This is a genomic window from Corallococcus sp. EGB (assembly GCF_019968905.1).
Taxonomy (GTDB): domain Bacteria; phylum Myxococcota; class Myxococcia; order Myxococcales; family Myxococcaceae; genus Corallococcus.
Genome location: NZ_CP079946.1, coordinates 1,599,690 through 1,654,154, shown reverse-complemented (window position 1 = coordinate 1,654,154; position 54,465 = coordinate 1,599,690). Strand labels below are relative to the sequence as shown.

52 protein-coding genes (1 of these 52 cut by a window edge) are annotated in these 54,465 nt (G+C 69.9%); 23 read left to right on the top strand and 29 right to left on the bottom strand.

The genetic code is table 11. The features are described from left to right. From KYK13_RS06815 to KYK13_RS06795, 5 genes are all read right to left on the bottom strand, one after another. On the bottom strand, window positions 1–463 hold the 5' end (the start) of the coding sequence (locus tag KYK13_RS06815; protein ID WP_223642880.1) for a hypothetical protein. Its footprint begins 620 nt before the window's first position; the window shows 463 of its 1,083 coding nt (coding positions 1–463); it begins with the start codon at window positions 461–463; its stop codon lies off the left edge, out of view. 40 nt (window positions 464–503) lie between these two features. Beyond that, window positions 504–896, bottom strand: a complete 393-nt coding sequence (locus tag KYK13_RS06810) for a VOC family protein (protein ID WP_223642878.1) — start codon at window positions 894–896, stop codon at window positions 504–506. A gap of 89 nt (window positions 897–985) precedes the next feature. Then, window positions 986–1,552 (bottom strand): DNA-3-methyladenine glycosylase I, encoded by a 567-nt coding sequence (locus KYK13_RS06805; RefSeq protein WP_223642876.1) that lies wholly within the window; start codon window positions 1,550–1,552, stop codon window positions 986–988. Window positions 1,553–1,625: 73 nt separating this feature from the next. Continuing rightward, entirely contained in the window at window positions 1,626–2,330 is a 705-nt protein-coding gene (locus KYK13_RS06800) for a bifunctional 2-polyprenyl-6-hydroxyphenol methylase/3-demethylubiquinol 3-O-methyltransferase UbiG (protein ID WP_223642874.1), read from the bottom strand. A 76-nt stretch (window positions 2,331–2,406) separates the two neighbouring features. Then, window positions 2,407–2,634, bottom strand: coding sequence for a DUF1059 domain-containing protein (locus tag KYK13_RS06795; protein ID WP_223642872.1), 228 nt, complete (start codon window positions 2,632–2,634; stop codon window positions 2,407–2,409). A 102-nt stretch (window positions 2,635–2,736) separates the two neighbouring features. Here KYK13_RS06795 and KYK13_RS06790 point away from each other — a divergent pair, with 102 nt between their 5' ends. Then, window positions 2,737–4,392 (top strand): FAD-binding dehydrogenase, encoded by a 1,656-nt coding sequence (locus KYK13_RS06790; protein WP_223642870.1) that lies wholly within the window; start codon window positions 2,737–2,739, stop codon window positions 4,390–4,392. Between the two features lie 54 nt (window positions 4,393–4,446). On the opposite strand, the gene KYK13_RS06785 is transcribed toward KYK13_RS06790, so the two are convergent. Beyond that, window positions 4,447–4,896 carry a GFA family protein gene (locus tag KYK13_RS06785; RefSeq protein ID WP_223642868.1) on the bottom strand — a complete coding sequence of 150 codons (450 nt, stop codon included), beginning with the start codon at window positions 4,894–4,896 and terminating at the stop codon, window positions 4,447–4,449. A 145-nt stretch (window positions 4,897–5,041) separates the two neighbouring features. Here KYK13_RS06785 and KYK13_RS06780 point away from each other — a divergent pair, with 145 nt between their 5' ends. Next, window positions 5,042–7,003, top strand: coding sequence for a S9 family peptidase (locus KYK13_RS06780; RefSeq protein WP_223642866.1), 1,962 nt, complete (start codon window positions 5,042–5,044; stop codon window positions 7,001–7,003). A gap of 46 nt (window positions 7,004–7,049) precedes the next feature. After that, a complete protein-coding gene (locus tag KYK13_RS06775; protein WP_223646546.1) occupies window positions 7,050–8,198 on the top strand; it encodes an alpha/beta fold hydrolase in 1,149 nt (382 codons plus the stop codon). A gap of 15 nt (window positions 8,199–8,213) precedes the next feature. Here the strand turns inward: KYK13_RS06775 and KYK13_RS06770 are convergent, their stop codons facing one another. Continuing rightward, entirely contained in the window at window positions 8,214–8,711 is a 498-nt protein-coding gene (locus KYK13_RS06770; RefSeq protein ID WP_223642865.1) for a MarR family winged helix-turn-helix transcriptional regulator, read from the bottom strand. A 55-nt stretch (window positions 8,712–8,766) separates the two neighbouring features. Between KYK13_RS06770 and KYK13_RS06765 the strand changes: the two genes are divergently transcribed. Continuing rightward, complete coding sequence (locus KYK13_RS06765; protein WP_223642863.1) at window positions 8,767–10,044, top strand: MFS transporter; 1,278 nt, start codon at window positions 8,767–8,769, stop codon at window positions 10,042–10,044. Between the two features lie 6 nt (window positions 10,045–10,050). Here KYK13_RS06765 and KYK13_RS06760 read toward each other — a convergent pair whose 3' ends face one another. Beyond that, window positions 10,051–11,022 (bottom strand): quinone oxidoreductase, encoded by a 972-nt coding sequence (locus tag KYK13_RS06760; RefSeq protein ID WP_223642861.1) that lies wholly within the window; start codon window positions 11,020–11,022, stop codon window positions 10,051–10,053. 83 nt (window positions 11,023–11,105) lie between these two features. Here KYK13_RS06760 and KYK13_RS06755 point away from each other — a divergent pair, with 83 nt between their 5' ends. The 3 genes from KYK13_RS06755 to KYK13_RS06745 all read left to right on the top strand — a co-directional run bounded on the left by KYK13_RS06755 (window position 11,106) and on the right by KYK13_RS06745 (window position 15,009). Then, on the top strand, window positions 11,106–11,264 hold the full coding sequence (locus KYK13_RS06755; RefSeq protein ID WP_223642859.1) for a hypothetical protein: 159 nt from the start codon (window positions 11,106–11,108) through the stop codon (window positions 11,262–11,264). 290 nt (window positions 11,265–11,554) lie between these two features. Continuing rightward, window positions 11,555–12,097 carry an HNH endonuclease gene (locus KYK13_RS06750; RefSeq protein WP_120524460.1) on the top strand — a complete coding sequence of 181 codons (543 nt, stop codon included), beginning with the start codon at window positions 11,555–11,557 and terminating at the stop codon, window positions 12,095–12,097. Between the two features lie 89 nt (window positions 12,098–12,186). Then, window positions 12,187–15,009 (top strand): AAA family ATPase, encoded by a 2,823-nt coding sequence (locus tag KYK13_RS06745; protein WP_223642857.1) that lies wholly within the window; start codon window positions 12,187–12,189, stop codon window positions 15,007–15,009. Window positions 15,010–15,052: 43 nt separating this feature from the next. On the opposite strand, the gene KYK13_RS06740 is transcribed toward KYK13_RS06745, so the two are convergent. From KYK13_RS06740 to KYK13_RS06730, 3 genes are all read right to left on the bottom strand, one after another. Further along, on the bottom strand, window positions 15,053–15,853 hold the full coding sequence (locus KYK13_RS06740; RefSeq protein WP_223642855.1) for a hypothetical protein: 801 nt from the start codon (window positions 15,851–15,853) through the stop codon (window positions 15,053–15,055). Window positions 15,854–15,972: 119 nt separating this feature from the next. Then, entirely contained in the window at window positions 15,973–17,559 is a 1,587-nt protein-coding gene (locus KYK13_RS06735; RefSeq protein ID WP_223642854.1) for a M56 and MltD domain-containing protein, read from the bottom strand. Beyond that, the gene (locus tag KYK13_RS06730) at window positions 17,556–17,954 is read right to left on the bottom strand and encodes a BlaI/MecI/CopY family transcriptional regulator (RefSeq protein ID WP_223642853.1); all 399 of its coding nucleotides are present in this window, start codon (window positions 17,952–17,954) and stop codon (window positions 17,556–17,558) included. The genes KYK13_RS06735 and KYK13_RS06730 overlap by 4 nt, the downstream gene beginning before the upstream one ends. 154 nt (window positions 17,955–18,108) lie before the next feature. On the opposite strand from KYK13_RS06730, the gene KYK13_RS06725 reads away from it, so the two are divergent. Genes KYK13_RS06725 through rimO form a run of 4 tightly spaced genes read left to right on the top strand, consistent with a single transcriptional unit; the run spans window position 18,109 to window position 22,839 of the window. After that, entirely contained in the window at window positions 18,109–19,749 is a 1,641-nt protein-coding gene (locus KYK13_RS06725; RefSeq protein ID WP_223642852.1) for a ribonuclease J, read from the top strand. A gap of 30 nt (window positions 19,750–19,779) precedes the next feature. Continuing rightward, window positions 19,780–20,277 carry a YajQ family cyclic di-GMP-binding protein gene (locus KYK13_RS06720; protein WP_223642851.1) on the top strand — a complete coding sequence of 166 codons (498 nt, stop codon included), beginning with the start codon at window positions 19,780–19,782 and terminating at the stop codon, window positions 20,275–20,277. A 15-nt stretch (window positions 20,278–20,292) separates the two neighbouring features. Next, window positions 20,293–21,405 (top strand): hypothetical protein, encoded by a 1,113-nt coding sequence (locus KYK13_RS06715; RefSeq protein ID WP_223642850.1) that lies wholly within the window; start codon window positions 20,293–20,295, stop codon window positions 21,403–21,405. Window positions 21,406–21,438: 33 nt separating this feature from the next. Further along, a complete protein-coding gene (rimO, locus tag KYK13_RS06710) occupies window positions 21,439–22,839 on the top strand; it encodes a 30S ribosomal protein S12 methylthiotransferase RimO (protein WP_370645403.1) in 1,401 nt (466 codons plus the stop codon). A gap of 182 nt (window positions 22,840–23,021) precedes the next feature. Here rimO and KYK13_RS06705 read toward each other — a convergent pair whose 3' ends face one another. From KYK13_RS06705 to rplU, 6 genes are all read right to left on the bottom strand, one after another. After that, the gene (locus KYK13_RS06705; protein WP_223642848.1) at window positions 23,022–24,443 is read right to left on the bottom strand and encodes a hypothetical protein; all 1,422 of its coding nucleotides are present in this window, start codon (window positions 24,441–24,443) and stop codon (window positions 23,022–23,024) included. Between the two features lie 14 nt (window positions 24,444–24,457). After that, a complete protein-coding gene (locus tag KYK13_RS06700) occupies window positions 24,458–25,258 on the bottom strand; it encodes an outer membrane lipoprotein carrier protein LolA (RefSeq protein ID WP_223642847.1) in 801 nt (266 codons plus the stop codon). 81 nt (window positions 25,259–25,339) lie between these two features. Continuing rightward, entirely contained in the window at window positions 25,340–26,023 is a 684-nt protein-coding gene (locus KYK13_RS06695) for an RNA methyltransferase (protein WP_223642846.1), read from the bottom strand. Window positions 26,024–26,027: 4 nt separating this feature from the next. Continuing rightward, complete coding sequence (gene obgE / locus KYK13_RS06690; RefSeq protein ID WP_304504097.1) at window positions 26,028–27,317, bottom strand: GTPase ObgE; 1,290 nt, start codon at window positions 27,315–27,317, stop codon at window positions 26,028–26,030. A gap of 128 nt (window positions 27,318–27,445) precedes the next feature. After that, window positions 27,446–27,721: a 50S ribosomal protein L27 gene (gene rpmA / locus KYK13_RS06685; RefSeq protein WP_014394223.1), complete on the bottom strand. Its 276-nt coding sequence runs from the start codon at window positions 27,719–27,721 to the stop codon at window positions 27,446–27,448. 46 nt (window positions 27,722–27,767) lie between these two features. Beyond that, window positions 27,768–28,076: a 50S ribosomal protein L21 gene (rplU, locus tag KYK13_RS06680; protein ID WP_014394222.1), complete on the bottom strand. Its 309-nt coding sequence runs from the start codon at window positions 28,074–28,076 to the stop codon at window positions 27,768–27,770. 272 nt (window positions 28,077–28,348) lie between these two features. Between rplU and KYK13_RS06675 the strand changes: the two genes are divergently transcribed. Beyond that, window positions 28,349–28,723: a hypothetical protein gene (locus KYK13_RS06675; protein WP_223642845.1), complete on the top strand. Its 375-nt coding sequence runs from the start codon at window positions 28,349–28,351 to the stop codon at window positions 28,721–28,723. 32 nt (window positions 28,724–28,755) lie between these two features. Here the strand turns inward: KYK13_RS06675 and KYK13_RS06670 are convergent, their stop codons facing one another. Further along, window positions 28,756–30,792: a serine/threonine-protein kinase gene (locus tag KYK13_RS06670; RefSeq protein ID WP_223642844.1), complete on the bottom strand. Its 2,037-nt coding sequence runs from the start codon at window positions 30,790–30,792 to the stop codon at window positions 28,756–28,758. A 177-nt stretch (window positions 30,793–30,969) separates the two neighbouring features. Here KYK13_RS06670 and KYK13_RS06665 point away from each other — a divergent pair, with 177 nt between their 5' ends. Further along, entirely contained in the window at window positions 30,970–31,932 is a 963-nt protein-coding gene (locus KYK13_RS06665; protein WP_223642843.1) for an isopenicillin N synthase family oxygenase, read from the top strand. On the opposite strand, the gene KYK13_RS06660 is transcribed toward KYK13_RS06665, so the two are convergent. Further along, on the bottom strand, window positions 31,925–32,863 hold the full coding sequence (locus KYK13_RS06660) for a hypothetical protein (RefSeq protein ID WP_223642842.1): 939 nt from the start codon (window positions 32,861–32,863) through the stop codon (window positions 31,925–31,927). The genes KYK13_RS06665 and KYK13_RS06660 overlap by 8 nt on opposite strands. Window positions 32,864–32,978: 115 nt before the next feature. Between KYK13_RS06660 and KYK13_RS06655 the strand changes: the two genes are divergently transcribed. Next, entirely contained in the window at window positions 32,979–34,016 is a 1,038-nt protein-coding gene (locus KYK13_RS06655; RefSeq protein ID WP_223642841.1) for a carbon-nitrogen hydrolase family protein, read from the top strand. Here the strand turns inward: KYK13_RS06655 and gatB are convergent. From gatB to KYK13_RS06635, 4 genes are read right to left on the bottom strand one after another with little or no spacing between them, the layout of a single operon-like run. Further along, window positions 34,013–35,458 (bottom strand): Asp-tRNA(Asn)/Glu-tRNA(Gln) amidotransferase subunit GatB, encoded by a 1,446-nt coding sequence (gene gatB, locus KYK13_RS06650; RefSeq protein WP_223642840.1) that lies wholly within the window; start codon window positions 35,456–35,458, stop codon window positions 34,013–34,015. The two genes, KYK13_RS06655 and gatB, sit on opposite strands and share 4 nt — an antisense overlap. 27 nt (window positions 35,459–35,485) lie before the next feature. Beyond that, window positions 35,486–36,949 carry an Asp-tRNA(Asn)/Glu-tRNA(Gln) amidotransferase subunit GatA gene (gene gatA / locus KYK13_RS06645; protein ID WP_223642838.1) on the bottom strand — a complete coding sequence of 488 codons (1,464 nt, stop codon included), beginning with the start codon at window positions 36,947–36,949 and terminating at the stop codon, window positions 35,486–35,488. A 6-nt stretch (window positions 36,950–36,955) separates the two neighbouring features. Further along, on the bottom strand, window positions 36,956–37,243 hold the full coding sequence (gene gatC / locus KYK13_RS06640) for an Asp-tRNA(Asn)/Glu-tRNA(Gln) amidotransferase subunit GatC (RefSeq protein WP_014394213.1): 288 nt from the start codon (window positions 37,241–37,243) through the stop codon (window positions 36,956–36,958). Window positions 37,244–37,269: 26 nt separating this feature from the next. Then, entirely contained in the window at window positions 37,270–37,617 is a 348-nt protein-coding gene (locus tag KYK13_RS06635) for a zf-TFIIB domain-containing protein (protein WP_223642837.1), read from the bottom strand. A 190-nt stretch (window positions 37,618–37,807) separates the two neighbouring features. On the opposite strand from KYK13_RS06635, the gene KYK13_RS06630 reads away from it, so the two are divergent. From KYK13_RS06630 to KYK13_RS06620, 3 genes are all read left to right on the top strand, one after another. Beyond that, window positions 37,808–40,897, top strand: coding sequence for a DNA translocase FtsK 4TM domain-containing protein (locus KYK13_RS06630; protein ID WP_223642836.1), 3,090 nt, complete (start codon window positions 37,808–37,810; stop codon window positions 40,895–40,897). Window positions 40,898–41,013: 116 nt separating this feature from the next. Then, window positions 41,014–41,298: an antibiotic biosynthesis monooxygenase gene (locus tag KYK13_RS06625; RefSeq protein ID WP_223642835.1), complete on the top strand. Its 285-nt coding sequence runs from the start codon at window positions 41,014–41,016 to the stop codon at window positions 41,296–41,298. Window positions 41,299–41,340: 42 nt separating this feature from the next. Continuing rightward, window positions 41,341–42,570 (top strand): class I SAM-dependent RNA methyltransferase, encoded by a 1,230-nt coding sequence (locus KYK13_RS06620; RefSeq protein ID WP_223642834.1) that lies wholly within the window; start codon window positions 41,341–41,343, stop codon window positions 42,568–42,570. Here KYK13_RS06620 and plsY read toward each other — a convergent pair. After that, on the bottom strand, window positions 42,496–43,074 hold the full coding sequence (plsY, locus tag KYK13_RS06615; protein ID WP_223642833.1) for a glycerol-3-phosphate 1-O-acyltransferase PlsY: 579 nt from the start codon (window positions 43,072–43,074) through the stop codon (window positions 42,496–42,498). The two genes, KYK13_RS06620 and plsY, sit on opposite strands and share 75 nt — an antisense overlap. 23 nt (window positions 43,075–43,097) lie before the next feature. Beyond that, a complete protein-coding gene (locus tag KYK13_RS06610) occupies window positions 43,098–43,529 on the bottom strand; it encodes a DUF2752 domain-containing protein (RefSeq protein WP_223642832.1) in 432 nt (143 codons plus the stop codon). 89 nt (window positions 43,530–43,618) lie between these two features. Here KYK13_RS06610 and KYK13_RS06605 point away from each other — a divergent pair, with 89 nt between their 5' ends. Both KYK13_RS06605 and KYK13_RS06600 read left to right on the top strand, forming a co-directional pair. Further along, entirely contained in the window at window positions 43,619–44,170 is a 552-nt protein-coding gene (locus KYK13_RS06605) for a DUF4920 domain-containing protein (protein ID WP_223642831.1), read from the top strand. 26 nt (window positions 44,171–44,196) lie between these two features. Beyond that, window positions 44,197–44,802 (top strand): hypothetical protein, encoded by a 606-nt coding sequence (locus KYK13_RS06600; protein ID WP_223642830.1) that lies wholly within the window; start codon window positions 44,197–44,199, stop codon window positions 44,800–44,802. A 15-nt stretch (window positions 44,803–44,817) separates the two neighbouring features. Here the strand turns inward: KYK13_RS06600 and KYK13_RS06595 are convergent, their stop codons facing one another. The 4 genes from KYK13_RS06595 to KYK13_RS06580 form a co-directional block, all read right to left on the bottom strand. Then, the gene (locus KYK13_RS06595; protein WP_223642828.1) at window positions 44,818–45,762 is read right to left on the bottom strand and encodes a hypothetical protein; all 945 of its coding nucleotides are present in this window, start codon (window positions 45,760–45,762) and stop codon (window positions 44,818–44,820) included. 100 nt (window positions 45,763–45,862) lie between these two features. After that, window positions 45,863–47,407: a radical SAM protein gene (locus KYK13_RS06590; RefSeq protein ID WP_223642826.1), complete on the bottom strand. Its 1,545-nt coding sequence runs from the start codon at window positions 47,405–47,407 to the stop codon at window positions 45,863–45,865. Window positions 47,408–47,522: 115 nt separating this feature from the next. Beyond that, complete coding sequence (locus tag KYK13_RS06585) at window positions 47,523–48,314, bottom strand: hypothetical protein (RefSeq protein ID WP_223642824.1); 792 nt, start codon at window positions 48,312–48,314, stop codon at window positions 47,523–47,525. A 30-nt stretch (window positions 48,315–48,344) separates the two neighbouring features. After that, complete coding sequence (locus KYK13_RS06580) at window positions 48,345–51,566, bottom strand: TonB-dependent receptor domain-containing protein (protein ID WP_223642822.1); 3,222 nt, start codon at window positions 51,564–51,566, stop codon at window positions 48,345–48,347. Between the two features lie 231 nt (window positions 51,567–51,797). Between KYK13_RS06580 and KYK13_RS06575 the strand changes: the two genes are divergently transcribed. The 4 genes from KYK13_RS06575 (at window position 51,798) to KYK13_RS06560 (ending at window position 54,321) form a co-directional block, all read left to right on the top strand. After that, window positions 51,798–52,547: an energy transducer TonB gene (locus KYK13_RS06575; protein WP_223642820.1), complete on the top strand. Its 750-nt coding sequence runs from the start codon at window positions 51,798–51,800 to the stop codon at window positions 52,545–52,547. 75 nt (window positions 52,548–52,622) lie between these two features. After that, window positions 52,623–53,300: a MotA/TolQ/ExbB proton channel family protein gene (locus KYK13_RS06570; RefSeq protein ID WP_223642818.1), complete on the top strand. Its 678-nt coding sequence runs from the start codon at window positions 52,623–52,625 to the stop codon at window positions 53,298–53,300. A 101-nt stretch (window positions 53,301–53,401) separates the two neighbouring features. Beyond that, window positions 53,402–53,812 (top strand): biopolymer transporter ExbD, encoded by a 411-nt coding sequence (locus tag KYK13_RS06565; RefSeq protein WP_223642816.1) that lies wholly within the window; start codon window positions 53,402–53,404, stop codon window positions 53,810–53,812. After that, a complete protein-coding gene (locus tag KYK13_RS06560; protein WP_223642814.1) occupies window positions 53,812–54,321 on the top strand; it encodes a biopolymer transporter ExbD in 510 nt (169 codons plus the stop codon). The genes KYK13_RS06565 and KYK13_RS06560 overlap by 1 nt, the downstream gene beginning before the upstream one ends. Window positions 54,322–54,465 lie beyond the last annotated feature (144 nt).

Genomic DNA, 54,465 nt, shown 5'->3' with positions numbered 1-54,465 from the left:
GCGCCGCCGCGTTTCCCAGGCGGCCCACGACGCGCGCCATGGCGGCGCGGACCGAGGCCTCCGGGTGCTGGAACAGCCCGTCCAGCGCGCGGAGCCAGGACGGGTCCACCCGGCACACGAAGGTGAGCACGCTCGCGGCGTGCTCCAGCGCCGGAGCTTCGGCCTCCATGCGCGCGAGCACCTCCACCACGTTCTTGACGGCGAGCCCGGCGAGGCTCGCCTGCGGGGGCCACCAGCTGCGCTGCAACAGGAACAGCACCGGCTCCACCGCCGCCGTCCCGGGCCGTCCCAGTTCCTCCAGCAGCGCCCGGGCGGTCCGCTCCCGCGACTCCGGCGCCCCGGACACCAGCGACTCCTCCAACGCCGACAGCGCCTCCTCGCGTGCGTTCACATCCCGCGAGGAGAGTCGCTCCAGCCATTCCTCCACCGTGCGGACACGGCCCCTGTTGCGCTCCGAAGACATGGTCCCAGCGTAGCGCAACGCCCCCGGAGGCCAGGGCCGGCTACATCATCTGCGCGATCTGGATGAGGTTGCCGCAGGTGTCCTCGAGGACGGCGACGGTGACGGGGCCCATGTTGGCGGGCTTGCTCTTGAACACCGCGCCGAGCTTCACCATGCGCTCATATTCCGCCTGGCAGTCGTCGACGCCGAACGACGCCGCCGGGATGCCCGCGTCGAACAGCGCCTTCTGGTACACGCGCGAGGGCGGAAAACCCATGGGCTCCAGCAACAACTGCGTGCCCTCCTGCGCGTCCGGAGAGACGACGGTCAGCCACCGGTCGCCCCCCGCGCCCACCGGGACGTCCACCTTCAGCACGAAGCCCAGGACCTCCGTGTAGAACTTCAGGGCCCGGGCCTGATCATTCACCATCACGCTCATCACACTGAGCCGCATTCCGTGTCTCCCTTCCCTTCGAATCCGCACCGCGGACATCCACCAGGTCCCCACGGCGCCACAAGCCCTCCCAGGTCAACGCTTCGCGCTCAGCGGTGCCGCACGCCGTGGCGGAAGCAGTCCACGGTGTGGTCGTCCACGATGCCCGTGGCCTGCATCCACGCGTAGACGATGACGGGCCCCACGAACTTGAAGCCGCGCTGCTTGAAGGCCTTGGAGTACGCCTCCGACAGCGGCGTCTTCGCCGGCACGTCGCCCCGCCCCTTCCACGCATTGCGGATGGGCTTTCCGCCCGCCATGCCCCAGACGAACGTGGAGAAGTCCTCGCCCGCCTCCTGCATCTTCAGGTAGGCGCGCGCGTTGCCGATGGTCGCTTCAATCTTCGCGCGCGCCCGCACGATGCCCTCGTCCGCCAGCAGGCGCGTGACGTCCTTCTCCGTGAAGCGCGCCACCACCTTCGGGTCGAAGCCCTTGAAGGCCTTCCGGAAGGCGTCGCGCTTGCGCAGGATGACGATCCACGCGAGCCCCGCCTGGAAGCCCTCCAACATCAGCATCTCCCAGAGCGCGCGGCTGTCGCGCACGGGCACGCCCCACTCCTCGTCGTGGTAGGCCTGATACAGCGGATCATTCCCCGCCCAGAAACACCGCTGTTGCATCCGCGCTCCTCGTGGGTTCACGGCAGGGCTACCACGGAGACTGAACAGGCGGCCAGTCCTGTCGCGCGTCTTTTCAGCGGGGCCGGGTCAGCAGCGCGAACAGCCCATCGCTCCACCACCGGCCGCGCAGCCCGGGCAGGAAGCGCTGCCAGTACACGCTGCTGCGCGGAATGCGCCCGGGCAGCGGGTAGTCGAACTCGATGGACTGGAAGCCTGCCTCCACGGCCATGCGCCGCGCGTCCAGCTCCGTAATCGGGGTGATGTGCCCGGAGTCGCGGTAGTCCTGGTCGCAGAACGCGGGGAAGTAGCCCCGGACCAGGAAGGACAGCCGCGCGGTCAGGCTGTCGTTGTTCGGCGTGGTGAAGAAGAGGTGGCCTCCGGGCTTGAGGACGCGGAAGGCCTCCTTCACGAAGTGGCGCGGGTTGGCCAGGTGCTCCAGCACCTCAATGGCGAACACCCAGTCCACCGACGCGTCACCCCACGGCAGCGCGTCACGCGACACGTCCCGCTGCTGGAACTCCACGCCCGGCAGACGGCTGGCGCCCGCGTCGTGGATGTCCGTGCTGAGGATGCGCTCGATGGCCGGGTTCTGTCGCAGCCGGCGGATCCACCCGCCGCTGCCCGAGCCCACGTCGAGCACCACGCCGAAGGCCCGCTGCCCCGCCACGGTCCAGGCCGCGTCCCGCAGCGGCTCCGGGGACAGTCCCTCCTGACGCTGCGCGTAGGCGGCGGCGTCGTGGCCCAGCGGTCCCGTGCTGCCCTTCGCTCCGGATTCCATGCGCGGGAGTCTACCCTCCGGAGCGCCGCGGTGCCCGGCCCGTCGCGGGGCGCCGCCTGGCGTCTGGGAGGCCGCCTCACTGCATGGCCGGCCGCTGCTCCGCGCCGGAGCCGCGCAGGGGTGCCCCTTCATCCTTGAGCGAGGCGTGGATCATCTCGCGCAGCTCAGGGCCGTCCTTCTCACCGTGGACGGACACCGCGTGGTCGACCGCCGCCCGCATCACCTCGTCCTCCTCGCCGGTGATGGTCAGCGTGCAGTGGGCCTCATTGGGGGCCTCCCGGCAATCCATGGTCTTGCGTGACATGGCTGAGTCACCTCCTGCTTTTGAGGTGCGCATGTGAAGGCCCCCGCGCAATCTTCCTGAACCGCTATCATCCGCGCGCCAATCGCTACCGGGAGGCACGGCATGGGACAGGGAGTGGATGTCATCGTCGTGGGCGGAGGGCTCGCGGGGCTCGTGGCCGCGACGGAGCTCGCGGACGCGGGCAAGCGCGTCGCCGTGGTGGACCAGGAGGGGCCGCAGAACCTGGGCGGCCAGGCGTTCTGGTCGTTCGGCGGCCTGTTCCTCGTGGACTCGCCCGAGCAGCGGCGCATGGGCATCAAGGACTCCCACGCGCTCGCGCTCGAGGACTGGATGGGCACCGCGGGCTTCGACCGAGAGGAGGACCACTGGCCGCGCAAGTGGGCGGAGGCCTTCGTCGACTTCGCCGCGGGCGAGATGCGCCCCTGGCTGGTCCAGCAGGGCATGAGCTGGTTCCCCGTGGTGGGCTGGGCGGAGCGCGGCGGCTACGGCGCCGTGGGCCACGGCAACTCCGTCCCCCGCTTCCATGTCACCTGGGGCACCGGCCCCGGCGTGCTGGAGCCCTTCGTGCGCCGGGCCAGGGCCGCGGAAGCGAAGGGCACCCTCACCTTCCTCTTCCGCCACCGCGTGGACGAACTGCTCACACAGGACGGCGCGGTGGTGGGCGTGCGCGGCAAGGTGCTGGAGCCCACGGACGTCCCTCGCGGCGTCAGCAGCTCGCGCGTGACGACGGGTGACTTCGAATTGCGCGCGGGCGCGGTCATCGTCACATCCGGCGGCATCGGCGGCAACCACGAGCTCGTGCGCAAGGCATGGCCCCAGCGCATGGGCCCCGCGCCGAAGTTCATGATCCAGGGCGTGCCCGACCACGTGGACGGCCGGATGATCGCCATCACGGAGGCCGCGGGCGGACGCCTCATCAACCGCGACCGCATGTGGCACTACACGGAGGGCCTGCGGAACTGGAACCCCATCTGGCCCCGTCACGGCATCCGCATCCTCCCGGGCCCCAGCTCGCTGTGGCTGGACGCCACCGGCAAGCGCCTGCCGCCGCCGCTGTTCCCCGGCTTCGACACGCTGGGCACGCTGGAGCACATCCTCAAGGCGGGCCACGAGCACACCTGGTTCATCCTCAACCAGTGGATCATCAAGAAGGAGTTCGCGCTCTCCGGCTCCGAGCAGAACCCGGACCTCACCGGCAAGGACTGGCTGGGCGTGCTCAACCGCGCCGTGGGCAAGAAGGCCATGGGCCCGGTGGAGGCCTTCAAGGAGAAGGGCGAGGACTTCGTCGTCTCCGACAACCTGCGCGACCTGGTCGCCGGGATGAACGCGAAGACGGAGACGCCGCTGCTGGACTTCGCCACCGTGGAGCGCGAGGTGAAGGCCCGCGACCTCCAGATGGACAACCCGTTCAGCAAGGACTTGCAGCTGGCCGCCATCCGGCAGGCGCGCAACTACCGGGGCGACAAGCTGGTGCGCACCGCGAAGCCGCACCGCATCCTGGACCCCGCCGCGGGGCCGCTCATCGGCGTGAAGCTGAACATCCTCACGCGCAAGACGCTGGGTGGCTTCGAGACCGACCTCCAGGGCCGCGTCTTCAACGCCCAGGGGAAGACCATCCCAGGGCTCTATGCGGCAGGCGAGGTGGCCGGCTTCGGAGGCGGTGGCGTCCACGGCTACCGCGCCCTCGAAGGGACGTTCCTCGGCGGCTGCATCTTCTCCGGGCGCGCCGCGGGCCGGGCCGCCGCGGGGAATGTGTAGTCACGACCGGTGACGGGCAGGGGCGCTGAAGGCCCGCGCCCGTCCCTGGCGTCTTCAGGCGGCGGCCTGGAAGGGCCACGGCGTGGGCCGCGTACCCGCCGCCCAGTTGTCGTGCCGGCCGTCCCAGTACTGGAAGGTGAGCAGCGACGGGTCCACGTCATCCAGCGTGTTGACGTAGATGGAGACGAACTTCCCGCCCAGCTCCGGGACGTCGCCGTCGCCGAAGCACACGACGCCGCAGCGGCCGCAGAAGCTGCGGGTGTTGGGGCTGCCGTCGCGCCCGTACTTCTTGAGGGCGTCCTGCCCCTTCAGCAGCCGGAACGCGTCCGGCTTCATCCCCACGCCGCCGCCGTAGCCGTACTTCATGCAGATGGTGCAGTTGCAGCGGGTCACACCGGCCAGGTCCACGGTGGCCTCGTAACGCACGGCGCCGCACAGGCAGCCGCCCGCGTAGGTGTGCAGGCCGCGCAGGGGGAGGGTCTTCGACAGGTCGTTCTGGGTCATGGCGGAATCTCCGGTGCCGCGTTGAAGGAACGCACCCAATGTCGCCCCGGCCCGTGACAGCCTTATGTCAGGTTTGTCGCCCGCTCTTTTTGAACCCGGCGGGGCCTGGGCCAGAGTTCTCCGGTCCGCCGTCCCCGGAGGCCACATGCCCGCGTGGAAGTCCCTGTCCCGTGTCCTTGCCCCAACGCTGCTCCTGCCCTTGCTGGGAGCCGCGCCGCCCGCCGCCCCGCCGGCCCCCAGGCCCGCTCCGGCCGCGAACGCGCCGGTGACCCGTCCGTCGAAGCAGTACACGGTGGAGCAGTTCATGGGGTCCACGGAGGTGATGAGCCCGGTCTTCACTTCGGACGGCAAGCAGCTGCTCTTCTCGTCGAACGCGTCCGGCATCATCAACGTCCACACCGTGCCGGTGGGCGGGGGCAAGCCCTCCGCGCTGACGCGCTCGAAGACGGACAGCGTCCACGTGGTTGGCGCCTTCCCGCACGACAACCGCTTCCTCTTCGAGCGGGACAAGGGCGGCGATGAGCAGACGCACGTCTACGTGCGCACACCGGACGGCAAGGAGAAGGACCTCACGCCCATGAAGAAGGGCGCCGCCGGTTTCCTGGGCTTCAGCCACGACGACAGCGCGTTCTACATCACCACCAACGAGCGCGACCCGGGCGCCATGGACGTGTACCGCTATGACGCGAAGACGTACGCGCGCAAGCTCCTGGTCCAGAACGACAAGGGGTTCGGCGTCGCCGCCGTGGCCCCGGACGAGAGCTGGGTGGCGCTGGAGGAGGCCACCACCACGTCCGACGGCAACGTGTGGCGCTACGACGTCGCGACGAAGACGATGAAGAACCTCACGCCCCACACGGGCGCGGCCCGCTATCAGGTCGGTGACATCCATCCCGTGACCGGGGAGCTGTACGTCCTCACGGACGACGGCTCGGAGTTCACCCGCGTGGTGCGCCCGGCGAAGGAGGCCGGCAAGTGGGAGGACGTGGAGAAGGCGGACTGGGACATCATCGTCACCGCCTTCTCCCACTCGGGGGCGTTCCGCGTCTCCGTCGTCAACGTGGACGCCGGCTACGAGGTGCGCCTGCATGACCTGAAGGCAGGCACCCAGCTTCCGCTGACAGGATTCCCCGCTGGGATGATCTCCGAAGCCGTCTTCTCCCGTGACGAGAAGCAGCTGGCGGTCGTGATGGAGACGGACCGCTCCTCCGCGAACATCTATGTCCAGGACCTGGCCACGAAGAAGACCACGCGCTTGACGGACACGATGAGCCGCGAGCTCGACCCCGAGGACCTGGTGGACGCGCAGGTGGTGCGCTTCAAGTCCTTCGACGGAATGGAGATCCCCAACCTGCTCTTCAAGCCGCACCAGGCCACGGCGGAGCACAAGGCACCCGCCATCGTCTACGTGCACGGAGGCCCGGGCGGAGAGACGACCCGGGGCTACAACAACTTCGCCCAGTACCTGGTCAACCACGGCTACGTGGTGCTGGGCATCAACAACCGGGGCAGCCGGGGCTACGGCAAGACCTTCTTCAAGGCGGACGACCAGAAGCACGGCAAGGAGCCGCTGCTCGACTGCGTGGAGGCGCGCAAGTACCTGGCGAGCCTGCCGTACGTGGACGGCTCGCGCGTGGCCATCCTCGGGGGCAGCTACGGCGGATACATGGTGCTCGCGGCGCTCGCCTTCCACCCGGACGCCTTCGACGCGGGCGTGGACATCTTCGGCCCCTCCAACTGGCTGCGCACGCTCAAGAGCATGCCTCCCGAGTGGGGCGCCTTCCGCCAGGCCATGTTCCAGGAGATGGGCAACCCGGAGACGCAGGAGGCGATGCTCAGGGAGATCTCCCCTCTCTTCCACGCGGAGCGCATCAAGAAGCCGCTCTTCGTCGTGCAGGGCGCCAATGATCCGCGCGTCCTCCAGGCGGAGTCCGACGACATCGTCGCGGCGGTGAAGAGGAACGGCGTCCCAGTGGAGTACCTGCTGCTGCCCGACGAGGGCCACGGCTTCAAGAAGAAGAAGAACGAGGCGGAGGTCGACCGGCGCACCCTGGAGTTCCTCGACCGCTACCTGCGGCCCGCCACCGCCACGGCCCCCAAGCCCTGAGGGCCGCTTTACAGTACCTGCACATGCAGGTATTTCTCCCGGCGTGATGACTTCACCGCGCCGGGCATCGCTCCTGCTGTCCATGTTGTTGGGTCTGGGGGCCTCGTCCCTGGGGTGCGCCACCGCGCGCTCCGGGAACGACTCGGCTCCGGTAGCAGCGCCGGTGGAGCCCCCCGCGTTGGCGTCCGCCGCGCTCGCGGCCCGGGAGGCGGACGCGGTCTTCACCGGCCACCGCTTCCAGGACGGCACGGTGCTGCCGGAAGTGCGCATCCACTATGCGACGCTGGGCACGCCGCGCCGGGACGCCTCCGGCGCGGTGACGAACGCGGTGCTGCTCCTGCACTGGACGAGCGCGAGCGGCGAGGTGCTCCGCGGCCAGCCCTTCCAGGACGCGCTGTTCGCGCCAGGCCGTCCGCTGGACGCGACGAAGTACTTCCTCATCTTCCCGGACAGCGTGGGCCATGGCCGCTCCAGCAAGCCGAGCGACGGCCTGCGCACGAAGTTCCCGGCCTATGGCTACCGGGACATGGTGGAGCTCCAGCACCTGCTCGTCACCCAGACGCTGGGCATCCGCCGCCTGCACGCCATCGTGGGCTTGTCCATGGGTGGCATGAACGCGTGGCAGTGGAGCGAGCTGTACCCGGACGCGGTGGAGGGCGTGATGCCCATCGTGTCCCTGCCGACTCGCATCGCCGGGCGCAACCTGCTGTGGCGCCGCTTCGTCGCGGGACAGATTCGCGGCGACCCGGAGTGGAAGGGCGGCCTCTACACCGCGCAGCCCCGGGGCTGGGTGGAGGCGTTCCCCGTCTTCCGGATGATGCTGGACGGCGTGCCTCACCTGCAGGCCACGCTGCCGGACGCCAGGGCAGCGGACGCCTTCATCGCGACCGCGCGGGCGCAGGCGGCGGGCATGGACGCCAATGACATGCTGTACGCGCTGGAGTCCTCTCGGGACTACGACCCGGAGGGCTCGCTCGGGGACATCCAGGCCCGCGTGTTCGCGCTCAACTTCTCCGATGACGAGTTCAACCCCATCTCCCTGCGCACGCTGGAGGCGCTGATGCCCCGGGTGGAGCGCGGCCGCTTCGTGGTGCAGGAGGGCCACGCGAAGTCCTTCGGCCACTTCACCCAGGCGCACCCGGAGCTGTGGGCGGAGCAGGTCGCCGCGTTCCTCAAGTTCCTCGAGGAGGGGTGAGTCGTGGGGATGCGCTCAGCCGCCGCGCCGGGGCGCGCGCTTGGGAGTGGGAGGCGCTTCCACCTCCTCCACGGCATCGCCCAGGCCCGTCCGGGCGACGGCGGCCAGCAGGTCGCGCAGCGCGGAGGCCTGCGAGTCCCCCACGGCGCGCTCGAAGTCCGCCTGGGCGCGCAGCCACAGGGGCCGGGCCTTGCGGTAGACGCCCTGCCCTTCCGGGGTGATGGCGACGGCGCGCTGGCGCCGGTCCGTGCGCCCCACCTCCAGCACCACGAAACCGTCCTTCAACAGGGGCCGGAGGTTGTGGGTGAGCGTGGAGGGGTCCATCACGAGCTGCTCCGCCAGCGCGTTCACGGTCAGCGGGCCCTGGGACAGGACGCGGTGGAGGATGGAGTACTGCGTCGTCCGGATGCCGCTGGGCGCGAGCACCTGATCATAGAACTGCGTGACGTGCCGGCTGGCCTGTCGCAGCGCCAGGCAGTTGCAGAGGGTGCGCTGAGGGTCGTCTGGAGACATCGCTGCCAGGAAGTATACGTGGGCCGGACAGGCCCGCTTCAAGGAGGCACCGGTCATGAAGCCCCATCGGATCCACTATGCCTGGGTGATGGCGGCGGCCATCTTCGTGGTGCTCCTCTGCGCGGCGGGCGTGCGGGCGACGCCGAGCGTCTTCATCGTTCCCCTGGAGCGGGAGTTCGGCTGGAGCCGGGCCCTCGTCTCCTCGGCCGTGTCGGTGAACCTGGTGCTCTACGGGCTCGTGGGGCCGTTCGCCGCGGCGCTGATGCAGAAGTTCGGCATCCGGCGCACCACGCTCGTGTCCCTGGGCATCATCGCGACGGGCGTGGCGCTGACGAACTTCATCCATGCGCCGTGGCAACTGCTGCTCTTCTGGGGCGTGCTGGTGGGGCTGGGCACGGGGACGACGGCGATGGTGCTGGGCGCCACGGTGGTGCAGCGCTGGTTCGTCGCCCGGCGCGGGCTGGTGATGGGCGTGCTGACCGCGAGCACGGCCACGGGGCAGCTGGTATTCCTGCCGCTGCTCGCGATGCTGGTGGAGCACCACGGCTGGCGCATCGTGTCCTTCACCGTGGCGGGCATCGTGGCGTGTGTGATTCCGCTGGTGGCGTGGCTCGTGCGGGACCGGCCCTCGGACATGGGGCTCAAGCCCTATGGCGCCGCACCGGAGGAGGAAGAGGTGAAGGCCCCCAGCGTCAACCCGCTCGCCAACGCGCTGGGGGCGCTGGGGCGGGCCTCGCGCAAGCGGGACTTCTGGCTGCTGGCGGGGAGCTTCTTCATCTGCGGCGCCACGACGAACGGGTTGGTGGGCACACACCTGATTCCGGCGTGCATGGACCACGGCATCCCGGAGGTTCGCGCGGCGGGGCTGCTCGCGCTGATGGGCATCTTCGACCTGGTGGGCACGACGGCGAGCGGCTGGATGTCGGACCGCTTCGACAACCGCTGGCTGCTGTTCTGGTACTACGGCCTGCGGGGGCTGGCGCTGCTCTACCTGCCGAGCGCCTTCGAGCTGTCCCTCTTCGGCCTGCCGCTGTTCGCGGTGTTCTACGGCCTGGATTGGATCGCCACGGTACCTCCGACGGTGCGTCTGACGACGCAGACGGTGGGCGCGGAAGACGGGCCCATCGCCTTCGGCTGGGTGGTGGCCGCGCACCAGGTGGGCGCGGGCCTGGGCGCGCTGGGCGCGGGCGTCATCCGCACGTCGCTGGAGACGTACACGCCCGCCTGGGTCGTCGCGGGCGTCATCTGCCTCGCGGCGGCGGGAGTGGTGCTGCGCATCGGGCGTGGCGCCGCTGCGTCACCGCCGGTGGCGGGCGCGCCCGCGGCGCACTGAAAGACTTCAGTCCTCGGCGACCAGCACGACCTTGCCCACCGTGTTCCTCCCTTCCAGCTGGCGGTGGGCTTCTTCCGCGCGGGACAGCGGCAGCGTCAGGCCCACCACGAGGCGCAGGCGCTTCGCCACGACCTCCGCCAGCAGGGCCTCGCGCGCCTTGCGCTGAACCTCCGGGGGCGTGGGGGTGCGCAGCCAGTAGGCGCCCACTGTGAGCGACTTCGCGTAGAGGGACTCCACCTCCACGGGCGGCGGATGGCCGCTGGCGTTGCCGTAGCTCACCAGATGTCCGAAGGGCGCCAGCGCATCCACGCTGGCCTGCCACGTGCTCGCGCCCACCGAGTCCAGCACCCGCTCCACGCCGCGCCCCTGCGTCAGCTCGCGCACGCTCGCCGCGACGTCCTCCTGGTCGTAGCGGATGACGGCGTCCGCGCCCACGTCGCGCGCCAGCTTCGCCTTCGCCTCGCCCGACACCGTGCCGATGACCCGCGCGCCCGCCGCCTTCGCCAGCTGCACCGCGAGCAGCCCCACGCCTCCGGCCGCCGCGTGGACGAGCACCGTCTGCCCCGCCGCCACGCGCCCCACGGTGTGCACCACGTGGTACGCCGTCAGCCCCTGCACCAGCAGCGCGGCGGCCTCCTCGAAGGACACCTCTGGCGGCAGCACCAGCAGCTCCTCCACCGGCGCGAGCGCGGCCTCCGCGTAGGCCTCCTTCGTCAAGGCGACGACGCGGCGGCCCACCCAGGACGTGTCCACGCCGGGTCCCACCGCGCGCACCACGCCCGCGGCCTCGCTGCCCAGGATGCGCGGCAGGGGTACCTGGGCGTCGTACAGCCCGCGGCGGCGCTCGGTGTCCGCGAAGTTCACGCCCGCGGCATGGACTCGCAGAAGGACCTGGCCCGGCCCGGGCACGGGCTCCGGCGCCTCCTCCCAACGCAGGACCTCCGGTCCTCCCAACTGGTGGTAGCGGATGGCTTTCATGCGCGGAGTCCTAACGGCCTGCCTACCTGCCTGTCAGGACTGAATTTCCGCCGCCGTCGCTGGTGGCGAAAGGAGCGGTCCCGATGCGCCAGGCGACGAAGCAGGCCCCGATGAACCTCAAGCACCTGAATCCTTCCGGTCACGGCATCGACGCGGCCTCGCGTCCCAGCCCGGTGACCGCTTCTTCCACGTGCCGCTGGCGGGACTTCGCGTCCTATCGCCTCGCCTCGCCCGGCTCCTGAAGGCGCCCTGCTCCGTCCCTGACGCGGCGTGGCCCTGGAGGCCGGGCTCCCGACACGGGGACCCGGCCTTCTTCACGTCCGGACTCCCGCTCTCCTTCCGCGGACATAGAGCGTTACGGAGACGCGCTGGCCTGTAGAGCCGGAGCCCTCGGAAGCCCGCTGGGTTCGACTCCCGGCGTCCCCACTCCCTCACCCACGAAGGCCGCGCACCGGGTGCCGCCTGGACTCCAAATCCGGGCGAGCAGGGTTCGACTCCCTGGCGGCCTGTCCCGCCCGAAAGGCCCCGTGTCATGGAAACGCTGGTGTTGAGCCAGTCCTATGAACCCGTCGCACGCATCCCGTGGCAACGCGCCGTCATGCTGCTGGTCCAGGGCAAGGTGGAGGTCGTCGAGGAGTACGAGGACCGCGTCATCCGCTCGGTGACGGTGGAGCTGCGCATGCCGTCCGTCATCCGCTTCGTGCGCGCCCTCTGGAAGGGCCCGCGCGGCGTGCGCTTCAGCCGGGAGAACGTCTACCAGCGCGACCAGTGCCGCTGCCAGTACTGCGGCCGCAAGGTGACCCGCCCGGAGGCCACGTACGACCACGTGCTGCCGCGCGCGCAGGGCGGCCGCACGAGCTGGGAGAACATCGTCATCGCCTGCGTGCCCTGCAACCAGAAGAAGGGCAACCGCACCCCGGCGCAGGCGCGGATGACGCTGCGCACCGTGCCCGCGAAGCCGAAGCGGCTGCCGGACGCACTGGTCGTGTCGTTCCTCGTGGAGAAGGGCCTGCCCCTGTCCTGGCGCAAGTTCCTGAGGGACGTGGCCTACTGGCACACGGAGCTGGAAGCATAGGGTCCCGACCCACGAGGCGGGCCGGGACTTCGCTTCCGCGCAGCAACGGTTAGAGTGCCGCACGTCGAGGGGGCGTTCCGGACCACACCATGGCGACGAGGAAGAACGAAGATCAGGAGCGGCTCATCGACCGCGACCTCACCGCGCTGGCGCGGGAGGGCAAGCTGCCGGCCGCCCATGGCGTGGACACCGCCGTGACGGAGGTGCTGGGACTCCTGGCGCGCGGAGGCAAGCACCCGCTCCTGGCGGGTGAGCCCGGCGTGGGCAAGAGCGCGCTCGTGCAGGAGGTGGCCCGCCGCATCGCCGAGGGGCGCGTGGACGGGGAGCTGGCCCAGGCGCGGCTCGTGGAGGTGTCGGTCGCGAACATCCTGGCGCGCAGCACCCAGCGCCAGGCGGCCGAGTCCTTCGAGGAGCTGCTCATCCACCTGGGCCGCCACCCCTGCCCCATCGTCTACATTCGCGACCTGCCGGTGGCCCTGGGCGGCCCCCTGGCGCCGGTGGCCGTGCGCGCGCTGCGCACCGGCGGCCTGCGCTTCATCTTCGAAACGGAACCCAAGCGCGTGCAGGAGCTGCTGCGCGCCGACGAGGCCCTGGCCGAGCGGCTCCACCTGCTGCCCCTGAACGAGCCGCCGCTGGAGAAGGCGCGCTGGATCGTCGGCCGCGTGGCGGAGGAGCTGGAGCGAGCGCTGAGGCTGCCCATCGACCCGGCCGCGTGCGACCTGGCGCTGCGCCTGTCCGCGAAGTTCCTGCTGGCGCAGCACATGCCGCGCAAGGCCATCGAGCTGCTCAAGGAGACGGCCGCGGAGGCCGCGGGCATGGCGCGCGACCACGTGGGGCCGGAGGACGTGCTCACCCGCTTCTGCGCCGCGACGCGCCTGCCCCGCTTCGTCGTGGACGACGCGATGCCGCTGGACCTGGAGGAGACGGAGCGCTTCTTCGGGGAACGGCTGCTCGGCCAGACGGACGCGGTGGGCGCGGTGCTGCGTTCGGTGGCGCTGCTCAAGGCGGGGCTCAACGACCCGCGCCGCCCGCTGGGAGTGTTCCTCTTCGCCGGGCCCACGGGCGTGGGCAAGACGCAGCTGGCGAAGCTGCTGGCGGAGTACCTCTTCGGCTCCGCCGACAGGCTGGTGCGCCTCAACATGGCGGACTACCCCAACGACGGCGACGAGAGCGTCCCCTTCGGTGCGTCGTGGGCGCCCGCGATGGAGACGCGGCGCGGGGAGCTGTCCGCGCTGCTCGACGGCAAGGTGTTCACCGTGCTGCTGCTGGACGAGTTCGAGAAAGCCGCGCGCAGCGTGCACGACCGCTTCCTGCAGCTGTTCGACGAGGGCACCTTCGTCAACGGCGCGGGCGAAGCAGTGTCGTGCAACAACACGCTCATCGTGGCCACGTCCAACGTGGGCTCGGAGGTGTACCGCGAGGCGGGCATGGGCTTCGCCGCGCACAAGCGCGCGGAGGAGCAGGTGTCGGAGGTGGACCGCCGCATCGCGGAGGCCTTCCGTCCGGAGTTCCTCAACCGCTTCGACGCCATCTGCCACTTCCGTCCGCTGTCGCGCGTGGACATCCGCAAGATTGCGCAGCGAGAGGTAGGTCGCGTGCTGGAGCGCGAGGGCATCCGCGCCCGCGCCCTGGACGTGGAGGTGACGCCGGAGGTGGTGGACCGGCTGGTGGAGCGCGGCTATTCGCCGCAGTTCGGCGCGCGCTACCTGCAGCGTGAAATCGAGAAGACGCTCACCGCGGCGCTCGCGGTGGAGATCGCCCGCAGGCCGCTGCCGCCGGGAACGCCCGTGCGCGTGGAGGCCCGTCCCGGAGGCCGCGTGGTCGCGGTCGCGGAGCCCGTGCCGCCCCCCCGCGAGGTGACGGCACAGCTGCTGTTGCCCACGCCGAAGGCCGCGGCGGTGAAGCGCCGGTTGGACCGCAAGTCGCTGCTGATTGAGATGGACCGCCTGGTGGGCCGCGCCCGCGCACTCGCGGCGTCCGCGGGACGGCCGGAGCTGGAGGAGCGCCGCGCCGCGCTGCTCGCGGAGACGCAGGCGCCCAACCTCTGGGACGACCCGCAGCATGCGGCGGAGGTCCTCCGCGCGTTTCGCATGGTGGAGGCGCAGCTGGGAGAGCTGGACCGCCTGGAGGCCGCGTGCAACTTCGGACGCCGGCTGGTGCGCGAGGCGAAGAACGAGGTGCAGCTCGGCTCCGCCGCGAAGCAGGTGGAGGAGGTCGCGCGCGAGGTCCAGATGGCGGAGGCGCTGAATGCCTCCGGGGCCACGCCGCTGGACAACGAGGCGCTGGTGGACATCTGCGCCAGCGACACGTCGGAGCTGCAGGACGTGTGGGTGCAGGAGCTGGCCACCATGTACCTGGGCTGGGCGCAGCGCCGGGGCTACGAGGCCACCGCCGTCGCGGAGGCGGGGGAGCCCGCGCGCGTGGTGGTGCGCATCGCCGGCCCCGGGGCCTACGGCTTCCTCGCGGGCGAGGCGGGCCTGCACCGCCGCCTGGAGGACGAGAAGCGCCAGCGCGCGTACGTGCGCGTGCACCGGGGCGGACCGCTGGAGGAGCTGGAGCGGGAGCTGCTGGTGCTGGAGGGCCGTCCGGTGAAGAGCCGCGAAGGCGAGTACCTCCAGCGCGTGCGCAACGAAGTCACCGCGAAGGACGAAGCCACGGGCCGCGTGCTCACGCTCATCGGCGCCGGGGAGCTGGACGAGCTCAAGGGCATCGCCGCGCGAGTCGTCGCCGGGCAGGGCGCCAGCACCGACGAGGCCCGCCGCTACTTCCTGGGCCGGGGCGCGCGCGTGGAGGATCCGCGCACGGGCGCTGGCACTCCGCGCGTGAAGGACGTGATGCGAGGCGAGTTGGACGTGTTCATCGCCGCGTGGATCTCCCGTCCGCCCCCGGACTCCAACACGCCGCTCACCTGAGCGCGCTGGCCGCCCGCGCGAAGCCTCCGCCGCGCGGGGCGGGTCAGGGCAGGTAGCCCTGCGCGACGCCCAGGCGCATGGCTTCCGCGAGCACGTCCAGTCCCTGCGCGGTGTTGATGCGTGAATGGGACGTGGCGCCGCTCACCACCTGCACCGCTCCGCCCAGCACGAAGGGAAGAGGCCGGCGTCCCAGCCGCAAGAGCCGCTCGTCGTAGAAGGCACCCGGGGCACGCTCGCGCACCAGTCGCGCCAGGGTCACCATGTTCGCGGTGCGCGACGGCTGCATCGCGGGTCCCATGCACGAGAAGTCGAACCCGATCTCCGGCAGCACGGCGCCCCGGCCGTCGCGGTCGAAGACGAAGACGACCTGCGATGTCTCCTCCTGGGAGCCGCGCACGCTCTTCTCCGTCGTCTTCGTCATCTTCAGGCCGCCAGTGACGAGGGCCGTGCCCAGGGCCACCTTCGTCGTCTTCTCGGTGTGCTCGCTCTGCGTGCGCAGGGACGACGCGCCCCGGAGGATGACCGTCACGTCCTCCCACGCCATGGTGAGCGGAGCCCCCGCGCGAGGCGTGAACGTCACCTGCGCGGCGCCGAACGTCACGGTGCGCGCCGTGACGCGCTCCGCGACCTCCGACTCATCGATGGCGAGCGCCGCGAGCCCCGCGTCCCGCAGTGTCTTCACCAGGGCATCCGCCGCGTCGGGAGCCAGTCGTGCGAGCAGGGCGGGAGGCTCGGGAGCCAGCCGCATGCGAGCCTCCGCCGGTGCCATGCCCGCCGCCGCGGCGAGCACCTGGGCTGCTTCCGGAACCTCACCCGCAGGACGAACGAGCGCGACGATCTTCATGGCGTTTCCCACCCCTTGCACCGAGCGTCGCCATCCTCGCGCGAAAGCAGGGTGGCGCGCATCCGAACCCGGGCTCCACGGGGACATTCCCCAGGCAGTGGACAGACACCACCGCTGGCTCAGTCGAGCAGGTGCGGATTGCGAAGCAGCAGGACTCCGGCCTGCACGGTGGCGGTGTAGTCATTGAGCTTGCCGGTGCGAACCAGCTCGCTCACGTCGCGCACGTGGGTCTCCGAAATGACGCGATCCACCACGCCCTCCCCCTGGTTGTACGCCGCGAGCGCCAGCCGCCAATCCCCATAGCGCTCATACAGCGCCTGGAAGAGGGTCGCAGCGGCCTCCGTCTCACGCGCCACGTCCAATCGCTCGTCGCGTCCCGCCTCCACCTTCAAGCCATAGCGGCGCGCCGTCTCAGGGATGAACATCCACACGCCGGCGCCCCGCTGCCCCGGCGCCATCGATGGCTCGCGAGAGGTCTCCGGCAGGTTGCGCACCGCCGACTCCACCATCGCCACCGCGAGCAGGCCCTCCGGCAGGGAGCGCGAGCGCAGCGTGCCCGTCATCGCCTCACGGTGGGCCTGGAGGTTCGCCAGCGCCTTGCGCATGAAGTCGCGGCCCTTGCGCGTGGTGACGAACTTGTTGAGCTGATCCACCACGGCGGCGTCCACCACCACCGGCAGGTCCCCCTCCTTCGGTCCCGCCTCCGCCAACGCGCGCGCCTCCGTCAACGACACCGCGCGCCCCCGCACCGTGCCCTGCGCCCACAACGCCAGCGGCGCGAGCACCAACGCCAGCGACAACGAAAGACCCAGGGTGCGTACGGAACTGCGGGGACGGGGCTGGAACAACATGTGGATCCTCCTGACAGTGGGGTGGGACATGCCGGTGACTCCGGCGGGAAGGGAACCAGGGACGCGCAGCGACGCCTGCAACAGGCACCGCGCATACGCGTCCGCGGATACGTGCTTCACGGTGACGAGCGCCTCGTCGCAGGCGAACTCCTGACGCTCCGCCAACCACCGCGAGAACGCCCGAGCGAACGGACTCCAGAAGAAGGCGCTGTCGAACCCCAGCCGCACGTACGCGAGCATCGTGTCCCGCTGGCGGTGGTGTTGCAGCTCGTGCCGCACCGTGAGCCGGAGCGCCTCCGCGTCCTCCAACACATCGGTGGGCACCACCACCCACGCACCGCCACGAGGGAACCACACGGAGAACGCCCCCTCCGCCGCATCCCCCAGCACCACGCGCACCTGGCCCACGCGACGAAGGACGGGCAGCGCCTCCAGCCTCCGCCGCAAGCGCGCATACCGCCGCAGCTCCCACGACAGGAAGCCCAACGCCCCCATGGCCACCAGCGCCAGCCCCATCATCGCCAGCGGCAGCTCCGGGCCCGACGACGCGGCCTCCGTCACCCCTCCGCGCACGGGCCTCGAGTCAACGGACATGGGCGGTGCGGCGTAGCGCACCAGCGAACGCTCGAACGTGAAGAGCGGCGCCGACGGCATCCACTCCCGGGCCGCGAGCCCCGCGAACGGCAACAGCACCGACAGCCCCAGCGTCACCCGCCCCACGCGCAGCAGCTGCCGCGCGGCCAGCCTCCGCTCCATCCCCCACGCCACCACCGCGCGCAGCAGCCCGAAGCCCACCGCCACCAGCACCGCCGCCGTGAGATACGCGGCCAGCATGTCCCGGACGAAGGCGCTCATCCCCGGCCTCCCTTGCGGCCCAGGAGCTTGCGGATCTGCTCCACCTCCTCCGCGGACAGCGGCACCGCTTCCACCAGCCGCGCCACGAGCGACGAAGGCGTCCCGTCAAACACCGTCGCCACCAGGTGGCGCACGCTCTGGGCCTCGTAGGCCTCGCGAGACAGCCGCGCCGAGTACAGGTGCCCCCGCCCCTCCTTGCGGCTCTGCACCACGCCCTTCTGCTCCAGGATGCGAAGCACCGTGGACACCGACGTGTAGGCCAGCTTGCGCTCCGGCGGCAGCGCCGCGAGCACGTCCGCCACGCTCACCTCCCCCAACCTCCACACGAGCTGCATCAGCTCCAGCTCCACCGGGGTGAGCGGCTTGGACTCCTCGGCGGACGACGGCTTCGTCACGGACAGTGCCTCCCGGCCTCGAACTAAGACCTTAGTTCAAATACAACTAAGCCTTTAGTTTGAATCCGTCAAGCAGGCGGGCACGGGGGCGCGGTGGAGGAGGCGTGCGGATTCCCACGCACCAAAGGGTCCGGGCCCTTACACTTCCGGCCACATGCTCCACGTCATCCCTCTTGGCGGGCTGGGCGAGATCGGCCTCAACGCCATGGTGCTCGCCTGTCGTGGGGAGATGCTGCTCATCGACGCCGGCCTGATGTTCCCCTCGTCGGGGATGCCCGGCGTGGACATCATCGTCCCGGACTTCACGCACCTGCGGCGCAACGCGGCCCAGGTGAAGGGCGTGCTCCTCACGCACGGTCATGAAGACCACATCGGCGCGCTCCCCTACCTGCTGGGCGACGTGCCCGTCCCCATCTACGGCACGCGCTTCACGCTCGCCCTCGCGCGGCAGCGCCTGGAGGAGCTGGGCGTGGAGGCGGACCTGCGCGAAATCGAGCCGCGCACCCCCTTCTGCGTGGGCAGCGTCTTCCAGGTGGAGGCCACGCGCGTGACGCACACCGTGCCGGACGCGGTGGGCTTCATCGTCCGCTCGCCCGAAGGCACGGTCATCCACACCGGCGACTTCAAGCTGGACCCCGACCCCATCGACGGCCTCAAGACGGACCTGGAGCGCTGGGGCGAGGCGGGCGACGAAGGCGTGCTGTGCCTGCTGTCGGACTCCACCAACTCCGAGCACACCGACGAGACCGGCAGCGAACGCGTGGTGCAGACCACCTTCGAGCGCCTCTTCCACGAGACGAAGGGCCGCATCGTCGTCGCCCAGTTCTCCTCCAACCTCCACCGCATCCGGCACCTGCTGGACCTGTGCGAGCGCACCGGCCGGCTCGTCGCGCTCCAGGGCCGCAGCATGGTGCGCAACGTGGAGCTGGCGCGGGAGATGGGCTACCTGGACGTGCCCGACTCGCTCTTCGTGCACCTGGACAACGTGCCCAAGCTCGCGCCCCACCGGGTGGCGGTGCTCACCACCGGAGCGCAGGGCGAGCCCCGCGCGGGCCTCACCCAGCTGGCCAACGGCGATGGGCCCGTGCGCCTGGAGCCCGGTGACACCGTCATCGTCAGCGCCCGCCCCATCCCCGGCAACGAGCGCTCCGTGGGCGCGCTGCTGGATCAGCTCCACTGGCGCGGCGCCCGCATCGTCTACGCGCAGGTGGAGCCCGGCGTGCACGTCTCCGGACACGCCAGCCGCCCCCAGCAGCGCCGGGTGCTGGAGCTGATCCGCCCCAGGCACTTCATCCCCGTGCATGGGGAAGTCCGGCACCTGCACCGACACCTGACCACCGCCCGCGAGGCCGGCCTGGCACCGGAGGGCCTGCTGCTGGCCCATGACGGCGACGTGGTGACGTTCGAGGAGGGGCGGGGCCGCTTCACTGGCAGCGTGCCCTCGGGTCGCATCCTGCGGGAGCGCTTCGGGGACGGAATCGTGACGCAGGAGGCGCTGGCGGAGCGCAACCGGCTGGCGGAGACGGGCGTGGTGGCCGCGGCGGTGGTGCTGAGGCGCGACACCCAGGCCCTGGTGGCGGGGCCCCAGCTGTCCGGCCAGGGCCTCAACCCGGACGAACAGGGCGTGCTGTCCCAGGTGGCCCAGGAGGCCCGGGCCTTCTTCGAGGAGCTCAACCCCCTGCTCCGTGGGGATGACGCCCTGGTGCGGGAGGAGCTCGCGAAGGCGGTGAAGCGGGCCTTCAAGCAACACACCTCCCGGCGCACCCTGGTGGTGCCCTTGGTCGTCCGGGTGTAGGTATGGTAAGGGCGCGAAAAGGTACCCCCCATGCCCTCCTTCGACGTCATCTCCAAAATCGACCTGGCTGAGCTCGACAACGCGGTCAATCAGACCCGGAAGGAGCTCAGCACCCGCTATGACTTCCAGGGCGTGAAGGCCGAAATCGACATCGCCCCGGATCACTCCGCGCTCACGGTGAAGACCAACAGCGAGGAGAAGCTCCAGGCCGCCAAGGAGGTCCTGCTCAGCAAGCTGGCCAAGCGCGGCATCAGCCTGCGGGTGCTGGAGTTCGGCGACATCGAGAAGACGGGCATGAGCAACGTCAAGCAGCCCATCAAGCTCCAGCAGGGCATCCCGGTGGAGAAGTCCAAGGAGCTGATCAAGCTGCTCAAGGAGTCCAAGCTGAAGGTCCAGGGCTCCATCCAGGCGGATCAGCTCCGCGTCACGGGCAAGAACCGCGACGACCTGCAGGAGGCCATCGCGCTGTTCCGCAAGGAGCAGGACAAGCTCAAGCTGGACATGCAGTTCACCAACTTCCGCGACTAGAGGCGCCCCTCCGCCATGCACGCCGCCCGTCTGGCCCCCCTGCCCCTCTGTCTGCTCCTCGCCACCGCCTCGCTCGCTCAGAGCGCGTCGCGTCCCAGCAAGCCGGTGCCCATCCTCAAGAAGGCGCCCCTGCCGGAGAAGGGGCTCAAGGACTTCGGCTCGCCGCTGGTCCTCAAGTCACTGCCCACGGAAGGGGCCACCGCCAACTTCTCCGCCCGGGTGGGCTGGCGCAAGGACACGCTCTTCGTGGGCGTGGAGGCCACGGACAACCAGCTGCTCGCGGGTGACATCATCACCCTCTCGCTGAACTTCCCGGACTCCGGGCCCACCTCCGCGGGCTACACCTACCGCTTCGCCTTCGACGGCCAGCGCACCTCCGGCCCCGACAGCAACACGCCCAGGTTCGCGCAGGGCCTGGTGAACGCCGCGGTGCACCGCCAGGGCGACACGCTGTCCGTGGTGGCCATGATCCCGGTGCGCGCCCTGCCCCGCTTCCCCGCGGTGGATCCGCTCGTCATGGACCTCTGCATCACCTACGAGGACCAGGACCAGGTGGGCGCCAAGGTGGTGCCGGTGTCCAACTGCAAGAGCGGCACGATGGCGGAGGGCGAGGCGCTGCGCCTGCCGGACGAGGCGCGCAAGAACCTCAAGCTCAAGCCCCCCGCCAGCGTCACCACGCTGGAGGCGGCGCCCACCGGCTGGCTGGGCTGGGGCCTGTTCAGCTACCCGGACTGGGCCCAGGGGGATGAGAACCTCACCCCCGCCTCGCTGCGCGCGCTGGTGGCGCCCAACGCGGTGGACGCCTCGAAGATGGGCGTGAACCTGCCGGAGACGTTGAGCCTGCCGGACGGACGGCCGGTCGTTAGTGTCCTCACTGGGAAGAACCCCTATGCCGTCGAGGGTCAATGCGACTCCGACGACGAGCTCCGGATGGGGCTCTATGTGGTGTCGGGGAAGACAGCCCAGCGGGTGCTCGACTGGCCGGCCGCCACGTGTGCGCTGGGTCGCGCTACATCGGTGGAGCTGGAAGAAGACGGGGCGCTGAACATCGGTTACTCGAACGGCGCCATCATCAACTTCGTTTGGAGTGCGGACCACTTCGAGCGGACGCAACTGGGAAAGCGGTAGACGCGCGTGGAAGAGACCAAGAGCCTGTACATGATGACCCTCGGCTGCCCGAAGAACCGGGTGGACTCCGAGGTGATGCTGGGCACGCTGCGCACCCGCGGCTATTCGCTTGTGCAGGAGGCCTCGGAGGCCGAGGTCATCGTGGTCAACACGTGCGCCTTCATCGGGCCGGCGAAGCAGGAGTCGGTGGACTCCATCCTGGAGATGGCGGAGCTGAAGAAGTCGGGCTCGTGCAAGACGCTCGTCGTCACCGGCTGCCTGTCCCAGCGCTACGGCCAGGAGCTGTCGCAGGAGATGCCGGAGGTGGACCACTTCCTGGGCACCAGCGCGTACGCCCAGATTGGCGACCTCCTGGCGGCGGAGGCCTCGCCGCGCCAGGTGATTCCGGATCCGGACTACATCCACAACGCGGAGACGCCGCGCATCAACTCGATGCCGAAGTACACGGCGTACCTGAAGATTTCCGAAGGCTGCGACAACGCCTGCGCGTTCTGCATCATCCCCACGCTGCGCGGCGGCCAGCGCTCGCGCCCGGTGGCGGACATCCTCGCGGAGGCGCAGAAGCTGGCGGACAGCGGCGTGCAGGAGCTGAACCTCGTGGCGCAGGACCTGACGGCGTACGGGCATGACCTGCCCGGCAAGCCGAAGCTCCACGAGCTGCTCAAGGAGCTGGTGAAGGTGGACGTGAAGTGGATCCGCCTGCACTACGCCTACCCGCGCGTGTTCCCGGACGAGCTCATCGACGTCATCGCGACCGAGCCGAAGATCGCCAAGTACCTGGACATGCCGGTGCAGCACGCCAGCGACAAGCTGCTCCTGTCCATGAAGCGCGGCCGCAACTCCAAGTTCCTCAAGGAGCTGCTCACCAAGCTGCGCGAGCGCGTGCCGAACCTGGTGATGCGCACCTCGCTCATCGTCGGCCTGCCGGGTGAGACGGAGGAGGACTTCGAGCTCTTGAAGGAGTTCGTGAAGGAGCAGCGCTTCCAGCGTCTGGGCGTGTTCCAGTACTCGGACGAGGAAGGCACCGCCGCGTTTGATCTGCCGAACAAGGTCCCGGCGAAGACCATCGAGCGCCGCTGGCGCGAGGTGATGGCCATCCAGAAGCGCATCAACCGCGAGCAGAACAAGAAGCTCGTGGGCCAGAAGCTCACCGTGCTGGTGGAGGGCCCCAGCGAGGAGTCCGAGCACCTGCTGGTGGGCCGCCACGAGGGGCAGGCGCCGGAGATCGACGGGCAGGTCTACATCAACGACGGCCTGGCGTACCCGGGCGAGTTCGTCACCGTGGAGGTGACGGAGGCGCACGACTACGACCTCATCGCCCGCGTGGTGGAGCGTCCGGATCCGAAGCAGCGCGCGCACACCCCGCGCGAGGCCCCGCCCGCGCCCGTGCCGCTGAAGGCGCTGGTGCGTCCGCCGGAGCCGCGGCCGGAGTAGTTCGTCACCGGTGAAGGCCGTGCCCCGGGCCCGCCCCGTCCTCCCACTGGAGGCGGTCGCGGGCCCGAGCCGTTCGTGTGGAGGCCGCTACGTCGAAGACCGGCGCGGCGCGCGCCCCACCGGCGCATCAGGCCTCGGCTCATGCCGCCCCGCAGGTGGCGGTCACGAGCCGTTCGTGGGCGCTACCTTGGATCCTCGGGCTCCAGCTCGCGCTCCTCGACGGGCGGCGGCTGCGGGCCCGAGCCCTTCGTCGGCACGGCCACGCCCTCGCCCAGCGGCGTGGGCTGGCACTCGCACACGGTGCGCCGCGAGGCGGACTCCGTGACGAAGGCGCACGTCGTGGGGCACTCGGGCTGGCGCCCCTCCTCCACCAGCGACACCGCGTAGCTCTTCGCGCCCTGGAGCGCGGCATGGCACGCGGGCAGCGTCTTCGACAGCGACGCCCACGGCAGCCGGTGCTGGGTGTTGGCGCCGCGCGTGGCCGCCGGGAAGCTCAGGCCCACCTGACAGCCCGTCTCCAGGCGCTGACCGTCCGCGCCCCGGGGCTCCACGTACAGGCGGACGCCCTCCGGCACATCCCGGAACACCTCGCCGGAGAGAGCCACCACGCCGTCGGGCTCCGTGCGCACGAAGATGCCGTAGCAGGCCTCCTCGCTGAACGCGCCGCCCTCGCCCGCGCACTGCTGACGGCCGCCGCCTTCCGGCGTGCGCACGTGGGGCCTGCGCAGCACGAGCGCCCCACCCTGCGCGTCCACGGTGGCGGTGAAGCGGCCCCACACGTCCGGCCCCAGCCGGCCCAGGCTGCTCTGCGACGGCCAGCGCCCCGCGGCCTCCATCACCAGGGGCTTCACGCCCAGCCCTTCCGCCACCTCCACCGAGTCCACGACGAAGGTGCGCGGCGGCAGGCCCGCGGCCGTCTCCAGCGGTTGCAAGCCCTGGCCCAGCGCGGGGTCCACCGCCAGTCGGGAGAAGGGCTCGCGCGTGCCCAGCACGAAGGGGCCGGTGATGCTCGCGTCCCCTTGCGTCACCTGCACGGCCAGCAGCGGCCAGTCGCCCAGCGGCTCGCGGCTCAGCTCCACCACGTGCGACTCGCGCACCGCGTCCGTCGCGCGCAGCTCCGCGTCGTAGTCCTCCCGGGGACGCGACGCGGTGAAGGTCACCTCGCGGCGCAGCGGCTCCACCGTGAGGGCATAGGGGAACAGCACGTCCTGCCCCAGCGTCACCGAGCAGCCCGTCTCACCGGAGAGCAGCAGCGTGCGCAGGAGCGGCGCCACCGGGCCCACCGTCACCGTCGGCGCCGGCACCTCCGGCCAGGAGCGATGGCCTCCCGAGGCTTCCGGCACGCGCGCGGTCCCGGCGGGCGCGGGCGGCGCGCCGTCGAAGCAGGCCGTGGACACGAGCGACAGTGGCCGCGTGACGTCCAGCACCACCGGCACCGCCCGGTTCCCCAGCCGCCCCGCCACCGTCAGCCGCAGCGCGGGCGACGACAGCAGGGGCAGCGTCTGCCCCACGAGGCTCGTGGGACGTGGAGGGCTCGTGGGCGCGCCGGGGTGACACCCCGCGCCCAGCACCAGCACGCATCCCGCCAGCAGCACGCCGCGCATGGTGGGCGGCCGTCCTACTGCGCCTTCTTGGTGAAGTCGTCCACGCGGGTGCCCTCGGGCGGGTTCAGCTTGAAGCTGTCCGCGGAGATGCCCACGTTCGTCTTCAGGTCCAGGAAGGCGATGGTGTTCTCGCTGCCGTCCGGATCCACCACCGTGCTCTTGAGCACCTGCGCCGTCGAGGGGTCCACCTCCAGGCGCACCTGGCGGAAGCGCGGCTCGTTCTTCAGCGGATCCAGCACCAGCAGCGTGCCCTTGCAGTCCTTGCAGTCGCCCTTGGTGATGGCGAACTCGTCCGCCAGCTTCCCCTGGCCGAAGAGGAACGTCACCGACGCGGACAGCTGGCTGGTGTCCATGGCCGCCACCGACAGCGTCTGCGCCTCAGGGTCGTACATGTAGACCTTGTTGCCCGCGAGCACGAACGTCCGCTTGGACGGGTTCTCGTACTCCCAGCGCATCAGGCCCGGCTTCTTGTAGGTCACCGTGCCCGTGGACGTCTGCGTGCGGCGGAAGGCCTTGTACTTGTAGTCCTGCTTGAAGCCCGCCTTGAAGTCGCCCGTCTTCTCGTAGAAGGCCTGCATCCGGTCCACGAGCGACTTCACCTCGGGAGTCATCGGCTTGGGCGCGGGCTTCGGGGCGCTGGCGGCCACGCTCGCGTCGCCAGACGTCGCGGCGGGGGGCATCGCGGCCGTGCCGGCATCCGAGGGAGCGGCGGGCTTGGCCGCGGCGGCAGGGGCCTTGGCGGTCGCCGCGGGCTTCGCCACGGGCGCGGTGGGGGCCTGCGTGAGCAGCGTGAAGAGCAGGGATTCCAGCAACATGGCGTGCGCCTCCGGAGCGGGCACCTGGGGCGCCCGCAGGGTCCATCTACCGCATCCGGACGGCCCCCGGGGGACCGGCATTCACCGCTGTGTGGCTTTGACCAGACGCTTCCGCTGCTTCACGCCCAGCAGGTAGAAGCGCTCCCGCAGCTCCTGGGCCTCCGTGGGCGTCAGGTCCCCGGAGCCCCCCGCCAGGTGCTCGTCCCGCCAGGCGACCGCCCGGGTGATGCTCGCGGACGCGGCCGCGGAGATGTTCAGGCTCTGGCTGAAGCCCTTCATGGGCACCCAGAACGTGCCATCCACGCCGGTGAGCACATCGTCGCTCACGCCGTAGCGCTCATTGCCGAACACCATGGCGAACCTGGTGTCGAAGCGCAGGCTGTAGAGGTTGGTGGCCCCCTCGCGCAGCGCCGACGCGTAGAGGCTGAAGCCGCGCCCCTTCAGGTGCTCGCGGCACTCCGCGAACGTCTTGTAGAGGTGCACGTCCAACCACTTGTCGCAGCCCTGGGCCACCCGCGAGTTGGGGATGAAGGGCGCCTCCGGGTTGATGACGACGTGCACCTCTTGCACGCCCATGGACTCGCAGGTGCGCAGCACCGCGGCCATGTTGAAGTTGTCCTCCAGCCGGTCGAGGACCACCACGAAGTTGCGCGTGCGCTGGCTGACGACGCGGTCGATCTTCTCCTTGCGCACGTCGAGCAGGAACTGCTCCGGCTCGACGGCTTCGCGCTCGAACTTCTCGTAGCGAGGGCCTCCTCCCGCCATCGGTTCAGCGCCTCCCGCCCGACTTCTTCGCTGGCGCCTTCCGGGCGGCCTTCTTCGCCGGAGCCTTGCGCACCGCCTTCTTCGCGGCGGCCTTCTTCACCGGCGCCTTGCGCGCGGCCTTCTTCGCCACGGGCTTGCGAGAGGCCTTCTTGGCGGCGGCCTTCTTCGCCGCGCCCTTGCGCACCGCCTGCTTCGCGGCCTTCTTCCCCGGTGTCTTCTTCGCGGCGGCCTTCGCCGGAGCCTTGGTGGCGGCCTTCTTCGCCGGCGCCTCGACGTGGAGCTTGTCGGTGCGGCCGGTGAAGAGCACCTCCGCCACCGCGTCCATCAGGGCCTGCATGCCCTCGCCCGTGGCGGTGGACACCGGGTACACGCGGATGCCCCGGCGGCGCAGCGCCTCCGTGAAGGGCCCGAGCCGCTCCCGGCCCTCCGTCAGGTCCTGCTTGTTGGCGGCCACCACCTGCGGCTTGGTGGCCAGCTCCGCGCTGTACTTCTTCAACTCCGCGTTGAGGATGTTGAAGTCGTCCAGCGGCTTGCGGCCCTCGCCCTCGGCGCCCATGTCGATGAGGTGCACCAGCACCTTGCAGCGCTCCACGTGGCGCAGGAACTGGTGGCCCAGGCCCACTCCCTCGCTGGCCCCCTCGATGATGCCGGGGATGTCCGCCATGACGAAGGACAGGTTGTCCTTGTACTGGACCATGCCCAGGTTCGGCACCAGCGTGGTGAACGGGTAGTCCGCCACCTTCGGCCGCGCCCGGCTCACCCGCGAGATGAACGTGCTCTTGCCCGCGTTGGGGAAGCCCAGCAGGCCCACGTCCGCCAGCAGCTTCAGCTCCAGCCGGAGGGTGATCTCCTCGCCCTTCGTGCCGTCCTGCGCGAAGCGCGGCGTCTGGCGCGTAGAGGTGGCGAAGTTCATGTTGCCCAGGCCGCCCCGGCCGCCCTTGGCCGCCACGAAGCGCTGGCCCGGGTCGCTCAGGTCCACCAGCAGCTCCCCCGTCTGCTCGTCGCGGATCAGCGTGCCCACCGGCACCTGGAGCACCAGATCATCGGCGCCGTGACCATTGCAGTCACTGCCCATGCCGTGCTCGCCGTTCTTGGCGCGGTGATGCTGCTGGTAGCGGTAGTCCAGGAGCGTGGTCAGCTGCGGGTTCGCCACGAACACCACGGAGCCGCCATTGCCGCCGTCCCCGCCGTTGGGGCCGCCGCGCTCGATGAACTTCTCACGCCGGAAGGCCACGGCGCCGTTCCCGCCGTCTCCCGCCTTCACGTAGATGCGTACTTCGTCGACGAACTTCATGGGGCGACTGCCCTCCTGGAAAAACACGAAGCGGGCCGTCCTCGCATCCGCCCGTTCCCATGGGAACGGAGGACCGGGAACGACCCGCTCGGTAATGCCCGTGCCCTGGGTCGCCCCAGGGCCACAGACTAGGCGCTCGCCTGCTCGGCGGCGGCCGGGTACACGGACACCTTCTTCTTGTCACGGCCGAGGCGCTCGTACTTCACCACGCCGTCCACCGTCGAGAAGAGGGTGAAGTCGCGACCGAGCTTCACGTTCGTGCCCGGGTGGATGACCGTGCCGACCTGACGGACGAGGATGCTGCCCGCCGTGATGGTCTCACCGCCGTACACCTTCACACCACGGTACTGCGGGTTGGAATCACGCCCGTTGCGCGAAGAACCCTGACCTTTTTTATGGGCCATGACACCTGCTCCTTGAAGTTCGTGTGGGGAATGCCCGGAAAGACGGCTAGCCGGAGATCGAGGTGACCTTCACCTCGGTGTACGGCTGGCGGTGGCCACGGCGACGGGTCCAGCCTTCCTTCTCCTTGCGGAAGTGCAGGACGCGGCGGTGCTTGTCCTGCGCCAGCACCTTGCCCACGACCTTCGCGCCCGCCACCGTCGGCTGGCCCACCTTCGGGCTCTCCGAGCCGCCCAGCAGCAGGACCTCGGTGAACGAGACCTCGGCGCCGATATCACCGGCGATCTTCTCGATCCGGACCACGTCGCCCTCGGCGACGCGGTACTGCTTTCCGCCCGTGCGAATGACTGCGTACATCGTCGAACCCCTGTCAGCTTCGGGTTGGTTCAACCCATGGAATCCAACGCGCATTTCGGACGGCGGACCGCCCGGCGCGCTAAAAGACGGCGGGACTTACGAGAATCCCGAGGGGGAGTCAAGGCAGTTGGCGGATCAACCCGCCCCCCGGCTCCCTATTTGCCTTTGAATAGAATTCCCGGAATAAAGTCCACTGGACCGCGAACGGGCGCTCACTAGGATGCGCTCCGGTTGCTTTCCACCTGTACCTCATCCCTGAGGGGGAGAATATCATGAAGAAGATCCTGTTCGGTCTGGCGGCCATGGCTTCGCTCACGCTCACCGCTTGCGGCGGCGACTACTGCGATCGCAACGAGGACGTCGCCAAGGACCTGTCCAAGAAGTTCGAGGAGTGTGGCTTCGACGTCAGCGGCAACCCGACGAAGCCGACCGATGCCGAGAAGGACGCCTGTAAGGAGGCCCTGAAGGACTGCTCGGACGACGACAAGAAGAAGCTGGACGCCGTCGTCGACTGCATCGAGGGCGTGAAGACCTGCTCCGACAAGTCCTCCACCGAGCAGCAGCGCATCCTGTCCGACATCGTGGCCTGCTCCACCAAGGGCGGCTCCGTGAGCGCGGCCTGCGCGGCGTCCATCAACGCCGACTAGTCGTCGCCTCGTCCGCGGCACCTGCCGTGGTGTCAGGGCCCGGTTCCCTCCCCAGGGAATCGGGCTCTTTCATTTCGGGCGTGGGCCAGGCGCGCCCCCAGCGCCCGTCCCACCACGCGGCGGCGCTGCTGATACTCCCACTCCAGCGGATCCAGCTCCAGGCCGCGCTCGTAGGCCTCCAGGGCCCGCTGGAGCTGGCCGTCGCGCTCCAGCGCACTGCCCGTGAGGAAGTGCACGCGCGCGGTGCCCACCGCCCGGGGCTGCTCGGCGAGGAACTCGCGGCGCAGGGCGTCCGCCTGGATCGCCGTGAGGCCCGCCTCCAGGCACCGCGCCACGCCCCGGGCATTGCCCAGCCGGGCATCATAGCGGGCCCGGCGCTGCGGCACGCCCAGGGTGTCCCCCGCGTCCCTCACGCGGAGCAGCATGGTCTCCAGGCGCGAGCGCTGCCCGCGCGACAGGGGCCGCTGTCTGAGCGCGGACAGGGCGCTCCACAGCTCGCGCGCCCGCTCCCGCGCGGAGTCCAGCTCCACGTCCCGCGGCACCCCCAGCACCGTGTAGTGGGTCCCCTCCCCGGCCAGCTGATCGCGCCACAGCGCCAGGACGCGCTCGGCCTCCGCGTCGTCCGGAGGCTCCCGGGAGGCGGGCGCCGGAGAGACCGGAGCGCCGGCGAGGTGCTGCTCCACGCGGGCCTTCAGCGCGGCGGACGGCGCGACGAACTGCACGCCGAAGCCCGGGCGCATGCCCCAGGCCTGGGCCTGCTCGGGCGAGACGTGGCGCACCACCTCGCACGTGACGGACAGCGCCCCCGAGGCCAGGGGCAGCACCACGCGGACCTGGGCGAACAGCGGAGGCAATTCCCCTGTCGCGTGAAGGAACACGCCCCCGCGCGTCAGGTCCGAGCCCGTGAAGGTCCGGGGCTGAGCGCCCGGCTGCAACACCACCTGCACGGCCCCCGGGAGCGTCCTTCCCCCGGACGGGCCCGGCGGCTCCAACAACGGGGTGCGCCGGGGCCCCGTGACCGGAGTCCCAGGGGAGGCCCCCGCCGAGGGACGAGGTGCGGCCACGGCCGCCCGCGCCAGGGGGGGCCGCACGGCGAGGGCCTGCTCCAGCGCGGCGCGCAGGGCGAGCGCGTGGGGGAAGCGCTCATCCGGGGTCTTCGCCAGGGCCCGCAGCACCACCGCCTCCAGCGCGGCCGGCACCGAGGGACAGATGGCGCGCGGGGCCGGCGGCTGCCGCGTCTGGTGCGCCACGAGCTGGGCGGTGAGCCCCTCGTCGGGAAAGGGCAGCCGCCCGGTGAGCAGCTGGTAGGCGATGACGCCCACCGCGTACAGGTCCGCGCGCCCGTCCAGGCGCCGGCTCAGGGACTGCTCCGGGGCCATGTACTCCGGCGTCCCCACGATGATGCCCGCCACCGTCTCCGGCATGCTCGCGTCCACCAGCTTCGCGATGCCGAAGTCGAGCACCTTCACGAACGGCATCCCCCGCCCGCGCTTCACCAGGAAGATGTTGTCCGGCTTCAGGTCGCGGTGGACGATGCCCCGCGCATGCGCCGCATGCAGCGCGTCACACACCTGGGCCAGCACGGGCACCACCGCCCCGGCCGACATCGCCGTGCCCACCCATGCGGACAGCGGCGCGCCCTCCAGGAACTCCATGATGAGGTAGGGCCGGGGCGCCGCGGCGTTGAGGTCGAAGATGCTGACGATGTTCTCGTGCCCGATGAGGTTGACCGCCCGGGCCTCGGCATGGAAGCGCTGCACCAGCTCCGGGTAGCGCGTCAGGTGCTCGTGCAGCACCTTCACCGCCACGCGGCTGCCAATGGACACGTGCTCGGCCAGGTAGACGGACCCCATTCCGCCCCGGCCTACCCGGCGCACCAGCCGGAAGCTGCCCATCTGGGTGCCCAACAGCGGATCCACCTCCTCCGAAGGGGCCACGGCGGCCGGCGACTCCCCGGTGCGCGCACCCCCGCCCCCCGCCTCCCGGACGAGCGTGTCGCACGACGTCTCCTCGCCATGTCCAAGCCCGCACGCTGAGCACGTGCGCTCGTTCCTCGCGACTTCGGCCATACCGCGCCCCCCTGGCCAACTCCCTGCCCAATCTGCACATCCTGGAAGCCCTGCATCCATTGCCGCCAAGGATGGGTGTCGCAAAATGAGGGGGGCACCCGGCCCGTGGGCCGGGGTGACGGTTGGGCGGCGGACTGCGGCGTGTCAGGAAGATGTCACGCGGGTAGGATGCGCGGCATGTCCCGCTCGGCTCGACGCATCCCCACCGTGAACCTGTCCCACTACCGCTCCGGCACTCCCGAGGAGCGGGCCCGCTTCGTCCAGGTGTTTGGCGACGCGCTCAAGGAGTTCGGCTTCGTGACCGTGGAGGGTCACGGCGTCGACGACGCGCTCATCCGCCGCACCTACTCGGACGTGGAGCGCTTCTTCCAGCTGCCGGAGTCCACCAAGACGCGCTACGCGGTGCCGGAGCGTCCGGGGCAGCGGGGCTTCATGGCGTTTGGCCAGGAGCACGCGAAGAACCGCAAGGTGGGGGACCTGAAGGAGTTCTGGCACGTGGGCCGCGAGCTGCCCGTGGGTCACCCCTACCGCGAGGACTACGGCGCCAACGTCTGGCCGGAGGAGGTGCCCACCTTCCGTGAGCACACGCTGACGCTCTACCGGGAGCTGGACGGCGCGGCGACGGTGATGCTCCAGGCGCTGGCGGAGTACCTGGGCATCGAGCGCAACACGCTCAGCGACATGACGGTGGACGGCAACTCGGTGCTGAGGCTCATCCACTACCCGCCGCTGAAGGACCGCTTCATCCCGGGCGCGGTGCGCGCCGCGGAGCACGAGGACATCAACTTCATCACGCTCCTGTGCGAGGGCACGGCCGGCGGCCTGGAGCTGCTCACGCGCGACGGCGAGTGGATTCCGGTGGACACGCTGCGCGGGCAGATCGTCGTGGACTCGGGCGACATGCTGAGCCGGGTGATGAACGGCGTCATCCCGTCCACCACGCACCGGGTGGTGAACCCGCCCAGCCCCGAGCAGGACACGGTGCGCTACTCCATGCCCTTCTTCGTGCACCCGTTCTCCGACTGCATCCTCAAGCCGCTGCCGCAGACGGAGACGCCGGACAACCCGGCGCGCCACCCGCCCATCACCGCGGACGCGTTCCTCAAGCAGCGCCTGCGCGAGCTGGGCTTCCTCAAGTAGCCGCCGCCAGGGCGATCAGCTCCTCCATGGGCACGCGGAAGTGGCGAGTCCCTTCCGCGCCGTGGAGCCAGCTTCCCCGGCCCTTGAGCCACGAGGGCTGCCACGGGCGGCCCGTCTCATCCGTGAGGATGACGCGGGCCCCGGGCCCCAGGCGCTGGTGGCCCCGGTCGTAGAGCGAGAAGAGCTGGAGCTGGAAGGCATCGTCGTAGCCGCCCCCGAACAGGACGTGCGTGTCGCTGACGACGATGGCGTGTGCGCCCCGTACCGGTGAGCGCCAGAGCGTGGAGGGCTGGCCGGGCCGCATGCGCACGAGCGGGAAGTCCGTGTAGCTGTAGAACCAGGTCTCCCGCTCCGAAGCGACGTTGAGCGCGTAGCAGTCCGAGATGCTCTGCTCCCCGGGCAGCGCCATCCGCACGCCGCTCTCCTGCCGCCGTCCCAGTGCATCGAAGCGCACCAGTCCGTCCTCGCCGATGGGGCGCCGGGTTTCATCCCCGCCCCAGCCCCGGTTGCCGAAGACGCCTTCATCGAAGTAGCTGACCCAGACCTGTCCGTCGGATGTCGCCTGCACGTCAGCGATGCCGTCCCCCAGGGTGAGCTCGCGCGACAACGCACCTTCGGGCTCGTAGACGTGGGCGTTGCGCTCGTGCGCCCTCTCGGAGAGGTAGCGGCACCGCGCGTTCACGAGCAGCACCTCACCGCCCGGGAGCGGCTGGACGTAGTCGAAGTCCGGGGCATCGCGAGGCAGCGTGAATCGTTCCCAGGAGTCCCACGCGTCCGCGAAGTGGAGGACCTCGTCGCCATCACCCTCCCCGTCCGCGAGCCACCACACGGTGGTGTCGGGCGCCACGCCACGGGCCTTCGCCTTCCGTCCCGCGAGCGCCTCCGCCGCGTCGACGAACGGGTGCACTTCGACGTGGAGCGTCCTCTTCATGTGCGTCACGGGTCCCCCTGATGGGCACGGCCTCGACGGTGGCATTGCTGGAACCTGACGGTCCATGTCCGGGCCGCTCGCGCGGCCTGGAGGCCGGTGCCATCCTCGCGGCACTGTGGCCTCCTCCCTCGACCTGTTCGCCATCCAGCCGCGCGTCACGCTCGACGACTACGCCTCGCAGGCGACGTTCGCCTCGCATCACCGGGCGCTCGCCGCCCGCGTGGACGCGCTGCGGCCTCGCGACCCAGAGGGCCGGCCGTTGAATCCCGCGCTCGCTGTCTGGCCGGAGATGGTGGGCGCGGCGCTGGGGCTGCTGGGGCACCTCCCGCGCGTCCGCCGCCGCAAGACGACGAACGGGGCGATGGCGCGCGTGGCGCTGGCGGAGTGGCTCGGCATGTTCCGCACGTGGAGCGCCTTCCACCCGCCGACGCTGGAGGAATGCCTCTACGCCACGGTGGCGCCCCGCGTGCACCGCGCGATGTACGAGACCTTCTCCGGCATCGCCCGGGACTTCGGGCTGTGGGTGGTGGCCGGCAGCGCGCTGCTGCCCATGAACCGTCTGGGCCCGGACACGCCCGAGTACGAGCCCGCGGGCGCGCGCACCTTCAACACCAGCTACACGTTCTCACCGGACGGGCACTGCGTCGCCGTCACGCGCAAGGTGAACCTGGTGCCCACGCAGGAGGACGTGCTGCACCTGAGCCCGGGCCGCCCGGAGGACCTGCCCGTGCTGGACACGCCGTTCGGGAAGCTGGGGACGCTCGTCTGCTACGACGGCTTCCGCGAACCGCACACGTCCGGCGAACCCTATTTCGTGCCCTGCGCGCAGTACCTGGACGCGCTGGGCGTGGAGGTCATCGCGCAGCCTTCCGCCAACGCGTGGAGCTGGGACGCGCCCTGGGCCTTCAACGCGCCCGGCGAGACGCAGCTGCGCCGCGAGCAGTGGTTCAACGAGGGCCTCTTCACGCAGCTGCGCACCCTGAAGCGCGTGCGCTACGCGGTGAACCCGCAGCTCACCGGCGGCTTCTTCGACAACACCTTCGAGGCCCCCTCGCTCATCCTGGAGCGCCGGGGGCCGGACGACGTGCACGTGCTCGCCCGGTCCGCCGCTCCACGCGGCGAGGACGTGCTCCACGTCACCGTGCCTCGCTAATCGCCCAGCTTCTTCTTGAGCAGCTCGTTGACGAGGCCGGGGTTGCCCTTGCCCTTCATGGCCTTCATCACCTGGCCCACGAAGAAGCCGTACACGCTCTTCTTGCCGGCCCTGTACTTCTCCACCTCGCCCGCGTTCTTCGCGAGGATGTCGTCCACCACCGCCTCGACGGCGCCCACGTCGCTGACCTGCGCGAGGCCCTTCTCCGCGATGATGTCCGCGGGCGCGCGGCCCGTGCGGAACATCTCCCCGAGCACGTCCTTCGCCGCGTTCGCGGACACCGTGCCCTTCTCCACCGTGGTCAGCAGCTCGCCCAGCTGCGCCGGGGTGAAGCTCAGCGCGGAGAGGGGCGTGCCCTCCTCCTTGAGCAGGCGGCTGAGCTCCCCCAGGAACCAGTTGGAGAGCTTCTTCGCGTCGGAGACGTGCTTCGCGCAGGCCTCGAAGAAGTCCGCCAGCGGGCGCTCGGCGGTGAGGATGCGCGCGTCGTAGGCCGGCAGGCCGTACTCGCTCATGAAGCGCGTGCGCCTGGCGCGCGGCAGCTCTGGCAGCAACTGCCGCTGTGCGTCCCTCAGCGCGTCCGACACGAGGAGCGGCGGCAGGTCCGGCTCCGGGAAGTAGCGGTAGTCGTGCGCGTCCTCCTTGGAGCGCATGGACCGGGTGACGCCCTTGTTCACGTCCCAGAGGCGCGTCTCCTGGTCCACCTTGCCGCCGGACTCGATGACGTCCACCTGGCGCGCGGCCTCGTACTCGATGGCCTGCTTGAGGAAGCGGAACGAGTTGAGGTTCTTCAGCTCGCAGCGCTGCCCGAACGTGGTGGAGCCCTTGGGCATCACCGACACGTTGGCGTCGCAGCGGAAGCTGCCCTCCTCCAGGTTGCCGTCGTTGACGCCCAGGTACACCAGCACGTCGCGCAGCGCCTTGAGGTACTCCACCGCCTCGTCCGCGTCGCGCAGGTCCGGCTCGCTGACGATCTCCATCAGCGGCACGCCCGCGCGGTTCAGGTCCACCAGGCTCTGCCCCGCGGACGCGGACGCGTCGTGGATGCTCTTGCCCGCGTCCTCCTCCAGGTGGATGCGCCGCACGCGCACCTTCTTCTCACCGGAGGGCGTGTCGATGATCAGCTCGCCCCACTCGCAGATGGGCTGATCATACTGCGTGATTTGATAGCCCTTGGGCAGGTCCGGATAGAAGTAGTTCTTCCGGCTCCACACGCTGGTGGGCTTCACCGTGCACCCGAGCGCCAGGCCCGTGCGCACCGCGTACTCCACCACGCGCTGGTTGAGCACCGGCAGCACGCCGGGCATGCCCAGGCACACCGGGCAGGTGTGGTGGTTGGGCTCCGCGCCGAACGCGGTGGAGCAGCCGCAGAAAATCTTGGACTGCGTGAGCAGCTGCGCGTGGACCTCGAGTCCGATGACCGTCTGGAAGTCGCTCAGGGGCATGGCGGTGTCACCCGTGTCTCGCGCCCGCTAGACGGGGGCGGCGCGGCGGAAGAAGTCGTGCTCACGCTCGAAGGCGCGGGCGATGCGAAGCAGGCGGGCCTCGTCGAACGGGCGCCCCAACAGCTGCATGCCCATGGGCAGCCCGCCTTGCGTGAAGCCGCACGGCACGGACAGGCCGGGCAGGCCCGCCAGGTTGCACGGCAGCGTGTAGACGTCCATCAGGTACATGGACAGCGGGTCGTCCACCTTCGACCCCAGCTTGAACGCCGGCACCGGCGACGTGGGCGACACGATGGCGTCCACCTGCTGGAACACCTTCGTGAAGTCCTCGCGGATGAGCGTGCGGACCTTCTGCGCGCGCAGGTAGTACGCGTCGTAGTAGCCGGCGGACAGCGCGTAGGTGCCCAGCATGATGCGGCGCTTCACCTCCGCGCCGAAGCCCTGGCCCCGCGTCTGCGTGTACAGCTCCTTGAGCCCGCGCGCGTCCTTCGCCCGCTGTCCGTAGCGGACGCCGTCGTAGCGGGCCAGGTTGCTGGACGCCTCCGACGACGCCAGCAGGTAGTACGTCGCCAGCGCGTACTTCGTGTGCGGCAGCGACACGTCCACCAGCGTCGCGCCCAGCTTCTCCAGCTCCTCCAGCGACGCGCGCAGCGTGCCCGCGACCTCCGGGTCCATCCCTTCCGCGAAGTACTCGCGCGGCACGCCCAGCTTGAGGCCGCGCACGCCGTCCTCCAGCCCCGTGAGGCAGTCCGGCGTCTCCACGTCCGCGGAGGTGGAGTCCAGCGGATCATGCCGAGCGATGAGCTGGAAGAGCGCCGCGGTGTCCCCCACCGTGCGCGCCATGGGCCCCGGCTGATCCAACGACGAGGCGAAGGCGATGACGCCGTAGCGCGACACCCGCCCGTACGTGGGCTTGAGCCCCACCGTGTTGGTGAGCGCCGCGGGCTGACGGATGGAGCCGCCCGTGTCGGTGCCCAGCGCGCCGAACACCTCGCGCGCCGCCACCGCCGCGGCCGAGCCACCGGACGAGCCGCCCGGCGTGCGCGTCAGGTCCCACGGGTTGTGGGTGGGGAAGTACGCGCTCGATTCGTTGGACGAGCCCATGGCGAACTCGTCCATGTTCAGCTTCCCCACGAGCGGCAGGCCCGCCTCCTTCAGCAGGCGCACCACGGTGGCGTCATAGGGCGGGACGAAGCCCTCCAGCAGGCGCGAGGCGCAGGTGGTCTCCACGCCCTCCGTGAGGAAGATGTCCTTGAGGCCCACGGGCACGCCGTCCAGCGCGCTCAGCGGGCTGCCGGCCTTGCGGCGCGCGTCGCTGGCCTCGGCGGCCTTCAGCGCTCCGGCTTCGTCCACGCGCAGGAAGGCGCGAACCTTCGGGTCCACCTGGGCGATGCGCTGGAGGCTCGCGCGCGTGGCCTCCACGGAGGACACCTCGCGCGAGGCCAGCTTCGCCGCCAGCTCCAGCATCGACAGGTCGGTGAGCGACGACATGGCGGGCTACTCCAGGATCTTCGGGACCGCGAAGGCACTGCCCACCTTCGCCGGCGCGTTGGCGAGCCCTGCTTCCGGGGGCAGCGACGGACGCAGCACGTCCTCGCGCAAGAGCGAGGACGCGAGCGTCGCGTGGGAGGTGGGCTCCACCTGGCTCACGTCGAGCGCTTCCAGCTCCGCCACCGCGTCCAGGACCGCGGACAGCTGGGTGGCGTAGCGCTCCTCCTCCTGCGGCGTCAGCGACAGCCGCGCCAGGGTGGCCACGTGCCGGACCTGCTCGAGCGTGAGGGCCATGGGGAACCTCCTCCGGATTCGAGGTGCTACGGGGACGGCGGCGTGCGCTTGAACAGGTTGAGGACGGCGGCCATCACCTTGCCGCTGCCCTCGTGGCCGTGCTGCTGGATGACCTGCTCCAGCTCGCCCGCGTCCAGCCAGATGCCGTGGCAGTTGAAGCAGCTCTCCAGCTCCACGTTGCCCTGCTTCAGCGTCTGCAGGTCCATGCCGCACTTGGGGCACTTCATGTAGTGCAACTGCTTGAGCGCCTCGCGCTGCTGGACCGCGGTCTGCTGGGCCTGCTGGAGGGCCAGCTTGCGCTTGGCTTCAATCTCCTCGCGCGCGAAGTAGTCGTCTTCGTTGTGGGAGGGCTTGTCGGGGGTCACGTTGGACATGGTCTTGGGGTCTCCTTGGCGGCGGGCACCATACCCTCTCGCCACGGGGACGCGCCCGAAATGTAGGCCCTGTCCAGCCCCCTCGGACACCTGCCGGAAAATTGACCCCGCCCCCTCCCTCCCTATTCTCGCCGGGCGGATTGCTACAGCTCGCTACGCGGCTGGAATCGGGCAGAGGGAACAGGGGTCCATGACAGCGGCCAAGAAGGGTGGTCGGGCGGAGAAGGCGGTGCTCTCCCGGCAGGAGATCGCGACGCGTCGCAAGGCGCTCGCGAACAAGCGGATGAAGGCGCCGGGCGCGGCCAGCCCCGCCAAACGTGCGCTCATCGGCGTCTTCATCCTGGCCGCCTCGCTGCTGGCCTTGCTGGCGGTCGCCACGTTCGACGCGCATGACCGGGTGGGGCCCGGCTTCCACAACGCGGTGGGCCCCATGGGCCACCTCATCGCGGAGACGCTGCGCGGCGCGCTGGGCGTGTGCGCCTACCTCATCCCCGTGGGTGGCATCTACACCGCGGTGGTGCTCTTCGTGGGCAACCGCGACCGGCGCCGGCTGCCGCAGATCATCTCCCTGGCGCTGCTCACCTGCAGCGTGTCCGTGCTCGCGCAGCTCATGTTCGCCAAGGACAAGGGCTGGGCCCACCCGCCCGGCGGCGCGCTGGGCGCGAGCCTGGGCGGCCTGATGGAGGGGATGTTCTCCACCGTCGGCACCATCATCCTCGTCACCGCCATCAGCGCGGCGGCGTTCATCGTCGGCACCCAGTACACGTTCTTCAAGCTGTGCTCGCTGGTGTGGGCCGGCCTCACCGTCCTGGGCCGCCGCGCCTCCGAGGCCGCGCACGTCTTCTGGGAGCAGCAGAAGGTCAACTACGCGGCCCGCCAGGCGCGGCTCGCGCAGGAGAAGGAGGAGGAGGCCGCGTTCCTCGCGGAGTTGGAGGCCGAGGAGGAGGAGCTCTCCGAGGCCGAGCGCCTGGCCGAGGAGGCCGAGGCCGCCGAGGCGGAGGCCCTGGCCGAGGAGGCCGTGCGCCTGGCGAAGCAGACGGAGAAGGAGCAGGCCGCCAACGCGAAGAAGGCGCTCAAGGAGCAGAAGGAGCGCGAGAAGCTGGACAAGAAGCTCGCCCGCGAGGAGCCGTCCGGGGAGGACGAGACCGACGACGCCTCCGACGAGCAGCCCTCGCTGCCGCCCGAGCGCGCCGAGCGCCGTCAGCCGGGCGCCGACCCGGCCTGGGCCGCGTCCTTCCTCGCGCCCCAGCCGCAGCTGCCCGCCAGCGCGGAGGCCGCCGAGCCGCCCCGCCGCGCGCGCAAGACGCCCCAGATCGTCACCCCGCCCGCCGCGCCCTCCACGCCGCCGGTGCCCGCCGCGTCGCTCGCGCCTCCGGCCGCCGAGCCCGCCGCGAAGCCCGTGGCCGCGGAGAAGCAGCCCGCCGCGGCGCCGGGCAACGCGCTCGTCCCCGCGCCGCCCTCCGCGCTGGCGCGCATGCCGCTCATCGTGGAGCCCAAGGCGCCGCCCAAGCCCACCGCCGTGAAGCGGCCGCAGGACCAGTTCGAGTTCGTGGGCGACCGCAAGAGCTTCTCCCTGCCGCCGCTGGACGTGCTGGAGGCGGACAAGAAGGAGCGCTCCGCGCTGGACAAGGACGCGTTCCTCGTCACGGCGGAGAAGCTGCGCGCGAAGCTGGCGGACTTCGGCATCGTGGGCGAGGTGGTCGAAATCCGCCCCGGCCCCGTCGTCACCATGTACGAGTTCCTGCCCGGACCCGGCATCAAGGTCAGCAAGATCGCCGCGCTCCAGGACGACCTGGCCATGGCCATGGAGGCCATGCGCGTGCGCATCGTCGCCCCCATCCCCGGCAAGGGCGTGGTCGGCATCGAAGTGCCGAACCGCGACCGTGAGACGGTGTTCCTCAAGGAGATCGCGGAGCAGGACACGTTCCAGAAGAGCAGCAGCAAGCTGTCCATGTGCGTGGGCAAGGACATCGAGGGCATGCCGTACGTGCTCGACCTGGCCAAGGCCCCCCACCTGCTCATCGCGGGCACCACCGGCTCCGGCAAGTCCGTGGCGGTGAACTCCATGATCATGAGCATCCTCCTCAAGGCCACGCCCGAGGAGGTCCGCTTCATCATGGTGGACCCGAAGATGCTGGAGCTCTCCGTGTACGAGGGCATCCCGCACCTGCTGCTCCCCGTCGTCACCGACCCCAAGAAGGCCGCGCTCGCGCTGCGCTGGGCGGTGGAGGAGATGGAGCGCCGCTACCAGATGCTGTCAGAGGCGGGCGTGCGCAACATCGCCGGCTTCAACAAGCTGGTGGAGACGCAGGCGTCGGAGGAGAAGCCCGCCTCCGCGCCCGCCGCGAAGAAGAAGTCCAAGCCCAAGAAGATGCTCGTCGTGGACGTGGAGGGCAGCACCATGCCGGCGGCCCCCGCATCCGCCAGCGACGGGCTGGGCGTGGCCCTGCCTCGCGAGGACGACGAGGAGCTGCGTGAGGCCATCGTCTCCGAGCCTGCCCCCAACCTGGAGGCCGACGGCGAGGAGGACGCGGAGTTCGAGGAGGACAGCGAGGAGTCCACGCCGGTGGAGGCCGCCTCCCCGGAGAAGAAGGAGCTCAAGAAGCTGCCCTATATCGTCGTCATCATCGACGAGCTCGCGGACCTGATGATGGTCGCCAGCCGCGAGGTGGAGACCTACGTGGCGCGCCTCGCGCAGATGGCGCGCGCGGCCGGCATCCACCTGATGGTCGCGACCCAGCGTCCGTCCACGGACGTCGTCACGGGCATCATCAAGGCCAACTTCCCCACGCGCATCAGCTTCATGCTGCGCTCGAAGCCGGACTCGATGACCATTCTGGGCACGGTGGGCGCGGAGGCCCTGCTGGGCATGGGCGACATGCTGATCATGCCGCCCACGAGCGCCCACCTGCAGCGCGTGCACGGCGCCTACGTCTCCGAGCATGAAATCAAGAAGGCGGTGGACCACCTCAAGGCGCAGGGCAAGCCCGTCTTCGACGAGTCCATCCTCAAGCCGCGCGACGAGGAGGGCGAGGGCGGCGGTGGCGAGGAGGACGAGCTGTCCGACGAGCTCTACGACCAGGCGCTCGCGGCGGTCAGCGAGATGCGCTCCGTCTCCATCTCCATGCTCCAGCGCAAGATGCGCATCGGCTACAACCGCGCGGCGCGCATGATTGAGCGCATGGAGCGCGACGGCGTGGTGGGCCCCGCGGACGGCGCCAAGCCCCGCGAAGTGCTGCTGCGTGGCCTGGGCGACATGCCCGGCGCCGGGGCGATGTAGCCCGCCACCACGACATCAAGGCCTGGGGAACGGACCTCCGTCCCCCGGCGGTTTCCCCTCGGGGGCGTCACGGAAGGAGCTTCCGGGCGCCCCCTCTCCTTTTCCCGGACGGCCGAATGATTGTCGCCATCTCCCGCTTCCGCGCGTCCCCCGAAGAGGCGGACGGCTGGGTCCACCGCCTCCAGGAGCGCTCGCGGCGCGTGGACGGCCACGCGGGCTTCCTGGGCCTGGAGGTGCTGCGCTCGTTCGAGCGCTCGCCTGAAATCCTGCTCATCACGCGCTGGGCGGACCGGGACGCCATGCGGGCCTACTTCCAGTCGGAGGACTTCCAGCGGGCGAAGGCGGCCAGCGCGGCCCAGGAGGGCGCCACCTTCACGATGTACGAGGTCGTGGCCACCTGAGCAGTTCCCAATCGCCCCGGGGTCGTCTAAGGGCGGTGCACCATGGCTGAACGTCTTGCCCTATTCGCCACCGCCGCGCGCGGCACCGAGGACCTGCTCGCCGAGGAGCTGAAGGAGCTCGGCGCCAGGCGCATCCGCCAGGACCGAGGCGGCGTGCGCTTCATGGCCGCGCTCGACGAGGCGCTCAACGTCTGCCTCTGGTCCCGCATCGCCATGCGTGTCCTCTACCCGCTGGGCGAGTTCGACGCGCCCGGCGCGCAGGGGCTCTACGACGCGGTGGCCAGCGTGCCGTGGGAGGAGCACCTCACCACGGACGTGACGTTCGCGGTGGACGCGAACCTCAAGGACACCGGGCACGCGCACTCCGGCTTCGTGGCGCTGAAGGTGAAGGACGCCATCGTGGACCGCATGCGCGACAAGCTGGGCGCGCGGCCGGACGTGGACACGCGCAACCCGGACGTGTCCGTGGTGGCGCACCTGGTGAAGGACAAGCTGTCCCTCTCCCTGGACCTGTGCGGAGAGCCGCTGCACCGGCGCGGCTACCGCGTGCGTCCCACGCCCGCGCCCCTGAAGGAGAACCTGGCCGCGGCCCTGCTGCGCGCGGCGGGCTACACGGGCACGGAGGCGCTGGTGGACCCCATGTGTGGCTCGGGCACCCTCGTCATCGAGGGCGGCCTCATCGCGCGCAAGCGGGCCCCTGGCATCGGCCGGAGCTTCGCGGTGGAGCGCTGGCCGCACCTGGGCGCGCGCGCGAAGGAGCTGCTCGCGGACCTGCGCGCGGATGCGCGGCGCAATGAGCGCAAGGTGGAGGTCCCCATCCTCGGCTTCGACAAGAGCGACGAGGCCCTGGAGGCCGCGGACCGCAACGTGAAGGCGGCGCGGCTGGGCGAGGAGATAAAACTCGCGGAAGGCGACGCGACGAAGCTCCCGCCCCTGCCCGAGGGCGGCGGGCTCGTCCTCACCAACCCGCCCTATGGAGACCGGCTCGGCTCCGGCGGCCAGAAGGGCATGAAGACCTTCTACTTCAAGCTGGGCGACAGCTTGCGCGCGCTGCCGGGCTGGCGCGTCTGGGTGCTGTCCGGCAACCCCGCCTTCGAGAGCGCCTTCCACGCGCGCCCCATCGCCCGGCGCGACGTGTGGAACGGCCCCATCCCCTGCACGCTTTTGGGCTACCGCGCTCCGCCGCTGCCGCCCGGCTCAAAGCCGGTGCTCGGTGCGCCGGGCGAGCCGCTGGAGGTTGCTCCGGTGGGTCCAGAGCATCAGGACGAATAGCCCCGCGGTGAGCAGCACATACTCGCGCGCGGGCGCGGTGAGGAACGCGGTGGCGATGGCCACCACCGCCGCGGACAGCGAGCCCACGGAGCTCACGCGCCACCGGGACACCACCAGCCCGTAGATGATGGCCCCGGCGAGCGCCGCCTGGGGCGCCAGCACCACCAGCACGCCCAGCGCGGTGGCCACGCCCTTGCCGCCCTTGAGCTTGAGCCACACCGGGTACACGTGCCCCAGCACCGCGGCCAGGCCCACCAGCGCATGCGCGAGCGCGTCCCCCGGCATGAAGTACACGGCCAGCCCCACGGGCAGCACGGCCTTGAGCGCGTCCAGCAGCAGCACCACCGCGCCCAGCTTCTTGCCGGCGACGCGCGTGACATTGGTGGCCCCGATGTTGCCGCTGCCGCTGGCGCGCACGTCCACTCCGCGCAGCCACCGCGTCAGCAGCACGCCGAAGGGCACGGAGCCGCAGAGGTAGCCCAGCAGGAGGAAGGCGGAGAGCACGGAGGAAGACAGGGTCCCGCCCTTCAGGACAGCAGGTGCGGGAAACGGGTGTGCACCACGACGTAGGCGTAATTGACCAGCAACACCAGCGGGAACGCGATGCGCGCCCACCGCCACTCACGCTCCTCCAGCTCCACCTCCGGGATGGGCAGCGCGAAGAGGACGTGCAGCACCGTCCCCACCGCGGCCAGCGCGAACAGCAGCGCGCACACGGTGCCCAGGGGGTTGGCCTCCCAGGCCCCCGGGATGTTGAGGTGCGCGACGCGGTCCGCCACGCGGGTGAGCCCACAGCCGAGGCAGGGCCAGCCCGTGCGCTCGCGCAGCACACAGCCCCAGAACGGGATGATGCGGGCCACCGGGACGTAGCGCCCGATGAGCAGCCCCAAGAGCCCGACGAGCCCGAGCCATTCGAATGTGCCCCAGCGGCGGTTGGGGGCGGGGATGGTGACCTTCATGCGCACCTCGCGCCGAGTGTGCGGGATAGGTCGCGAGGATGGAAGGGGTGCCTTGCCGGGCCCGGGAAACCTGGGCTAAGCGAACGGGCATGCACATGCTCCGCACCGCCCTCGTGATGCTGGTCGCCGCTCCCCTCGTGGCCCTCGCGGCGGACAAGGCGCCCGCGCCCGCCAAGGCCGCGGAAGCATCCAGCGACTGCCACCACCCCGCCGACGCGAAGACGCCCGAGGCCGCCAAGGCCGCCAGCACCGGCTGGACGCTCACCCGCGGCGAGCCCCTCAAGGGCGAGCCCACGGTGAAGCTGTCGGAGCTGCTCGCGAAGCCGCAGGCCCACGACGGCAAGGTGGTGCGCGTGGAGGGCCAGGTGCGCAAGGCGTGTGAGAAGAAGGGCTGCTGGATGGAGCTGGCCCAGGACGCCAAGAGCCCCGGCGTGCGCGTGACGTTCAAGGACTACGGCTTCTTCGTCCCGCTGGACTCGGCGGGCTCGCAGGCGCGCGTGGAGGGCGTGGTGAAGGTCGCGGAGCTGAGCGACGCCCACGCGAAGCACTACGAGGCCGAGGGCGCCATCGTCCCGCGCGGCACCGACGGCAAGCCCCGCGAGGTGCAGCTCGTGGCCTCCGGCGTCGAGCTGCGCCGCTAGCCGCGATGGGAGGCCGCAGTTTCAGCATGAGGGGCGTGCAGGGCGCGGCCGACCGGGCCGTGCAGCACGCCCGCGCGTGGCTCCTGGAGACGGAGCCCGGGTCTCGCGTGCACGACGTGCAGTTGGATCCGCGCTTCCAGCACCGGGGCGTGGACCTGCTCTGGGAGCTGCCCTCCGGCGAGGTGCGCGGCATCGAGGTGAAGGGCGACCGCCAGGCGACCCGCCGCCGCTATTTCTTCGAGCTCATCTCCAACCTGGAGAAGGACACCCCCGGCTGCTTCCTCTACAGCGGCGCGGACCTGATGGTGTACGTCTTCCTCACGCAGGGCGAACTGCACGCGCTGCCCCTGCCCCGGGTGCGCGAGTGGTTCCTCCCCCGCGCGAAGGAGTACGCCCTCAAGCACGCCTTCACCCAGACGGGCGCCATCCGCTACACCACCGTGGGCGCCGTCGTGCCCGTGCGGGACGTCGCGGAAGGCGTGCCCGGCGTCATCACCGTGAAGCTCAAGCGCGCGGCGCCGGAGAAGCCCGGCGAAAAGTCCGGCACGCCGGACACGGCGGCATCCACGGCCAGCGAGCCTGAAGTGTCCGAGGCCCCGGAAGACCGGGGCCCCCGACGCACGGGGACCTGAGGCCCCGCGTGACGCCTAGCGACGGCGGCGCGGCTGGGGCTGCGCGTGCTGGTGCCGGTGCGCGCGGTGGCCCGGGTGCATCTTGTCGTGCAGGGCCTCCAGCCGCTCCTGCGTGCCCATCAGCTCCAGGAGCGCCTGGCGGTCGTTCTGCTGCTTGAAGATGTGCTCCAGGCGGGGCACCAGGTCCAGCGCCAGGTGGATGTCGTTGGCCTTCTCCGCCTCCGCCAGGAGGCCGCGGCCCTCGACGCTCGCGTCAATCCACGCCTGCAGATGGATGAGGCCGTCCACCGCCAGCAGGCGTGAGATGGGCGCGCGCGCCGTGTCGTGGATGAGGTTCTTGAGGTCCTGGATGGCGGGCTCGCGCTCGCCCTTCGCGGCGCGCACCACCGCCTGGGAGATGCCGCGCCGGTCGGGCAGCAGGAACTCCTCCACGTCGGCGAACGCCGTGGCGTCCTCCAGGTGCCCCTGCGCGGCCAGCGACTCCGCCAGGCTGTCGAACAGCTCCGCGTCCTTCTCCGAGAAGGGCGCCAGCGCCTCCTGGAGGAACGGCGCGGGCAGCGCGCCCTTGTCATCCACCGCCAGCTTCGAGCGCAGCGCCTTCAGGTGCTCGAAGGAGGAGGCCACCGGGGCCTCCTTCGCGCCGTTGAGCTTGTGCACGAGCACCTGCATCAGCGTCGCCAGGGACGTGGTGAACTCCTGCGGGGACACGCGGTCCGTCATCCAGCGGCGCCACAGCTCCACGGCCGCGGCCACGACGTAGTCCTTGAACGGGCCCGTGCCCTTCCACTTCGCCGCCCACTGCTGGGCGATGCCGAGCGGATAGGCGGACTCCGCCAGCTTGCGGTAGTCCTCTTCGGTCATGGGGACACCGTAGTGCCCCAGCGTGGCCAGCAGGGCCTCCGTCGAGTAGTCCTTGAGGCCCGTCTTCTGCCACGACTTTTCCACGCGCTGCGTGCTCACCAGATGCTCTCCGAGGCCATGCGAGTGCCGGCCATCGGCCCCGCGATGGCCGTCTTCTAGCGAAAGCGGAGCCCGGCGAATACGGCCTTTGCGGGCCCCGTCAGGCGGCGGACGGCTGGGGCGGCGGGCGACCCGGCACGACGGGCCACATCGTGGGCTGGCGCCGTCCGTCCTCCACGCGGCGGGCCATGTACGGCTCGCACCCGCGCTCCTGGAAGGCCCGCTTCCATGCGGCGAAGCTCCCCCCCGCGCGCCAGGCGTCCAGGGCCGCGAGCCCCGCCTCCGGGCCGCACTGGGCCAGCATGTACTCCACCCAGGCCCAGCGGGCGGACGTGGGCCGCACCTCCGCCCGTCCGCGCAAGCCCTTGCGCAGCCGCTCCAGCTTGTTCTCCACCTCCCGCAGCCCCGCGAAGGGAGCGCCGTCCAGCGGCGTGTTCCGCTTGGCCACGAAGGGAGCGACCCCCAGCGCCACCGGCAGGATGCGCGACAGCTCCGTGGTGAAGCGGATCAGCTCGTCGATGTCCGCGTCCTCTTCGTGCGGCAGGCCCACCACGTTATAGACCTTGAGCTGCCTCATGCCCGCCGTGCGAGCGAACTGGGCCGCGCGGACAATCTGTTCCTCGGAGTGCTTGCGGTCCACCAAGTCCCGCATCTTCTGGGACGCTCCGTCAGCGGCCACCGTGAGGTTCGTCGCCCCACCCCGCCGCAGCTGATTCACCAGCTCCTGCGTGAGCCGGTCCGCGCGCAGGGAGGACACCCCCACCTCGCGCCCGGAGTCCACGATGGTGCGCAAGAGCTCCACGATGCGCGGGTGGTCCGTCACCGCCGCGCCCACCAGCCCCACGCGCTTCGCATGCTCCGGGATGAGGGACAGGACCCGCTCCGGCGGCACCGTCCGCATGCCCCCGTTGGTGGTGCGGCGCATGACGCAGTAGTGGCAGCCCCGGGAACAGCCCCGCTCCGGTTCGATGAGGAACATCGACCGGAGCTCCGTGTGAGGCGTGATGATCTGCGTGCGCGCCGGCAGCCGCGCGTCCGTCGCCTTCGCCACGTGGTAGCGCGTCCCCCCCCGGCCGGGCACCCGGAATCCGGGGACCTTCGCCAGGTGATCCAACAGCGCCTCGCGCTCCATGGAGGCCGCGGCATCCAAGAGCACGTGGATCAAATCCTCCGCCTCCCCCTGGACGAGCACGTCCACGAAGGGCTCCAGCGGATCCGGGTTGGAGAACGTCAGCGGCCCGCCCGCCACCACCAGCGGATGCCTTGTATCCCGCTCCGAAGAAAGAACTGGCAAACCAGACAAATCCAACATCGTGAACAAGCCTGAAAGCTCCAATTCATAGGCAACTGAAAAGGCAAGCATTTCAAAGCCAGACACGTTTGCCTGGGATTCCCAGGTAAACAATGGCGTCCTTGTTCTCTTGTATGTCTCGACATCATCGGGAAGAAAAACACGCTCGGCGGTGGCTCCCGCGTGCGCATGCACCTCCCGGTAGATGGCCTGGTAGCCCAGCGAGCTCATGCCCACGTGGTAGGGGCTCGGGTAGCAGAGCGCGACCCGGTAGGGCGCCTCCTTCCGGAGCGTCCCCGCTTCGTCCGCCAGCAGCGAGCAGACGTGCTCGATGAGTTCGTAACGGCCCTCCATGGTCCTCCCGACGTGGATTCCAGACACCTAACAACAGCGCGGCCCCGGACCGCCACTCCCACGTGGGGGAGGGGCTGCCGGGGCCGCGTTGGCCTTCAGGGTCGGTCAGTGCCGACTACTTGAACGACGGGATCGCCTTCGAGGGGATGCACTTACCCTCGTTGTAATCCGCGGGCCAGTCTTCCAGCTCCTGCTCCTCCGGCGTCAGGAAGCGGCCGGTCCAGAAGCGCTTCGGAACCGCCTCGCACTCAACGGAGAAGTCCGGGTTGATGCCCGAGCCCGAGCCGCAGTTGGCGAAGCCCAGCTCAGCATCCGTCTGGTCCACGCGCGGATCGCAGGGGGTCGCAGGCCACACCGCACGCATGACGTAGGTGGAAGTACAACCATTCCGCACGAAGGTCACCTCGCCCGTCATCTGGGTGCCGGGAGAGCTGGGCGACGAGTACACCTTCACGTTCTTCAGCGTGTAGGTGATGTTCGACGTCACCCCGGCCGTGGTGGGGTTGACCGTCGCCGTGTTGAAATCAGGTGCGAGGCAGAAGTCGTCCGTGGTGTCGGCGCTCAGGTTGCCGGTGACCTGGAGGCTGTCGAACGTGTTGTTCGCATCCGCCGAGCCCAACCGGGCCATGTACTGCGGCCGAACCACGAGGATGTTGCTCCCCGTCTTCGGGTCCGCGAACTTCCACACGCCCAGGTTGTCACCTACCTCGAGCGCCTCGGTCGCGCCGCAGGTGCCGCCGCCCGTCTTGGTGCCGGTCGGAGGAGTCACCACGTCGTACTTCGCCCACCAAGCCCCGGCGGTCGCGTCCTGAACGATGCACCCGGGAGTCGGCTGCTCGACGTCGCAGGCGGTCAAGCTGCCCGCGGCCGTCAGCATCACCAGCGATGAAAGAATGCTCTTGCGCATGTTGCTGATCTTCCTCACGTGGTCGGGTGACTAGAACGTGTACCGGACACCGAAGCGGATCTGCCGCGGGGCCTGGTAACGGTCCGGGTTCTTGAAGTTCTGGTTCACGTCGTCGTAGGCCAGCACACCACCCTCCGCGGACGGGACGCTGCCTGGGCTGGTCTTCGTGGGCAGGTCAGCTGCGGTGCCAGCCTTCCCCGTCTTCGGATCGTAGACCGGGAGCACTTCAGAGAACGTGTAGGACTGGTCGACGCGGTCCGCCGTCTGGAAGTTGAACAGGTTGAACACGTCCAGGGTGAAGGACACCACGCTGTCCTTGCTCACGCGGTAGTTCACGCCCACGTTGGAGTCAACGCTGTTGACCCACGGGGTGCGACCGCCGCTGCCGCGCGGCAGGATGAACGTCTCATCCTGGCCGTAGCCCGGGTACGCGCCGAGGTAGCTGATCGGCGTACCGGAGTTGCCGCGGTAGGACAGACCGATGCTCGCCGACAGCGCGTTGGAGATGTTGAACTCCTTGGCGCCGAACACCTTGATGGCGTGCGTACGGTCGAAGGGCAGCAGGCCCGTACGGTTGTTCAGGAGGGCGATCAGGTCGAAGTCCGCGAGGATGTTCGGGTCGAGCTGGTTGTTCTCCGGGCGGAACAGACCGGGGTAGTTGCCGTACAGACGGGACCACGTGTAGCTCGCCTGCGCCAGCCAGCCGTCCGTGAACGTGCGGTTCAGGTAGACGGTGACCGCGTCGTAGTCACGAACCGGCTTCGGGAACTCCTTGGCGAAGCCGCTGCCAGGGTTACCGAGGAAGTACGTGTTGCCGTCGTCGCGGCTCATGTCCTCGATGACCGAGTTCATGTCGCGGTGCGTGTAGCTGGCGCCCACGCGGGTGTTCGCCAGGAGCTCGTACTCACCGCCGACCACGAGTTCGTCGGAGGACTGGGGCTTGATGTCCGGATCGACCGGCTCGCTCTGCACCAGACCGCCGCTGAAGTACTGGTTGGAGTTCAGCGTCGACTCGGCGCGCGGCACGATGTACTGGCGATCCGAGCAGCCGCCGCGCTGGCCTTCCAGGGTGGAAGGATCGCAGCCGGCCTCGGCCCCGCCCGGCTCCGTCAGGTAGCGACGCGCGCTGAAGCGGCGCTCACCCGGGAAGGCGCGGTCCATCATGTTGAGCGGAACCTGCTCGTAGTAACGGGCGAAGTTCACGAACAGCTTCGCGCGGCCGTTGGCGAACGGATCCACCACGGCGCCGAGGCGGGGCGACCACTGGTTGCCGAGCTTCAGCGCCAGGTTGCCGTCGCCGCCGTACATGTTCTGCACGTCGTAGCGCACGCCGAGGTTCAGCGTGACGCGATTGGCGATGGACCAGCTGTCCTGGAGGAAGCCACCGATGGTGGTGCCGCTCGTCGAGGACTGCTGCAGGGTCTCGAACACCGGGGTGTCCGGGGCCGTCTGGTAGCCGTAGCGCCGGTTGTCGGACCAGATGTGGCGGCTCACGCCCTGGTACATCTGGTCGCTGGCCGAACCAGCCTCCACCAGGTACACGCTACCGGAGTAGGCCTTCTTCTGGTCGAAGTTCAGGAACTCCGTGTCGACGCCCGCCTTGAACACGTGCGTGCCCAGGGCGTTCAGCAGGTAGGTGGCCTTGGCGTTGATCTGGTAGCGATCCAGCGTCGCCTCGGACATGAAGCCGGGGCCGCCGACGAGGTAGTTCGTGGACGGGCAGCGCAGGAGCTGCTCCGCCGTCGTCGCGCCGCAGTACTCCGCGGCGTTGGGGACGCTCTCGAACGTGGTCAGCGTGCGGCGGCGCGTGTACTGGGCCAGCGAGTAGCCCGCCAGGCCATCCGTCGAGCCGAGGGCGGTGCCGTCCGCGGGGGTGACGCCCGCGGTCTGGTGGAACCAGCCGACGTTGGCGTCGACCAGGACCTTCTTGTCCATGAACGCGCCGGCGTACTTGAGGGCGAGCGCCGTGGTGTTGGCCCGGTCCTCGACCTGGCCGATGTCCTCAGGACGGCTGATCTGCGCACCCGGCAGACCACCCGTCTTCGGGTTGATCCGCAGCTTGCCCAGACCACCCGACACGGTCGGGGTGCCGTTCAGGGCGAACGACACGTTGTGGTCCTGGTTGATGAGGTACGTCAGCTTGCCCATGAACTGGATCGTGCGGGCGTCAGCGAAGTACTTCCGCTCGGAACCCGGGATCTCCTGGACGACGCTGAAGCCGTTCGCGTCCTTCGCCACGGTGTTCGTCGCACCCGGGGTCGGGTCGAACGGGGCCGTCAGCTGGAACGCGTTGAGCGCACGGGTGTGCTGGTAGCGCTGGAACGACGGCGCGAAGCCGGCGAAGAACCAGAGCTTGTCCTTGAGGATGGGGCCACCGAGGGTCGCGCCGAAGTCGCCCAGGTTGCTCAGGGCGTTCAGGCCGGTGATCGTGCTGCCGTCCTCGACGACCAGCTTGCGCTTGCCTTCCAGGGCACCCGGGGTCCAGTTGGCGAACACGGAGCCGTGGAACTCGTTGGAGCCGGACCGGGTCACCGCGTTGATCACACCGCCCGTGGAGCGACCGAACTCCGGCATGTAACCGCCGGTGATGATGTTCACGTCCTGCACGAACTCGATGCTCAACGGGCTGGCGTTCACGCCGAAGGCCGGGTCGTTCGTGGACAGACCGTCCACCACGTAGCCGTTCTCAGGCGAGGTCGTGCCGTTGATGGACACGCCGTACTGGTCCGCCTGGGCGCCAGGGGCGAGCTCGGCCAGGGACTCGAAGGAGCGCGTCGCGCCACCCTTGCCCACGGGACGGGCCACCGCGATGCGCTTGATGAACTCCTGATCGACGTTGACGCCCTGGTTCGTCGAACCGACGTCGATCGTCGGCGGGGTGCCGATAACGTCAACCGTCTGCGTGAAGGAGTCCGGCAGGAGCTCCACGTTCACGCGGATGGTGCGGTTGAGGAGCAGCTGGATTTCGGGGCGGGCGTAAGGCTTGAACGTCTCCTTCTCGAACCGCAACGTGTACGTGCCCGGCGGGAGCTGGGGAATACGGTAGTTACCCTGTGCGTCGGTAACCACGGTCTGCTCGCCCTGCAGGTTGGGCGAGGTGGCGGTCACAACGACATCGGCTGCCGGCTTCTTGTCCTCAGTATTGATGACAGTGCCGATGATGACGCTGGACTGCGCGAAAGCTGCGGATCCGTACAACAGACCCGCAGCAAGGACGACTCCGGTTTCCCGAAGTACTTGTTTCACTTGCATACCAAACCCCTCCAAGGTGGGCTGCAACCGAAAATGACTCGGGAAAATAGCCGAGGTCAAGCAGTTGTCAATAGACCGTTGCTTTTTGGTGACCAGTGCGGCATTGCGCGATCACGGCAGCGGCACCAGACACGGTTGCTTGAACCCGGAGCCCTTTTCTGTATGGTGGCCGCCCTTCAAATCCGGGCATGGCGGGGACGGGTAGTCCACTGGTGAAGAGGAGTTACGTGCATGTTCGATTCAGTCCTTGACCGCGGGCAAGGACCCAGGTCTCACTTCGGCGTGGGCGCTGGCGTTTCCACGGTGCTTCACCTCGGCCTGTTGGGTCTGGTGGCCTATCTCTCCACGCGTCCGCCTCCCGTGGAGGAGAAGGAGGTCGAGGTCACGCTGAAGGCCACGATGGCGCCCCCGCCCCCGCCTCCGCCTCCGCCTCCCCCGGCCTCGTCGAAGCCGAAGACGGAGAAGAAGGTCACGCCCAAGAAGCCCAAGGACGTGATCGTGCAGCCGAAGGAGATCCCGAAGGAGAAGCCGCAAGAGACGGAGACCGCGCCCGAGCCCGAGAAGGAGGAAGCGAGCGAGGCCGAGGTCGAGGGCGGCGTGGAGGGTGGCGTCGCGGGCGGTGTGGTGGGTGGCGTGGTGGGCGGCGTGATCGGCGGCGTGGTGGGCGGTCAGCTGGGTGGAACGGGCACGGACGTGCTGGCGTTCGGCCAGGGCATGACGCGTCCTGAGAAGATCGCGGGTCCCGAAGTGTCCTATACGCGTGAGGCCATCGAGGCGCGCGTGCAGGGTCTGATGATCGTGAAGTGCGTGATCACGACCGAGGGAAAGGTCGAGCGCTGCCGGGTCATCAAGCCGCTCCCTCACATGGAACAGGCCGTGATGGACGTGCTCACCGCCTCACGCTACAAGCCGGTCACGTTCCAGGGCAGGCCGGTCGAAGTCCAGTACACGTTCAACTTCAACCTGAAGCTGCCGCGCTGATCCAAAGCAGGCAGTCCCGCTTGAGCAGTCCGCCGAAAATAACCCCGCGCTCGTGAGGAGGAGCGCTCCAACGCCATGCAATTCTCCCTTGCTGATATCTGGCATCACACGGGCCTCTTCGCCCGCATGATCATCTTCACCCTTGCCATCATGTCGGTGGCGTCGCTGGTCGTCATGGCGGAGCGGATCATCGTCTTCCGCAAGACCCGCTCGGACAGCCGCAACTTCGCCGCCAAGATGGGCGCGATCCTCGCGAAGGGTGACCTGACGACCGCCGCGAACACCAACCTGGGCAAGGACGTGGGCCACCTGGGCCGCGTCATCAACTCCGGCCTGACGGCGTACCGCATCACCCCTGGAAACAAGGACCTGGCGGTGGAATCCGTGGCGCGCGCGTTGGAGCGCCAGGCGCAGCGTGAGGTGCAGAGCCTCAAGCGCGGCCTGGGCCTGCTGGCCACCGTCGGTTCGACGGCGCCGTTCGTCGGCCTGCTGGGCACCACGATGGGTATCGTGAACGCCTTCCAGCTCATGGCGGCCGCGGGCTCCGGCGGTCTGGCGACCATCTCCGCCGGTATCTCCGAGGCGCTCATCACCACGGCGTTCGGCCTCCTGGTGGCCATCCCCGCCGTGATGGCCTACAACTTCCTGCAGGGCTGGGTGGATGCCCGTTCCGTGGACATCTCCGAGTCCTCCAACGAGTTCCTGGACGTGGTGGCGCGGCACGTGGGCGGCGGTTCGTCGCACGCGGCCTAGTCCGAAGCTCCACCCCTGAGACACCCCACCCATGTGGGCGGTCCGGCTGAGAAGCCGTGCTGCCCCGGGGTGGGCGTCCCTTCCCGGATACAGGTGCACGCATGGGAATGTCAGCAGGCCCCAAAGGGGGCGTCAAGAGTGAGATCAACGTCACGCCCCTGGTGGACGTGGTGTTGGTGCTCCTCATCATCTTCATGGTCGTGACGCCCATGCTCCAGCGCGGCAAGTCCGTGGAGCTGCCCAAGGCCACGGAGATCGAAAAGGAAGGCAAGGAAGCCGACCCGCTGATCCTCTCCATCACCCCGGACAAGAAGATGTTCGTGGAGAATGATGAGGTCGACGAGAAGGGGCTCCAGGAGAAGATCGCCGCGGAGCTGGTGAAGGATCCGGGCAAGAAGATCCTCCTGAAGGGCGACAACGCCCTGAACGTGGGCGACGTGCGCAAGGTGTTGGACACGGCCCGCAAGGCGAAGGCGAAGCAGATCGCCCTGGGCGTGGAGGAGAAGAAGTAATGTCCCGAGGACACAAGCAGCGTCAGTGGGTCAAGCCCGCGTCCGCGCCGAACTCGGAGATCAACGTCACGCCCCTGGTGGACGTGGTGCTGGTGCTCCTCATCATCTTCATGGTGGTGACGCCCCTCCTGGAGAAGGACATCCTCGTCCGCGTTCCGGAGACGGAGGTGGAGGAGAACCAGCCGCCGCCGGAGCCGGATGATCAGCAGATCGTCGTGCAGGTGGACAAGGCCGGCGCCTACTCCATCAACACGGAGCAGATCCCCGCGTCCGAGTATGTCGCCCGCCTCAAGCGCATGCTGAACGCCAAGAAGCCGGACGAGAAGGTCGTCTTCTTCATGGCGGATGACGCGGCGAACTACGGAAAGCTCGTGGTGGCGCTCGACGGCGCCCGCGCCGCGGGAGCGAAGATCCTGGGCATGGCCACCGAGCTTCCCCAGAACGCGGTCATCCAGGGCACGCAGACCACGCCGGATGGTGCGCCGCCCGCCCCTGCTCCGACGCCCTGATCCACGGCTGACGCGCGAACACGCCGTCACCGATTGCATCCGAGGCCCGCTGGCGTTCCGACGCCAGCGGGCTTCTTCGTTTTTCAGCCCCCGTGTCTTCTCCTGGGACCCGGCGTCTGCCACGCGGGATGGCCGTGGCCGGCC

Excerpts from the sequence above, each read along its gene's own strand:
- KYK13_RS06705 (WP_223642848.1), bottom strand. The coding sequence starts at position 24,443 with ATGCGCGGCGTGCTGCTGGCGGGATGCGTGCTGGTGCTGGGCGCGGGG.
- KYK13_RS06625 (WP_223642835.1), top strand. The coding sequence starts at position 41,014 with ATGATTGTCGCCATCTCCCGCTTCCGCGCGTCCCCCGAAGAGGCGGAC.
- KYK13_RS06800 (WP_223642874.1), bottom strand. The coding sequence starts at position 2,330 with ATGGAATCCGGAGCGAAGGGCAGCACGGGACCGCTGGGCCACGACGCC.
- KYK13_RS06785 (WP_223642868.1), bottom strand. The coding sequence starts at position 4,896 with ATGACCCAGAACGACCTGTCGAAGACCCTCCCCCTGCGCGGCCTGCAC.
- KYK13_RS06770 (WP_223642865.1), bottom strand. The coding sequence starts at position 8,711 with ATGTCTCCAGACGACCCTCAGCGCACCCTCTGCAACTGCCTGGCGCTG.
- KYK13_RS06670 (WP_223642844.1), bottom strand. The coding sequence starts at position 30,792 with ATGGCCGAAGTCGCGAGGAACGAGCGCACGTGCTCAGCGTGCGGGCTT.
- KYK13_RS06560 (WP_223642814.1), top strand. The coding sequence starts at position 53,812 with ATGTCCCGAGGACACAAGCAGCGTCAGTGGGTCAAGCCCGCGTCCGCG.
- KYK13_RS06765 (WP_223642863.1), top strand. The coding sequence starts at position 8,767 with ATGAAGCCCCATCGGATCCACTATGCCTGGGTGATGGCGGCGGCCATC.
- KYK13_RS06590 (WP_223642826.1), bottom strand. The coding sequence starts at position 47,407 with ATGGAGGGCCGTTACGAACTCATCGAGCACGTCTGCTCGCTGCTGGCG.
- KYK13_RS06780 (WP_223642866.1), top strand. The coding sequence starts at position 5,042 with ATGCCCGCGTGGAAGTCCCTGTCCCGTGTCCTTGCCCCAACGCTGCTC.
- KYK13_RS06600 (WP_223642830.1), top strand. The coding sequence starts at position 44,197 with ATGAGGGGCGTGCAGGGCGCGGCCGACCGGGCCGTGCAGCACGCCCGC.
- KYK13_RS06620 (WP_223642834.1), top strand. The coding sequence starts at position 41,341 with ATGGCTGAACGTCTTGCCCTATTCGCCACCGCCGCGCGCGGCACCGAG.
- KYK13_RS06740 (WP_223642855.1), bottom strand. The coding sequence starts at position 15,853 with ATGAAGATCGTCGCGCTCGTTCGTCCTGCGGGTGAGGTTCCGGAAGCA.
- KYK13_RS06745 (WP_223642857.1), top strand. The coding sequence starts at position 12,187 with ATGGCGACGAGGAAGAACGAAGATCAGGAGCGGCTCATCGACCGCGAC.
- KYK13_RS06610 (WP_223642832.1), bottom strand. The coding sequence starts at position 43,529 with ATGAAGGTCACCATCCCCGCCCCCAACCGCCGCTGGGGCACATTCGAA.
- KYK13_RS06700 (WP_223642847.1), bottom strand. The coding sequence starts at position 25,258 with ATGTTGCTGGAATCCCTGCTCTTCACGCTGCTCACGCAGGCCCCCACC.
- gatA (WP_223642838.1), bottom strand. The coding sequence starts at position 36,949 with ATGTCGTCGCTCACCGACCTGTCGATGCTGGAGCTGGCGGCGAAGCTG.
- rimO (WP_370645403.1), top strand. The coding sequence starts at position 21,439 with ATGACCCTCGGCTGCCCGAAGAACCGGGTGGACTCCGAGGTGATGCTG.
- KYK13_RS06750 (WP_120524460.1), top strand. The coding sequence starts at position 11,555 with ATGGAAACGCTGGTGTTGAGCCAGTCCTATGAACCCGTCGCACGCATC.
- KYK13_RS06580 (WP_223642822.1), bottom strand. The coding sequence starts at position 51,566 with ATGCAAGTGAAACAAGTACTTCGGGAAACCGGAGTCGTCCTTGCTGCG.
- KYK13_RS06805 (WP_223642876.1), bottom strand. The coding sequence starts at position 1,552 with ATGCAACAGCGGTGTTTCTGGGCGGGGAATGATCCGCTGTATCAGGCC.
- KYK13_RS06575 (WP_223642820.1), top strand. The coding sequence starts at position 51,798 with ATGTTCGATTCAGTCCTTGACCGCGGGCAAGGACCCAGGTCTCACTTC.
- rpmA (WP_014394223.1), bottom strand. The coding sequence starts at position 27,721 with ATGGCCCATAAAAAAGGTCAGGGTTCTTCGCGCAACGGGCGTGATTCC.
- KYK13_RS06635 (WP_223642837.1), bottom strand. The coding sequence starts at position 37,617 with ATGTCCAACGTGACCCCCGACAAGCCCTCCCACAACGAAGACGACTAC.
- KYK13_RS06630 (WP_223642836.1), top strand. The coding sequence starts at position 37,808 with ATGACAGCGGCCAAGAAGGGTGGTCGGGCGGAGAAGGCGGTGCTCTCC.
- KYK13_RS06665 (WP_223642843.1), top strand. The coding sequence starts at position 30,970 with ATGTCCCGCTCGGCTCGACGCATCCCCACCGTGAACCTGTCCCACTAC.
- KYK13_RS06725 (WP_223642852.1), top strand. The coding sequence starts at position 18,109 with ATGCTCCACGTCATCCCTCTTGGCGGGCTGGGCGAGATCGGCCTCAAC.
- gatC (WP_014394213.1), bottom strand. The coding sequence starts at position 37,243 with ATGGCCCTCACGCTCGAGCAGGTCCGGCACGTGGCCACCCTGGCGCGG.
- obgE (WP_304504097.1), bottom strand. The coding sequence starts at position 27,317 with ATGAAGTTCGTCGACGAAGTACGCATCTACGTGAAGGCGGGAGACGGC.
- KYK13_RS06675 (WP_223642845.1), top strand. The coding sequence starts at position 28,349 with ATGAAGAAGATCCTGTTCGGTCTGGCGGCCATGGCTTCGCTCACGCTC.
- KYK13_RS06565 (WP_223642816.1), top strand. The coding sequence starts at position 53,402 with ATGGGAATGTCAGCAGGCCCCAAAGGGGGCGTCAAGAGTGAGATCAAC.
- KYK13_RS06775 (WP_223646546.1), top strand. The coding sequence starts at position 7,050 with ATGACTTCACCGCGCCGGGCATCGCTCCTGCTGTCCATGTTGTTGGGT.
- KYK13_RS06660 (WP_223642842.1), bottom strand. The coding sequence starts at position 32,863 with ATGAAGAGGACGCTCCACGTCGAAGTGCACCCGTTCGTCGACGCGGCG.
- KYK13_RS06755 (WP_223642859.1), top strand. The coding sequence starts at position 11,106 with ATGCGCCAGGCGACGAAGCAGGCCCCGATGAACCTCAAGCACCTGAAT.
- KYK13_RS06695 (WP_223642846.1), bottom strand. The coding sequence starts at position 26,023 with ATGGCGGGAGGAGGCCCTCGCTACGAGAAGTTCGAGCGCGAAGCCGTC.
- KYK13_RS06605 (WP_223642831.1), top strand. The coding sequence starts at position 43,619 with ATGCACATGCTCCGCACCGCCCTCGTGATGCTGGTCGCCGCTCCCCTC.
- KYK13_RS06760 (WP_223642861.1), bottom strand. The coding sequence starts at position 11,022 with ATGAAAGCCATCCGCTACCACCAGTTGGGAGGACCGGAGGTCCTGCGT.
- rplU (WP_014394222.1), bottom strand. The coding sequence starts at position 28,076 with ATGTACGCAGTCATTCGCACGGGCGGAAAGCAGTACCGCGTCGCCGAG.
- KYK13_RS06715 (WP_223642850.1), top strand. The coding sequence starts at position 20,293 with ATGCACGCCGCCCGTCTGGCCCCCCTGCCCCTCTGTCTGCTCCTCGCC.
- KYK13_RS06720 (WP_223642851.1), top strand. The coding sequence starts at position 19,780 with ATGCCCTCCTTCGACGTCATCTCCAAAATCGACCTGGCTGAGCTCGAC.
- gatB (WP_223642840.1), bottom strand. The coding sequence starts at position 35,458 with ATGCCCCTGAGCGACTTCCAGACGGTCATCGGACTCGAGGTCCACGCG.
- KYK13_RS06570 (WP_223642818.1), top strand. The coding sequence starts at position 52,623 with ATGCAATTCTCCCTTGCTGATATCTGGCATCACACGGGCCTCTTCGCC.
- KYK13_RS06790 (WP_223642870.1), top strand. The coding sequence starts at position 2,737 with ATGGGACAGGGAGTGGATGTCATCGTCGTGGGCGGAGGGCTCGCGGGG.
- KYK13_RS06810 (WP_223642878.1), bottom strand. The coding sequence starts at position 896 with ATGCGGCTCAGTGTGATGAGCGTGATGGTGAATGATCAGGCCCGGGCC.
- KYK13_RS06795 (WP_223642872.1), bottom strand. The coding sequence starts at position 2,634 with ATGTCACGCAAGACCATGGATTGCCGGGAGGCCCCCAATGAGGCCCAC.
- KYK13_RS06585 (WP_223642824.1), bottom strand. The coding sequence starts at position 48,314 with ATGCGCAAGAGCATTCTTTCATCGCTGGTGATGCTGACGGCCGCGGGC.
- KYK13_RS06735 (WP_223642854.1), bottom strand. The coding sequence starts at position 17,559 with ATGAGCGCCTTCGTCCGGGACATGCTGGCCGCGTATCTCACGGCGGCG.